Annotated in this window: 44 protein-coding genes and 4 tRNA genes; 22 read left to right on the plus strand and 26 right to left on the minus strand. The window is 31.3% G+C overall.

Annotated elements, in window-relative coordinates:
- Positions 1-288 precede the first annotated feature (288 nt).
- From can to B4E95_RS11600, 3 genes are all read right to left on the minus strand, one after another.
- Complete coding sequence (gene can / locus B4E95_RS11590; protein ID WP_291091654.1) at positions 289-933, minus strand: carbonate dehydratase; 645 nt, start codon at positions 931-933, stop codon at positions 289-291.
- Positions 934-981: 48 nt separating this feature from the next.
- Positions 982-2,526 (minus strand): SulP family inorganic anion transporter, encoded by a 1,545-nt coding sequence (locus B4E95_RS11595; RefSeq protein ID WP_291091656.1) that lies wholly within the window; start codon positions 2,524-2,526, stop codon positions 982-984.
- A 103-nt stretch (positions 2,527-2,629) separates the two neighbouring features.
- Positions 2,630-2,989, minus strand: a complete 360-nt coding sequence (locus B4E95_RS11600; protein WP_291063372.1) for a hypothetical protein — start codon at positions 2,987-2,989, stop codon at positions 2,630-2,632.
- 189 nt (positions 2,990-3,178) lie between these two features.
- On the opposite strand from B4E95_RS11600, the gene B4E95_RS11605 reads away from it, so the two are divergent.
- From B4E95_RS11605 to B4E95_RS11630, 6 genes are all read left to right on the plus strand, one after another.
- Positions 3,179-4,018, plus strand: a complete 840-nt coding sequence (locus B4E95_RS11605; RefSeq protein WP_260509658.1) for a hypothetical protein — start codon at positions 3,179-3,181, stop codon at positions 4,016-4,018.
- Between the two features lie 184 nt (positions 4,019-4,202).
- Positions 4,203-6,089, plus strand: coding sequence for a S9 family peptidase (locus B4E95_RS11610; RefSeq protein ID WP_181816291.1), 1,887 nt, complete (start codon positions 4,203-4,205; stop codon positions 6,087-6,089).
- 177 nt (positions 6,090-6,266) lie between these two features.
- Positions 6,267-6,968 carry a hypothetical protein gene (locus B4E95_RS11615; protein WP_291091658.1) on the plus strand — a complete coding sequence of 234 codons (702 nt, stop codon included), beginning with the start codon at positions 6,267-6,269 and terminating at the stop codon, positions 6,966-6,968.
- Positions 6,969-7,015: 47 nt separating this feature from the next.
- On the plus strand, positions 7,016-9,196 hold the full coding sequence (locus tag B4E95_RS11620; protein ID WP_291091660.1) for an ATP-binding protein: 2,181 nt from the start codon (positions 7,016-7,018) through the stop codon (positions 9,194-9,196).
- A 3-nt stretch (positions 9,197-9,199) separates the two neighbouring features.
- Entirely contained in the window at positions 9,200-9,754 is a 555-nt protein-coding gene (locus B4E95_RS11625) for a biliverdin-producing heme oxygenase (RefSeq protein ID WP_291091662.1), read from the plus strand.
- Positions 9,755-9,861: 107 nt separating this feature from the next.
- Positions 9,862-11,130 carry an ectonucleotide pyrophosphatase/phosphodiesterase gene (locus tag B4E95_RS11630; protein ID WP_291091664.1) on the plus strand — a complete coding sequence of 423 codons (1,269 nt, stop codon included), beginning with the start codon at positions 9,862-9,864 and terminating at the stop codon, positions 11,128-11,130.
- Positions 11,131-11,228: 98 nt separating this feature from the next.
- Here the strand turns inward: B4E95_RS11630 and B4E95_RS11635 are convergent, their stop codons facing one another.
- The 12 genes from B4E95_RS11635 to B4E95_RS11690 all read right to left on the minus strand — a co-directional run bounded on the left by B4E95_RS11635 (position 11,229) and on the right by B4E95_RS11690 (position 24,883).
- Positions 11,229-12,182, minus strand: a complete 954-nt coding sequence (locus B4E95_RS11635; RefSeq protein ID WP_125350139.1) for an EamA family transporter — start codon at positions 12,180-12,182, stop codon at positions 11,229-11,231.
- Positions 12,183-12,253: 71 nt separating this feature from the next.
- Positions 12,254-12,868: a deoxynucleoside kinase gene (locus B4E95_RS11640; protein ID WP_038333632.1), complete on the minus strand. Its 615-nt coding sequence runs from the start codon at positions 12,866-12,868 to the stop codon at positions 12,254-12,256.
- A gap of 190 nt (positions 12,869-13,058) precedes the next feature.
- Positions 13,059-13,850 (minus strand): hypothetical protein, encoded by a 792-nt coding sequence (locus B4E95_RS11645; RefSeq protein WP_291074583.1) that lies wholly within the window; start codon positions 13,848-13,850, stop codon positions 13,059-13,061.
- Positions 13,851-14,618 (minus strand): sulfite exporter TauE/SafE family protein, encoded by a 768-nt coding sequence (locus B4E95_RS11650; protein WP_291074582.1) that lies wholly within the window; start codon positions 14,616-14,618, stop codon positions 13,851-13,853. It abuts the gene before it with no gap.
- Positions 14,619-14,700: 82 nt separating this feature from the next.
- Positions 14,701-16,017: a YCF48-related protein gene (locus tag B4E95_RS11655; protein ID WP_291091666.1), complete on the minus strand. Its 1,317-nt coding sequence runs from the start codon at positions 16,015-16,017 to the stop codon at positions 14,701-14,703.
- 71 nt (positions 16,018-16,088) lie between these two features.
- Positions 16,089-16,160 (minus strand) — tRNA-Arg (locus B4E95_RS11660).
- 28 nt (positions 16,161-16,188) lie between these two features.
- Positions 16,189-17,214 (minus strand): hypothetical protein, encoded by a 1,026-nt coding sequence (locus tag B4E95_RS11665; RefSeq protein WP_291091668.1) that lies wholly within the window; start codon positions 17,212-17,214, stop codon positions 16,189-16,191.
- On the minus strand, positions 17,198-17,785 hold the full coding sequence (pnuC, locus tag B4E95_RS11670) for a nicotinamide riboside transporter PnuC (RefSeq protein WP_291091689.1): 588 nt from the start codon (positions 17,783-17,785) through the stop codon (positions 17,198-17,200). The genes B4E95_RS11665 and pnuC overlap by 17 nt, the downstream gene beginning before the upstream one ends.
- 182 nt (positions 17,786-17,967) lie before the next feature.
- On the minus strand, positions 17,968-18,321 hold the full coding sequence (locus B4E95_RS11675; protein WP_291091669.1) for an MmcQ/YjbR family DNA-binding protein: 354 nt from the start codon (positions 18,319-18,321) through the stop codon (positions 17,968-17,970).
- A gap of 85 nt (positions 18,322-18,406) precedes the next feature.
- Positions 18,407-19,858: a SusD/RagB family nutrient-binding outer membrane lipoprotein gene (locus tag B4E95_RS11680; RefSeq protein WP_286495618.1), complete on the minus strand. Its 1,452-nt coding sequence runs from the start codon at positions 19,856-19,858 to the stop codon at positions 18,407-18,409.
- Positions 19,859-19,881: 23 nt separating this feature from the next.
- Positions 19,882-23,085 (minus strand): SusC/RagA family TonB-linked outer membrane protein, encoded by a 3,204-nt coding sequence (locus B4E95_RS11685; RefSeq protein ID WP_291091670.1) that lies wholly within the window; start codon positions 23,083-23,085, stop codon positions 19,882-19,884.
- A 244-nt stretch (positions 23,086-23,329) separates the two neighbouring features.
- Complete coding sequence (locus B4E95_RS11690; RefSeq protein WP_291091671.1) at positions 23,330-24,883, minus strand: calcineurin-like phosphoesterase C-terminal domain-containing protein; 1,554 nt, start codon at positions 24,881-24,883, stop codon at positions 23,330-23,332.
- Between the two features lie 202 nt (positions 24,884-25,085).
- Here B4E95_RS11690 and B4E95_RS11695 point away from each other — a divergent pair, with 202 nt between their 5' ends.
- Positions 25,086-26,276, plus strand: coding sequence for an MFS transporter (locus B4E95_RS11695; protein ID WP_291091672.1), 1,191 nt, complete (start codon positions 25,086-25,088; stop codon positions 26,274-26,276).
- On the opposite strand, the gene B4E95_RS11700 is transcribed toward B4E95_RS11695, so the two are convergent.
- Positions 26,257-26,838 carry a DUF5715 family protein gene (locus B4E95_RS11700; RefSeq protein ID WP_291063390.1) on the minus strand — a complete coding sequence of 194 codons (582 nt, stop codon included), beginning with the start codon at positions 26,836-26,838 and terminating at the stop codon, positions 26,257-26,259. The genes B4E95_RS11695 and B4E95_RS11700 overlap by 20 nt on opposite strands.
- Positions 26,839-26,881: 43 nt before the next feature.
- A complete protein-coding gene (locus B4E95_RS11705) occupies positions 26,882-27,526 on the minus strand; it encodes a DUF5715 family protein (RefSeq protein ID WP_291063392.1) in 645 nt (214 codons plus the stop codon).
- Positions 27,527-27,787: 261 nt separating this feature from the next.
- On the opposite strand from B4E95_RS11705, the gene B4E95_RS11710 reads away from it, so the two are divergent.
- The 3 genes from B4E95_RS11710 to B4E95_RS11720 are packed head-to-tail and all read left to right on the plus strand — an operon-like array spanning position 27,788 to position 30,434.
- On the plus strand, positions 27,788-28,663 hold the full coding sequence (locus B4E95_RS11710; protein WP_038333641.1) for a carbon-nitrogen hydrolase: 876 nt from the start codon (positions 27,788-27,790) through the stop codon (positions 28,661-28,663).
- Complete coding sequence (gene blaEBR / locus B4E95_RS11715) at positions 28,663-29,370, plus strand: EBR family subclass B1 metallo-beta-lactamase (protein WP_291063394.1); 708 nt, start codon at positions 28,663-28,665, stop codon at positions 29,368-29,370. Before B4E95_RS11710 ends, blaEBR begins: the two co-directional genes overlap by 1 nt.
- A 2-nt stretch (positions 29,371-29,372) precedes the next feature.
- Positions 29,373-30,434 carry an agmatine deiminase family protein gene (locus B4E95_RS11720; protein ID WP_291063396.1) on the plus strand — a complete coding sequence of 354 codons (1,062 nt, stop codon included), beginning with the start codon at positions 29,373-29,375 and terminating at the stop codon, positions 30,432-30,434.
- Between the two features lie 57 nt (positions 30,435-30,491).
- Here the strand turns inward: B4E95_RS11720 and B4E95_RS11725 are convergent, their stop codons facing one another.
- Both B4E95_RS11725 and B4E95_RS11730 read right to left on the minus strand, forming a co-directional pair.
- Positions 30,492-31,850 carry an acyl-CoA dehydrogenase family protein gene (locus tag B4E95_RS11725; protein WP_291091674.1) on the minus strand — a complete coding sequence of 453 codons (1,359 nt, stop codon included), beginning with the start codon at positions 31,848-31,850 and terminating at the stop codon, positions 30,492-30,494.
- Positions 31,851-31,917: 67 nt separating this feature from the next.
- A complete protein-coding gene (locus tag B4E95_RS11730) occupies positions 31,918-32,874 on the minus strand; it encodes an NAD-dependent epimerase/dehydratase family protein (RefSeq protein WP_291063400.1) in 957 nt (318 codons plus the stop codon).
- Between the two features lie 338 nt (positions 32,875-33,212).
- Here B4E95_RS11730 and B4E95_RS11735 point away from each other — a divergent pair, with 338 nt between their 5' ends.
- From B4E95_RS11735 to B4E95_RS11765, 7 genes are all read left to right on the plus strand, one after another.
- Entirely contained in the window at positions 33,213-35,234 is a 2,022-nt protein-coding gene (locus B4E95_RS11735; protein ID WP_291091676.1) for a M13 family metallopeptidase, read from the plus strand.
- A 52-nt stretch (positions 35,235-35,286) separates the two neighbouring features.
- Entirely contained in the window at positions 35,287-35,571 is a 285-nt protein-coding gene (locus B4E95_RS11740) for a rhodanese-like domain-containing protein (RefSeq protein WP_291091678.1), read from the plus strand.
- 313 nt (positions 35,572-35,884) lie between these two features.
- The gene (locus B4E95_RS11745; protein ID WP_291063405.1) at positions 35,885-36,058 is read left to right on the plus strand and encodes an RNA polymerase sigma factor; all 174 of its coding nucleotides are present in this window, start codon (positions 35,885-35,887) and stop codon (positions 36,056-36,058) included.
- Between the two features lies 1 nt (position 36,059).
- On the plus strand, positions 36,060-36,266 hold the full coding sequence (locus B4E95_RS11750; protein ID WP_291063407.1) for a hypothetical protein: 207 nt from the start codon (positions 36,060-36,062) through the stop codon (positions 36,264-36,266).
- Between the two features lie 111 nt (positions 36,267-36,377).
- Complete coding sequence (locus B4E95_RS11755; RefSeq protein WP_291063409.1) at positions 36,378-36,707, plus strand: hypothetical protein; 330 nt, start codon at positions 36,378-36,380, stop codon at positions 36,705-36,707.
- Between the two features lie 307 nt (positions 36,708-37,014).
- Positions 37,015-37,284 (plus strand): 30S ribosomal protein S15, encoded by a 270-nt coding sequence (rpsO, locus tag B4E95_RS11760; RefSeq protein ID WP_038333654.1) that lies wholly within the window; start codon positions 37,015-37,017, stop codon positions 37,282-37,284.
- Between the two features lie 140 nt (positions 37,285-37,424).
- Positions 37,425-39,611 (plus strand): polyribonucleotide nucleotidyltransferase, encoded by a 2,187-nt coding sequence (locus B4E95_RS11765; RefSeq protein ID WP_291063410.1) that lies wholly within the window; start codon positions 37,425-37,427, stop codon positions 39,609-39,611.
- A 51-nt stretch (positions 39,612-39,662) separates the two neighbouring features.
- Here the strand turns inward: B4E95_RS11765 and B4E95_RS11770 are convergent, their stop codons facing one another.
- Entirely contained in the window at positions 39,663-40,199 is a 537-nt protein-coding gene (locus B4E95_RS11770; RefSeq protein WP_291063412.1) for a hypothetical protein, read from the minus strand.
- Positions 40,200-40,343: 144 nt separating this feature from the next.
- On the opposite strand from B4E95_RS11770, the gene B4E95_RS11775 reads away from it, so the two are divergent.
- A complete protein-coding gene (locus B4E95_RS11775) occupies positions 40,344-42,506 on the plus strand; it encodes a S46 family peptidase (protein ID WP_291091680.1) in 2,163 nt (720 codons plus the stop codon).
- A 95-nt stretch (positions 42,507-42,601) separates the two neighbouring features.
- Positions 42,602-43,333 (plus strand): MBL fold metallo-hydrolase, encoded by a 732-nt coding sequence (locus B4E95_RS11780; protein ID WP_291091682.1) that lies wholly within the window; start codon positions 42,602-42,604, stop codon positions 43,331-43,333.
- A gap of 242 nt (positions 43,334-43,575) precedes the next feature.
- On the opposite strand, the gene B4E95_RS11785 is transcribed toward B4E95_RS11780, so the two are convergent.
- The 6 genes from B4E95_RS11785 to B4E95_RS11810 form a co-directional block, all read right to left on the minus strand.
- On the minus strand, positions 43,576-43,803 hold the full coding sequence (locus B4E95_RS11785) for a DUF6814 family protein (protein WP_125350389.1): 228 nt from the start codon (positions 43,801-43,803) through the stop codon (positions 43,576-43,578).
- Positions 43,804-43,817: 14 nt separating this feature from the next.
- Complete coding sequence (locus B4E95_RS11790; RefSeq protein ID WP_221855797.1) at positions 43,818-45,350, minus strand: MFS transporter; 1,533 nt, start codon at positions 45,348-45,350, stop codon at positions 43,818-43,820.
- 35 nt (positions 45,351-45,385) lie between these two features.
- Positions 45,386-46,618 (minus strand): hypothetical protein, encoded by a 1,233-nt coding sequence (locus tag B4E95_RS11795; RefSeq protein WP_291091685.1) that lies wholly within the window; start codon positions 46,616-46,618, stop codon positions 45,386-45,388.
- A gap of 430 nt (positions 46,619-47,048) precedes the next feature.
- Positions 47,049-47,615 carry a pentapeptide repeat-containing protein gene (locus B4E95_RS11800; protein WP_291063420.1) on the minus strand — a complete coding sequence of 189 codons (567 nt, stop codon included), beginning with the start codon at positions 47,613-47,615 and terminating at the stop codon, positions 47,049-47,051.
- 252 nt (positions 47,616-47,867) lie between these two features.
- Positions 47,868-48,242, minus strand: coding sequence for a VOC family protein (locus B4E95_RS11805; RefSeq protein WP_038333665.1), 375 nt, complete (start codon positions 48,240-48,242; stop codon positions 47,868-47,870).
- Between the two features lie 156 nt (positions 48,243-48,398).
- Positions 48,399-49,313: an N-acetylmuramoyl-L-alanine amidase gene (locus tag B4E95_RS11810; protein ID WP_291091687.1), complete on the minus strand. Its 915-nt coding sequence runs from the start codon at positions 49,311-49,313 to the stop codon at positions 48,399-48,401.
- A gap of 145 nt (positions 49,314-49,458) precedes the next feature.
- Between B4E95_RS11810 and B4E95_RS11815 the strand changes: the two genes are divergently transcribed.
- The 3 genes from B4E95_RS11815 to B4E95_RS11825 all read left to right on the plus strand — a co-directional run bounded on the left by B4E95_RS11815 (position 49,459) and on the right by B4E95_RS11825 (position 49,748).
- Positions 49,459-49,542 (plus strand) — tRNA-Ser (locus B4E95_RS11815).
- 30 nt (positions 49,543-49,572) lie between these two features.
- Positions 49,573-49,647: transfer RNA gene (locus B4E95_RS11820), tRNA-Pro, on the plus strand.
- Between the two features lie 27 nt (positions 49,648-49,674).
- Positions 49,675-49,748: transfer RNA gene (locus B4E95_RS11825), tRNA-Arg, on the plus strand.
- Positions 49,749-49,978: the final 230 nt, after the last annotated feature.

The following is a 49,978-nucleotide window of genomic DNA, read 5'->3' on the forward strand; positions in this document are numbered from 1 at the left end:
TACAAATGCACTACCGGTTATATCTTTAAAATTTTACTTAAATAATTGATTTTATAAAAAAAGTAATAATCTAATTTCTATATCATTATTGGCTTATCTATACTAACAGATGTCAATATTTGGCAAGATATTAATCCGAATGTATATTCTTTCACATGGTTATATTGGATTTTGAATTTTTTGATAATTATTTTTTATTCTTTATATGTTTAGAAATTATCAATTATAAATAAAAAGCCAATCCTTTCGAATTGACTTTAACCATTACTAAAAATCTTATCTAAAAAATTATTGAGTAATTTCTAATTGGAAAACTTGATCAAGTTCATCGTTAGAGTTTAATGAAACATCTAAATCATTTACCAATCCTGTCCCAACTCCATATACCCAACCATGAATATACAATTCTTGACCATTTGCCCAAGCATTTTGAACAATAGATGTTTTTGCTAAATTATAAACCTGTTCTCTTGCATTGATTTCTACAAAACGATCAAACCTTTCGTGCTCGTCTTCTATATTATTTAATTCGTCTTTATTAAATCGATAAACATCTTTGATATGTCGTAGCCAGTTATCAATTAATCCGACAGATGCATTACCCATTGCAGTTTTTACACCACCGCAACCATAATGTCCGCATACAATAACATCTTTTACTTTTAATACATTTACTGCATAATCTAACACAGATAACATATTCATATCAGTATGGACAACCATATTGGCAATATTACGATGTACAAAAACTTCACCCGGTTTTGCACCAATAATTTCATTTGCAGGAACACGACTATCTGCACATCCAATCCATAAAAGAGGAGGTTGCTGACCATCGGCCAATTTGCTAAAAAAATCTGGATCTAAATTTAATTTTGATTCAACCCAAGCTCTGTTTTTATCTAAAATATTTTTGTAATAATTGTTTGTCATTTTATTATGTTTTATTTGTTTGTAAAATAGTTAAAAATTGATTACTTATTAATGAGCTCCATCTACTAAAACGTAACCAAAAAACTCTCTGAATGATGATGGATTATCGACAGTCCCTCGTTCGGAAATCAATCGAATATTAATGTTATTATTTTTTGCTTTTACTTTAAATTCATCTAGATATTCAATAATATCATAATCTAAAATTCGTGTTTTACGAACATCTAATTCTAAGTTAGAACCAGGTTTCAAACCATCTAACTCTTTTACAATTGCACCACGGTTTACAAATGTTACCTCTTCAGCAAAATTCATATGGAAAACATTTCCTTCTTTTACCAACATAACGTGCGAGTTGTTGTAAGATTTGATTAACGAAACCACTACACCAACAATAAGACCTATGATGATTCCTTTTAATAAATCTGTTGCCAAAATTGCAATAACTGTTACTGCGAACGGAATTAACTGATCTTTTCCTAATTTTTTCATATCCAAGAATTGTTTTGGATTACCTAATTTATATCCAATAACCAATAGGATAGAGGCTAAAACCGCATTTGGAATTAAATTTAAAAACATTGGAATAGAAATTACACTTACTAATAATAAAATTCCATGTGTAATTGTTGATAATTTTGTTAGTCCACCACTCATCACATTTGCAGAAGAACGAACAATAACTTGTGTTACTGGTAAACCACCAATTAAACCCGATAAAGAGTTACCAATACCTTGCGCAATCAACTCTCTATTTGTAGGTGTTTGACGTTTTAATGGATCTAATTTATCTGATGCTTCTACAGATAATAGAGATTCTAACGATGCTACAATAGCAATTGTAAAGGCTACTTGCCAAACTAAAGGATTTGTTAATCCGCTTGCAAAATCAGGTGTTGTAAATTGACCAATAAAGTCAGAAACGCTTTCAGGAACAGGAACTTTTACTAATAGATTATGATCGATAGAAAATACTTCGTGATTGGTATCACCAATTGTAACTTGGTACAAAATACCGATTAATACAGCTACTAATGATCCTGGTAATAATTTGAAAAAGTTTGATTTTTTTCCTAAAATATTATCCCAAACAATCAAGATAAATAAAGAGATTGCTGTAATAATAATCGCTCCTGGCGTGATAAAATCTAAACTAAAATTACTAAAACTAAATGTTTCTGTATACCCTAACACTAACGGAATTTGTTTCAAGAAAATTGAAATACCAATCGCACACAACATTCCTTTAATCACCGAAGACGGAAAGTAATAACCAATAACCCCAGCTTTTAGAATACCTAGTAATATCTGAAAAATTCCGGCGATAACAACCGCCACTAAAAATAGTTCGTAAGTGCCCAAATCTGTAATAGCAGTTAATACAATAACGACCAAACCAGCCGCAGGACCAGAAACACCAATTTGGGATTTAGAAATAAGACCAACAACAATTCCTCCTACAATTCCCGCAATAATTCCGGCAAATAAAGGCGCACCACTGGCCAACGCAACACCTAAACATAAAGGTAATGCAACGAAAAAGACAACAATACTCGCAGGTATGTCCTTTTTCCAATTTTGAAAAAGATTCATAATAATTTTAAAATGAATTATTTAATAATTTAAAATGATAAAAATAAATTTGCAGCCCATTCAATAGATTTGAATAGAATGATGCAAAAAATCAATTAAAAAATTAAACTAATTCAGGAGGTGGAGTTGTCACACCATTGTCTAAAGACGCATATGGATTAGAATGATGAAAATCCGAATGTGTAGTTTGTTTAACATTAAAAAATGTAAACAATTTTATTTCGTGGAAATAATGTATTTTTTCTGTGATTTCGCTCGAAGAATTTTTCTGATTATTTTCTTCTTCAGTTGAAGTTTGAGAAAACAAAGCTTTTTGATCATTGTCAGAAGAATCTTTTTTGTCTCGTTGCTCCATTTTCATCTGATAATCTACATAAGCCGCTAACCCTTGCATATTCGTACTGAACACCAAAAGAAGCGTGAAAAAAATTCCGATGCTATGTTTTATCAGGTAGTCTTTCATTATGTCACAAAAATATATTTTAATTTTTAATTACAAAATAGAGGAGATCATTTTTAATAAATATTTATCATTTTATTTTATGACGCTTAACAATGTTTATTGATTTTAAATATTGCTAAGATATAAAATTGATATCATAAATCATTTTTACTCAATTTTTTTAAGAATAGATTTGCAAAAAGTTAAATTTTGAGAAAGTATATAAGTGTAATGTTTTTAGTTGCTTTGGTTGCAACTACTTTCGGGCAAGGAAAAAATAATAAAGGTAAATTTTATATTTATTGGGGTTGGAATCACGCGCAGTATACAAAATCAGATATTCAGTTCAAAGGAGATGGGTACGATTTTACGTTAGATAATGTAGCAGCTCATGACCGTCAAACTTCCTTTGGAATCAAGTATTTCAATCCAAGTTCTATGACGATTCCGCAATATAACTTCCGTTTAGGTTACTTTGTTTCGGATAATTGGAATATCTCTTTCGGGATAGATCACATGAAATATGTGATGGATCAAGATCAAGTTGTAAAAATGAATGGTCACATCAACACAGGTTCAGATTACGATGGAACATATAATAATGTCGATCAAAAATTGACAGAAGATTTCTTAACGTTTGAGCATACAGATGGTTTGAACTATGCTAATTTAGAGGTTCGTCGTTTTGATAATATTCAACATTTCCCAATTACAAAAAACGGAAAAGGAATCGATGTTAACGTAACAGCTGGTTTGGGAGCAGGGATTTTATATCCACGTTCTAACGTAAAATTGATGGGTAACGAACGTTATGATGAGTTTCACTTAGCAGGTTTTGCTACAGCTGCAATGGTTGGGATCAACTTTACTTTTTGGGATTATTTCTTTGTACAAGCCGAATTAAAAGGTGGATATGCTAATTTGAGTGATATTCGTACAACTGCAAACAAAGCGGATAAAGCAAAACAGGATATTGTATTCTCTCAACAAAATTTAGTTTTTGGAGCAATTATTCCAGTTTTTACTCATAAAAATAAGTTAAACTTTTAATTAAGTGGTTTAATATAAAATATATAGCCTAAATTTAAGAATCGATTAGACGATTTGAAAAAATTATTAGCGGAGACATCATTTAAGTACAATTTGTACTGGATGATGTCTTTTTTTATTTATAAATTTTACCTTTCTCCATAAAGAATTGTTACTTTTACAATTATTTAGATTTGAAATTAACATGAATAGATTTTCTGTATTAGTCGCAAGTATCTTGATATCGACAACAGCAATGGGACAAAAAGTAATGACGCCAGAACTTCTTTGGCAAGTAAAAAAAGTAGCTCCAGTTGGAGTAACGAAAGATCAAAAAAATCTGATTTACAAAGTAACTTCTACTAACGTAAAAACACAAGAAGACACATCGAAAACGTATATGATTTCGTTGGCAGGAGGAAAAGCTTCGGAAATCGAAGATTATAAAACGCTTTTGGCTGATGAATCGTTGAATAAATCTCAACAATATAAAGCAGAAACTGATAAAGTTAAATTACAAAAGGTTTTTGGTTCTGATTATTATCCAGAAATGGATAAATCAAATGTGCAGATTTATAACGAATTAAATTACAGACATTGGGATACTTGGAATGATGGTAATTACGATCATTTATTTGTATCAGAAAATAAAGAAGGTTCGACTAAAATTGATGTTTTAAAAGACGAACCATATTCAGTTTCAGAATTTGTTTGGACGCCAGATGGAACAAAAGTTTTGTATGTTTCTAAGAAGAAATTCGGAACAGATTACGCATTAAGCACAAATACAGATATTTATCAATATGATTTAGCAACGAAAACGACGAAAAATATCACAGAAGGAAAAATGGGTTATGACAATACACCAAGTTTTTCTTCTCAAGGAGATTTTGCGTTTTTGAGCATGGAGCGCGATGGTTACGAGGCAGATAAAAATGACTTAATCGTTCGTCGTGGTGATATCGAAATGAATATTACAAAACATTGGGATGGAACCGTACAAGGTTATAAATGGAGCAATGATGGTAACAAAATTTATTTCAATGCGCCAGTAGGAGGAACAATTCAATTATTTGAGGTTGATGTAAACTTCAAAATGAGAAAAATGCCTTTTATCAAACAAATTACAAAAGGTGATTTTGACATTGCAGACATCAAAGAAATTGTTGGTAATAAAGCAATTGTTACAAAAACAGATATCAATCACGCTGCAGAAATTTATGTAGTTGATTTAAAATCTGGAGCATTAACGCAATTAACAAACGAAAACAAAGACATCTTCGATAACATTGCGTTGAGTGATGTAAAAGCACGTAAAATTAAAACTACAGACGGAAAAGAAATGCATGCGTGGGTAATTTATCCGCCAAATTTCGATCCGAATAAAAAATACCCAACTTTATTATATTGTCAAGGTGGACCACAATCTGCTTTAACTCAATTTTATTCTCCTCGTTGGAATTTTCAATTAATGGCAGCGCAAGGGTATATTGTAATTGCACCAAACCGTCGTGGAATGCCAGGTCATGGAGTAGAGTGGAATGAGCAAATCTCGAAAGATTGGGGAGGACAAGTAATGCAAGATTATTTGGCTGCGATTGATGATATTTCGAAAGAATCTTATGTAGATAAAGATCGTCGTGGTGCTGTTGGTGCATCTTACGGAGGATATTCTGTTTATTATTTAGCAGGTATTCACGAAGGTCGTTTCAAATCTTTTATTGCACATAATGGTGTTTTCGATTTGAAATCGATGTACGGAACTACAGAAGAAATTTTCTTTACAAACTGGGATGCTGGTGGAGCTTGGTGGGAAACAAATAACAAAGCTGCGCAAAAAACGTATTCTAAATTTGATCCAAGTAGTACAGAATTAGTAAATAAATGGAATACGCCAATGTTAATTTATGTTGGAGGTCACGATTATCGCGTGCCAATGGGACAAGGACAAGAGGCTTATCAAATTTTACAATTGAAAGGAATCAAATCTCGTTTCATTTATTTCCCTGAAGAAAATCATTGGGTGTTAAAACCACAAAATTCTGTGATTTGGCATACAGAATTTTTCAAGTGGTTAAAAGAAACCTTGTAATTAAATTGATTTATAAATCATAACTATAATTTAAAAGTGCAATTTCTATAGAAATTGCACTTTTTTTATTTCTTTGAAAATCAATGACAATATCTAATAAACGAACCAATTATTTTTTAAAATTTTGTAGAGTAGAATAATCGTTGTAAATTCAAAACATAAGTCAAAACCCAATTTATGAGTAAGGATAATAACAAAATATATTTTTCGAATAGCCCATTTACAAACGGACACAAAGTAATAGATTTTGTTTGGAGTGCTCGCCTTGATGAAAATTTTGACCTTTGGATGGATCTTCATTTAGAGTCAGATAATTATGACGAAGAAGAAGAATATAAAGATGATTTGGATGAAATAGATGACATTTCTGAAGAGAATGCCGAAAAGCAACTTTGGATTAATTATGATCACGCAATTATCTCAAGTACATATTGGAACAATAAAGGAATAAAGATCGAAAATGATGCGCAATTAGATTTTAATCAACTCAATAAAAAAACATTCGAAATTGATCCTCTTCCAGTAAATCTTGACGAGTCAGAAAATCTTGCTTTTGGTATTTCGATGTTAGGAAATGACACGGTTGCTCAGCACGAAATTACGTTTTTAGACACAGAAGAATTTGGTGTTTTTGACATCAAATGGAAAGGAAAAATTGCCAATACATATTTGGGAGAAACCGATTTTGATTACGATTTTTATGTCTACATGAAGAACATAAAATTCAACGGAATCAAGGTTCATCCATCGTTAGAAAAAGAAAAAGTTACAGCGTTTTTTGAGAATCGTTTAACTCATTTTAATGATTTCGAATTAGTGGATACCGATGAATTAGAGTTGGAAAATTATATTCTGAAAATTAAAAGACAAGAAGATTAAAAAATAAATTTAACTTAGATTCATAATTACACTCCTAAACCATTTATATGACCAACCAAATCATCAAAAATTGTGAAGACGAAGAAATTCAGTTTCTCAACGAAATTCAACCTTTTGGATATTTGATAGGAATTCATAAAAATTCGCATCAAATTGAATTTTTTTCTCAAAATATTGATGAATTATTTGAAATTTCTACCGAAAAGATATTAAGTCAAGACATTAATCAACTTCATGATTTTGAGCTTGATTTTGACGAGGTTTTGAATTTAGAACAAGGTGATTTTTACCGAACTAATACAAAAGTTAATTCGAAAATTTATCATTTAACAGTCTATCATTTTGAGGAATTGATTTATTTGGAGTTAGAAGAATTAATTATTTTAGAAAACAGATTAGCCTATTATAATTTTTCTGAACAAATCTTGTACTCAAAGTCTATAAGCTCAACTTGGAATTTGTTAATTTCATCTATAAAGAGTTTGATTCATTACGAGAGAGTAATGCTATATAAATTTTTGGAAGATGGCAGCGGCGTTGTTATAGCGGAAGAAATTGATAATGGATTAGATTCTTATATGGGTTTGCGTTATCCAGAATTTGATATTCCTAAACAAGCACGTCAACTGTATTTAGAGAAAAAAAGCCGTTTGGTTGCAGATGTTAACAGTAAAAGAATCATTTTAATTTGTAATGTAAATTATCACAAAATTAACTTGAAGTACTCTTCTGTTAGAGCACTTTCTCCGATACATCTACAGTATTTGCGTAATGCTAATTGTGAAGCAAGTTTTTCTATTTCTATTGTAATTAACGAGAAATTATGGGGAATTGTAGCGTGTCAGAATTCTAAGCCAAAATTTATTCCAAATCAAGTTCGTTTGCAAACCGAATTATTAACGCGTCAAGCAAGATTGACTTATGTAAATTTTAAAGCAACTGAACGATTAAAGTTTCAAAATTATTTTAATGAAACAGCGATTAAACTCAAAGAAAATCTTTTAACAGAAGAAAATCTTCAGCAATCAATTAATAATAATCTAAAAGAGGTACTTAATCTTACAAAGGCAGATGGAATTGCATTGGTTAATTTTGACGATGTTTTTGTAGAAGGCGAAACGCCAGATAAAGAAGAAATTTTGAGAATAAAAGAATGGGCATTTAAAAGAAAATCAGCAGGTTTATTCACGTCGAATACTTTTAATCTAGATTATGGACAAGAGCTTAAGCTTAGTACAAATTCGGCTGGTGTAATGTTTTGTTTTCTAAATCAAACTTATGAACATTTTATAATTTGGTTCAAAAAAGAACAAATTCAAACCTTAAATTGGGCTGGAGAACCAAGTAAAATTAAAAATGTAGATGTTATAAATGGCAATGAAATACATAGTTTTTCTCCTCGAACTTCTTTCAAGATTTGGCAAGAGAACATAAAGAGTAAATCGTTTATTTGGTTAGATAAGGAGAAATATGTAGCGAAAGAAGTGATTAAGTTAATTATAGAAACACTTCATTTACAGTCGTTCAAAATTCATAGTTTATATGAACAGTTAAAAGAAATAAATGACGAATTAGACTCGTTTACCTATACAGTTTCTCATGATTTACGCACACCATTATCGGTGATGAAATTGAATTGTCAGATGCTTCAACGAAGTTTGAAAGATGATGAAATTAAAAATGATCGATTAAGAAGTGTTATTGAAGAAATTGATCGAATGACACAAATGATGCAGGATCTTTTGGCGTTGAGTAAAGCTAAAAAATCAGAAATTGTATTGTCTACAATCGAAACAAAACCAATCATAGAAAAGATTATACACGATGTTTTGTTGTATTATAAGATTAACAATACTGAAGTTGTTGTAAAAGAAATACATAATGTTTTGGGGGATAAAACAATGTTTTATGAGGTTTTTCTGAATATTATTGGTAATGCTATAAAATATTCATCTCAAGCAAAACACCCAAAGGTTGAAATATCATCTGAAATCAATAATAAAGAAGTTATCTTCAAAATAAAAGATAACGGAATTGGCATAAAAGAAGAAGATTATCATAAAATGTTCAAGCTATTTAGCAGAATGTCTAACACTGGAAACATTTCTGGAAACGGAGTTGGACTTTCGATTGCGCATAGAATGATGGACAGAATGAATGGTGATATATCTTTTGAAAGTAGAGTAGGAGAAGGAACAACTTTTATATTAACATTTAAAAAAATCTAACGAATGCTATCTGATTATTTAAAAGAAAAAACAGCGGTTTATCACAAAGAAATTGAAGATAAATTAGAGTCGAATAAATTGTTTAACAGCACATTTACAGATAAAAATTACTATAAAATGTTGCAGGTTAATCATATTTTTCTAAAATCTTATGAAGATTCTATCAAACAATTTTTGAATGACAAAGATTTAAAAAATTTAACGTTGACAAAATTGAACAAATTGTCTTTGATTGAACAAGATATCAATGAGTTGGGTTTAGAAGAATTGAATGTACCAAAACAATTCGATCTTCGAAATAGAGCCGAAGCAATTGGAGCTTTGTATGTGATAGAAGGTTCTATGCTTGGCGGAAATGTAATTGCAAAAACACTGAAAAAATATCCTTTTTTAGAGAATAAAGGTTTCAATTACTTTGGACATTATGGCGAAAACCTTGGTCAAATCTGGAAAACTTTTATTGGTTATATCAATCAAGAATTTACAACTGAAGAAGAACAACAACAAGTTTTTGAAGGTGCTAAAAAAGCCTACGAAGATTTGATAAGTTTTGCTTAACATATTATGAAACTGGTTTATTTATAAATAAGTTTTTTTATGGTTTTTCATGAAGATTTGACATTTTTTTAATTCATTCTAAGTATAAAACTTTTTAAATTTGAGGCATGAAAAAATCAATACTTAGTATATTTTCTGCAATTGTTTTAACGTTCTCAATTACAGCAAATGCACAAGAAATCGAAGAACAAATCGTAATTGAAAATCGTGTGAATGATGCTAAACAACAAGATAAACCTTATGTTATCTTGATTTCGGCAGATGGTTTTCGTTATGATTATGCTCAAAAACATGAAGCTAAAAATCTATTAGCTTTGACTAAAAAAGGAGTGAAAGCCGATGCTATGTATCCCTCTTTTCCATCGGTTACGTTTCCAAATCACTACACAATCGTAACAGGTTTAACACCTATTCATCATGGTTTGGTAGGTAATAATATGTTAGATATAGAAGTTGGTGATCGTTATTCATTGGGAAATAGGAATGCAGTTATCAATCCGAAATGGTACGGAGGAACGCCAATTTGGAATCTTGCAGAGCAGAACAAAATGTTAGCTGCTTGTTACTATTGGCCAGGTTCGGAAGCGCCTATTAATGGTATGTTTCCAACGTATTCGTACAAGTATTCGGAGAAATCACCAATTGATTATCGTATTCAGCAAGTGGTTAATTGGTTAGAATTACCAGCTGAAAAACGTCCACATTTGATTACGTTTTATTTTCCGGAAGTAGACCACGCAGGACATTCTTTTGGACCTGATGCGCCTGAAACAAAGGAAGCTGTACAGTTTGTAGATCAATCAATCAAGAAATTGAATGATGAGGTTGCAAAAACAGGTTTGAAAGTGAATTTTGTTTTTGTTTCTGATCACGGAATGACAAGAATTGATGATGAAAATCCGTTGAAATTGCCAATTAAAATTGATGAATCAAAAGTACAAGTTGCTTCAAATGGTTCTTATGTAAGTCTTTTTGTAAAAGATAAAAATGATATCGAATCAATTTACAAAGAAATAAAAGCAGTTCAGAATAATACGTTCGAAGTGTATAAAACAACAAATGTCCCATCTAAATATCATTTTGATAAAAAGAATGATCGATACAATCGTATTGGAGATATTATTTTGATTGCACATGCTCCAAACTATTTCTCAAACAAAAATGCACCGAAAGGTTCGCATGGTTTTTATGTAAAAGAAACGCCAGAAATGAAAGCGACTTTTATGGCTTGGGGACCAAATATTAAGTCTGGTAAAGAGATTAAAGTTTTTCCAAATACAGAAATCTATCCAATGCTTGCGAAGTTATTAGGTTTACCAATTCAAGAAAAAATTGATGGAACAAATCAATTAGCGAATAAAATTTTGGTGAAATAATTTAGATTTTACTCAAAATACAAAGCCAACTTATTACGAGTTGGCTTTTTTTGTGATTGAATTTTCATTGACTTATAAGAATATTCGTCATTTTGAATTTATTTTTTCTTAAAATTCAGATTTGATATAATAATAGCAAAAATAATAACGGCGATTCCTGTCCATTGTATTGCGAGTACTTGTTCATGTAAAAGCACAAAAGCCATGGTTACTGAAACGGGTAATTCTAACGAAGAAACAATACTTCCCAAACCTAATCCTGTGTGCGGAAAACCTTTGTTTAAAAGAATAGGAGGTAAGACAGTTCCGAAAATTGCCAACGGTAATCCCCAAGTATAAAAAATGCTAAAATTGAATGCATGAATTCCATTTACATCATTTGAAAAGTTGTTGTAAAAGCTCATTAAACCATCAAAGTAATAAGGTCCGATTTGGCTAAAAAATAAAAATAGAGACACAATAATAGAACCTCCAAAAAGCATCCACAAACTTTTTTTATAAGCCGGTAAATAATTAGCCAAACTATTCGATGTAAACATGGTAGCCGTAAAAGAACAAGCCGCTAAAAATCCCCAAAACAATCCTTTAGGATTTAATTCGACTTCTTGGTTGATTAAATTTGTTGCCAAAACAGTTCCAAATAATACCAAAACCATTGCAATTAATTTTTTGGCAGAAGGAAATTGTTTACCCAAAATACTCTCAACCAAAATACTAATCCAAACCGTTTGCATCAACAATACAATTGCGATTGATACATTGATATATTGTACCGCTAGATAGTAAAATAAACTTGTGAAACCTAACGAAGTTCCAGCAAGAATCAACCTTTTTTTATCTTTTTGTTCAATCTTTGGTAAATCTTTTTTACTCATCATAAATAAGTTGATGATTCCCAAAATCAAAATTCCTAATACAAACTGAGAAGTTGTTACCTCGGCAGTCGTATAGCCTTGATCGTATGCAATTTTTACAAATGTTGCTAACATTCCGTAGAAACTAGCACCCATTGCAACGAACAAAACTCCCTTCAAAATACTTTTATTTTCCATAATTTTTTACGCAGAAAAACGGCCTGATTAAATTTAAAATCAAGCCGTGCAAGTTACTTTATTTTTTCTGACTAAAAAAGTCCGTTAATTTCTCCTTCTATTTTATTGAAAATGAATCCTAAATCTTCTTTATTTTCAACAAAATCTAAATTGTCCACGTCGATTACCAATACTTTTCCTTCTTTATAATTCGAAATCCACTTGTCGTATTTCTCGTTTAGACGATTCAAATAATCAATACTAATCGAATTTTCGTAATCGCGACCGCGTTTCTGAATTTGCGAAACCAATGTAGGAATTGAAGCTTTAAGATAAATCAATAAATCTGGTGCTTCTACAAAACTTGTCATCAAATTAAAAACACGCAAATAGTTGTTATAATCTCTTGTAGACAATAATCCCATATCGTTCAAGTTACTCGCAAAAATATGCGCATCTTCGTAAATTGTACGATCCTGAATAATGTCTTTTCCGCTTTCTCTAATCTCTTTTACTTGATTAAAACGGCTTCCTAAGAAATAAATCTGAAGATTGAACGCCCATTTTTCCATGTCGTTGTAAAAATCATCCAAATACGGATTCATTTCTACATCTTCAAACTGAGCTGTCCAGTTGTATTGTTTTGCTAAAAGGTTTGTTAGAGTAGTTTTACCTGCTCCAATATTTCCGGCTATGGCGATATGCATTTTCCAATTATTTTAACGTTTGCAAATATACTAAAGCTTAATTTTCAAAACAAAATCTAAGCAAGTGACTCATAGAAAAATCTTTTTTTAGAAAAAAATTATTCCGATTGATTTATGAATTTTTATTCAATTATAAATTAAAAATAAATAAGGATTAGTAATTAGTTTTAATTGATTAAATAGCTTATTATTAATCGTTTGTACTTAAAATAGTATAAGTGTAAATTTTATTTTCGACCAAAGTATAAAGATTTTTTTCGCTAAGTGCAAAACTTTTTACATTTTCTAAATCAATAAAAGTCGTCAAATTTTGATTGATAATGTTTTTTGATATTAGCTTATTGTCATTTATATATAAAATAACATCTTTATAAAAATAAAAAGGTTGCTGATTAGTGTCAAATTCAAAATTAGATTTGAAATTTCCATAATCATCGTAAACATAAATCGTTTTATGACCTTTTAAATACACCAAATTTTTGTACACATGTATTTTATCGATTGATTGATCATTATGTTTTAAATAGATTTGTTTTGATGTCAGAATTGGTTTTTGCAATTGATAATTATAGTAAACAATTTTATTCCCGATTAAATCATAAAACCAACAAAATTGTGTGTCAACAACTTTTAATGCAGCAGGCATAAAATCGTTTGATTTAATCTTTACAATATCCTGAATAGGATTCAAATCTTCGTCTAAAATAGTGAGTTGATTAAAATTTGAATACACATAAGCTCGAAGTGGATTATTGACATCAACTGAAGTAATAATATTTTTGAGATCAATCCTTTTGTTCTTTTTTGACTGAAATATTTTTTCAATTCTAGTATTTGAAATCAAATAAATCGAATTATTTAGATCAGTATCAATTGATTTGATTGTTTTATTTTCAATCAAAACTGAATCTTTTAACTCAAACTTTTGAGAAAAAACAGTGATAAATGCAGAAACAAAAATAATTGAAAAAATGGTTTTCATTTACTTGAAAATTACTTCATAACCAAATCTACAAATTGAGAGTAGGATTACCAAAATAAATATGTATCGAATAAATTTATTCCCTTTGTTGATGGCTAATTTTGCTCCAATAAAACCTCCTAAAGCGTTGCAAATAGCCATTGGTAAAGCTATTTTCCAGATAATTTGCCCTTTGATTAAAAACAAACAAATCGAACCAAAATTAGTCGCTAAATTGATCAGTTTTGCATTAGTATTAGCTTTCAAAAAATCCATACCAAGAAGTGTTACGAATCCCAAAATAAAGAAAGTTCCAGTTGCAGGACCAATAAAGCCATCGTAAAAACCAACTGCAATACTCACAATACAACCATTGATAATCGCAATGTGGTAAGGAATTTTACGCTCGGTTGCTTGTCCAAAATCTTTCTTGAAAATAGTGTAAATGGCTAAAACAATCAAAATGATTAACAAAACAGGCTTCATAAAATCATTATTGATAACCGTTAACAATTGCGAACCTAAAAAAGCGGATACAAATGCACATATAGCCATAATAGCAAAAAGTTTCCAATCTATTTTTACCTTTTTTAGATATTGTGAAGTTGCTAAAGCTGTTCCACTAATTGCTGGAATTTTTAGCGTTCCGATTATTGTTGAAACAGGTAAATTAGGTAAAAAAGCAAGTGATAATGGCGTTTGTATTAATCCACCACCACCAACAATAGAGTCGATGAAGCCAGCGCAATAAGCTGCCATGCATAAATAGAATAAAATCTCGATTTCCAAAACTGAAAAATTTTGGCAAATGTAGAAATAGAAAAGGACAAAACCTTGGTTTTGCCCTTTCTAAAATTTTATAGGATGTAAATTATTTTACAATAAACTTCACTGTTCCATAAGCACCATCAGCATAAGCTACGCGAGCATAGTATACACCAGCTTTTAATGCAGAGATATTAACATCTTTAGATTGTACTTCTGAAAGTTTTCTTCCTGTTAAATCTCCAACCAATACGCTTTTTATTTCTTTGTTTGAAATAACATTAAGTGTACCACCATTTATAACAGCTTTTAATTCAACTTTTGTTGCTGTTTGTTCTGTCGTAGCTAATGAACATCCTGGAATATCATTTAATTTTAAAACTCCACCTGTTCCTTTTGTATCTGAAGTGAAATGACCTACCCAAACAGATTTACAATCATAAGCTCCGATAAATAATCTTTGTTGACCATCATCAATCTTAGTCCAAGTTTTACCATTATCTTTAGAATAAGCAGATCCTACACCTAATTCTGAAGTTGAGCTAAATCCTGTTGAAAGGAAGATTCCATTAGATCCAGGGATATATGAAATATCTCCATCATAATAACTATTTGATGACATAACATCCCAGTTAGCTCCACTATCTTCAGTGAACCATAATACAGCTGTATTATCTACTAACAATCCATATTTAGATGAAGAAAAGGACATGCTAGCACTTGAGTCTTCACCTGAAAAATCATCAACAGGAGACAAGTAAGATTTCCAAGTAGCACCTCTATCATTTGTATGTAAAATTCTACCAGTATTTGAAGTTAACCATAAATCTTCTCCTAAAAATACTCTACCAGCTACATATCCATATTCAGTACTAACTAAAGTTGAAGGTGCAGTACCTAACGTACTCCAAGTATTTCCTCCATCTGTAGTTTTGTACATTTCGTATTTACCATTAATAGGATCTCCAATAACCAAACCATTATTTGCATCAAAGAAATGGATGATATTTCCGAAAGAACTAGTTCCAAATACTCCTGAAACTTTAGCCCATGATGTTCCGCTATTTGTTGTTTTCCATAAACCATTTGCAGCTCCAGAACCTGACGCAGGAGCTGTTACAATAAATGCTGTTGTGCCATTTACAGCTCCAACATCTGATATTAAAGCATTTGAAGGTAAATTAGATACTAAATTAGCTTTCCAAGTTGATCCTCCATTAGTTGTTACTCCTACATATTTAGGATATGTTTGAGTACCAGCTCCATCAAAATAAGTAATCCATGCTGTATTAGGATCTACAATAGAGTATTCTCTTGCTCCAAAAGATTGTAATGGAATACCACTATTTTGTGTTGTATAAGTTTGACCAAAAGATACAGCTACTGCTGCTATCGATAAAAGAGATAGTAATTTTTTTCTCATAATAACGTGTTAATTAATAATTAGTGATATGCTAAACTATGAAAAAAAAATTGCAAAAAAAAATAAAATAGTGACCACGAAGGGATTCGAACCCTTACTGTCAGAACCGGAATCTGATATTCTATCCATTAAATTACGCAGCCAAAAGTTTTGCAAATATAGATAAATAGACTATTTGAGCTGAATATTTTGTCTAAAATTTCGGTGTTGAGTTGCGGTAAAATAATCTCTGAAAATTTGATTGATTTCTTCATTGATTTTTGAAGCTTTAATTCCAAGTTGTGGATAAATTTCAATGATAAATTGAGTGTTTTTTTCAACAGTTTTTATTCCAAACGAATGAATTTCAGTTTCGATTTCTTGTGAAATAGGAGAATTATTTACTAATAAGTTTTCTATTGTTTTAGCAAACTCAATAGTTTTCGAAGTTGATTTAATAACGAAATGTTCAAAATCTGTTTGTTTTTGGTAATTAATAATCTCTAAACTTTTTTCGATAAAATGTTCAGCCATTCCAAGATAATTTACCAATAAAGTTAAATCAGCAAATATTCGGAAAGGTATTTTTTCGACCAAATCATCACTATAAAATTGATTATAAATAAAACTATAATCTTGATGAACGATTTCATTTTCTACTTCAAAACTATGAGAAGATGTTGCAACCATTCCCATTGATTTCCAAGTTGAAATTAATTTAACTTGAGATTGATTTAAAATAAATGACAAAAACTTTGGTTCACCATTTTCATCCAAAATCTCTTTTCCATCTTCGATTATTTTCGCATTTAATGTAAAATGAGTGAGATAAGGAGCGCCAGTTGCATAATGCCACAAACCGTTTATGATATATTTATCTCCAACTTTTTCAGCAGTTCCACCAAGCATTCCGCTTCCTCCAAAACACGTTTTTTGTGAAGAGAATAAATTAGAAGCAACATCAGGTTTTAGATTTCGAGAAAAATAATTTGCACCACTACAAAGCGTTATAAACCAACCTAAACTTCCGTCAATTTTAGCAACAGATTGTAAAACTTTTAATCCTTCGGAAAAATGTAAACCAAGTCCATTGTATTGTTTAGGAACCCAAATATTCAACCAATTTTGAGTGTAAATATGATCGAGAACTACTTGATTAAACGATTCTTTATTTAATAATTGTTGTCGAAGTTTGGGAATATCAAGCATTTTTTTCATTCAAAATTTTTCTCCAATTAAAATATCCAGAAATCGCTACGCAGAATAAAATCAACGATAAAATAGCGTATAAATACAAATCTTTGTGAATCATTAATGGAATTGAAATAATGTTACTAATATTCAACAAAATCCAATTTTCGAGTTTACGTTTTGCCATTAACCACATACCTGCCCAAGCAAATGCGCTTACGATTGAATCCCAAATTGGTACATCAGAATCGGTAAAATGTGTAAGTGCTAAATAAAAAATGGTAAAACTACTCAAAACAATTCCTGTTACAATTCCCCATTCTTTTTTGTTGGCTGTTGAAATTTCAATTTCGTGTTTTTGTTGTCCAAATTTCCAATACAACCAGCCATAAATGCTCATTACTAAATAATAAATATTAAGTGTGAATTCGGCATATAGCTTAGAATTGAACATGACGAAAAGCGATAATGTAATTCCTGCAATTCCAAATAAATAATTTTTTGGATTGTTGAATCTCGCCAATACGACTTGAAAAATAGAAAAAGTGACACCCAGCCATTCGAGCCAAGTTGTTTGTAAAATAATTTCCTTCATCATAATTTGTTTTGATGAGGAGATAGAAGTTATTGCTAACATCAATTCCTCCGCCAGCATTATCTGGATCAGGTATAGAACAAAATTGTTCTTGGGTATATTCTCAGCTTTTTAGCACCCCATTGAAAGACAAAGATGATAATATCTATATAAATAACCTAAAAATATTAAGAATTAAGTTTAAATTATTCTTTAAGTAACTCAGGACGTTTGGATTTTGGTAAAGTTAAGATGACTAAATTGTAAGAATCTTTTATCCATTCTTTGATTTGAATGTCTTTCACGTCTTGATGAATTTTAACGGTATTCCAATGCTTTTTGTTCATGTGATAACCAGGAATTACAGCTTCGAAAGTTGCACGTAATTCGATTGCGTTATCTGGATCACATTTGATATTTACAGAATCAAAATTGTCAATATCACAAAGGCAAAACATTTTTCCAGCGATATAAAAGACCAAAGTAGATTGATCAAAAGGAAATTTTTCTTCGACCAATGGAAGTCCTAAACAAAACTCTCTTAACTCTTCTATATGCATAAAAATATTTTTAGTGAAGATACAAATAAAACGAAAACGACCTTAATTACAAGGTCGTTTTCTATTAAATGTGGAATGTATGCAATTAATTTACATCCCACCAAACACGCGTATTGATGTTATCTGGTCCCATTTGTTGAAGTGCGTTCTGATAGCCTTCTGGGTTATAATTTCTAACACTTGTTGGATAAAGCATACGACGAGGCATTTTTTTATCATTCAACATGGTAGAAGTTGTCGGTAATTTTGGAAAACCAGTTCTTTTATATTCAAACCATTGTTGGTAATCTGTAAAGAATAAAGCAAAATATTTTTGATCGATGATACGTTCTAACGTATTGTTGTATTTAATTTTTTCTTGTGCCATAAATTCAGCAGTAGGCTCGATATTCGTCCATAATTGTACAGCAGCTTTTACAGCTTTATCATAATGAGTTTTTGCATCACCACCTAAACCTTTTTGAGCCATTTCAGCTTTTATAAACTCAACTTCAGCATAAGTCATTAATGGAATTTTCATCGGAGCGATAACAATTGCATTGTTAGGAGATGACGGATTGAATTTGTAATCAGAACTATTTCCTTCGTAAGCTGCAGGAACTCCTTTGTAACCTAATGAAGAACCATCCAAATTAGAAGCTTTATTGACTAAAATTGGTAAACGAGGATCATTAGTTTCATTCATTTTATCAATAAAAAATGTTGTGAATGTTCGGCTATCTCTATAATCTTGTGCTCTTGGCCAAGGAGATAAACTTGGTGCTAAACCAGAAATTTGTAAAATAGCAGATTCTGATTCACTTTCGAAAATAGGATAAGTTGTCGGATTATCAATTATTTTTTTAAGTTCTGTTAAGGCAGATGCATCACGATTCGAAATTCTTAATAATAATCTCATTTTAAGAGAATTTGTGAATTTTTTCCAACGTGTTATATTGATGTTTTTTTCACTACTTGGGAATAAAATATCGGTACCATATTTTAGACCTAAATTAGTTACATATAATTGATTTGCTTTCTCTAAATCATTTAATAATTGCTTATAAATATCTTGTTGTGTATCAAATTTTGGTTTTGTAATTCCTTCTTCTGCTTTGGCTGCTTGAGAAAAAGGAACATCGCCAAACATATCGGTTAAATTAGAAATAACTAAAGAACGAAGCGTTAATGCAATTGCTTGATAATTGACATCTCCAGCTTTTTGCGAAACTTTTAGCATTTCCTCCAAATTAACAAGATTTGTGTAGGCATTATTCCAAGTCGAATTTCCCGTTCCTGTTGTTACATCATAACGATGAAGTCCCATTGCATTGCTTGGATAAGGAATATGAACTTGCATCAATTGAGCTGTAATATCGTAGTTTTTTAAAACATTATTTTCAGCCAAATCATAAAGAACAGGATTTAAAACAGAACCTGAATTAATTTCTGTGATTAAGTTTGGATCTTCATTTGCTTTCTCAAAATCGTTTGTACAAGAGAAAACAGTTGAAATTATAGTGAAGGCAAAAAATAGTTGAATTGAAATCTTTTTCATTTTAATAAATTGAATGTTGTAAATTATAATGAAGCTTTTAAGGTTACTCCATACGTTGCTGTTGACGGCATTTGTCCCATTTCAACTCCAGGTACATAAGTATTTCCATTTAATGATGCTGTTTCTGGATCGTATAAAGGAAAATCACTAATCGTGAATAAATCGCGTCCGTAAACTGTTAATGACAATGCTTGTAAACCTGTTTTTGATAATAATCTTTTAGGAAAATCAAATGTTAAACTCACATCTCTTAATTTTAAATATGAAGCTTCGAATGAATTAGATTCTACATTTGCACGACGATTATATTCAGCATAATAAGTTGCCACATCAGCTTTTGTTGTATTTGGAGAATAAGTTCCGTCAGCATTCAATACAACACCATTTCCAATGATGTAACCATCTTCTCGACCAGGTAAAGAATCTGCCAATTTTCCTTGCTCCATCATTTTGTGATAAGTTTGTGAATAGACAATTCCACCATATTGTCCGTCTAATGTAAAACTGAAACGCAATGTTTTGAATTTGATTTCATTTGTGAAACCTGCTCTCCATTTAGGTGTTGCGTCTCCAACATATTCTATTAATCCATTTTTAAGTGGAACACCTGTTTTTGCATCATAAATGATTTGTCCCGCATCGTTTCTTACAAATTTTTCACCATATAGAGCTGTAGAAGAACCGCCAACTTTAGCAATTTGATAAACTGTTCCAGATTGACCAAGAATCATTTGATCACCTTCTATTCCTTCTACTAAAGATTTTACTTTGTTTTCATTTTTAGACCAAGTTCCAATCATTTTCCATTCAAAATCTTTACTTTTAATTGGAGAATACGTAGCTGCTATTTCAATTCCTCGGTTTTCAATTTCTCCTCCATTTACCACTCTTCTTGAATAGCCAGTTGTGATATCATTTGGTAATTCGAAGATTTGATTTTTTGTACTTTGTTGATAAACTGTAAAATCTAAGCTTAATCTTTTCTTGAATAATAAAGCCTCGAAACCAGTTTCCCATGATGTTGTAGATTCAGGTTTAATATCAGGATTAAATAATCTTCCAGGTACTACTGCAGATGCTGTAAAATCGCTTTGATCGTAATATCTATTTGTCCAACCTGTTGTACCTCCGTTACCAACTTTTGCAAATGATAAACGGTATTTTAAGTAATTAATAGGTCCTTTTATTTTGAATAAATCTGACAGAATAAAACTTGAAGAGACTGAAGGATAAAAGAATGAGCTATATTTTACTGCAACAGAAGAATTCCAGTCGTTACGACCTGTAAAATCAACGAAAATCATGTCTTTCCAACCAAATGAAGCCATTCCATATAATGAATTTTCTTTTAAATTAGAATCATACGTTCTTGCAAAAGGAGAAGTTAATCCATTCGAAAGTTTATAAACTCCAGGCGAAGCTAAACCATTTACCCAAGCCGTTAAATTTCTGTATTCATAATTTTTTCTATTACCTCCAACATTTGCATTGAAACCAAAATCTCCCCATTTATCAGTATAAGTTAATAAGAAATCGATATTTGTTTCAGTTTTAGATATGTCTTGTCTTTTGTAATATCCATTCGGCGTACGATTCATATCAAATGGACGTTTTTGTTCGCGCAATTGAGTATAGGTATTAATTGCAGGACGTAACATTAAGCTTAATTTATTGCTTAATTTAAAATCTGCTCTAATATTTCCAACAATTTGATTACTACTCATTGGATTAACAGCTTCGTAAGCAATAGCATAAGGATTGTCCATGTATGAACTAAATGGGCGAATCATTTTTACTCCATTGAAATCCTTTTTCCAAATTGGTTTGTACCAATTTAAATCTACGTTTGGATTTTGGAAGATCATAAAATAAGCAATAGATCCGTTATTGTAACCAGTTCCTGGTAAATTATCACTTGTTTTGCGAGTATAGTTTAAGGCAGTCGAAACTTTGATGCGATCACTTACTTGATAGTTTCCATTAATAGCAGCAGTATAATTTTCGTAGCCTGTATTTGGCATAATCCAGCTATTTTTCTGATGTCCAATAGAAGCTCTCATACTTCCTTTGTCATTTCCACCAGAAAGTGTAACTGCATTACTGAAAGTGAAACCAGTTTGCCAAAACCCTTTTCTATTATCTTTATACGCACGCCATAAAGTTCTTTCAGCCCCTTGTTTTTCTAAAGTTGGATCATATTGAAAAAATGATTGTCCGTCAAATTTTGGTCCGAATGCAGAAGAAGTACTTCCTGTATTTGGTCCATCTGCTGAGGTTTGATATGAGTAATAAGGATTGCCGTTTTTATCGAAACTTTTTCCAGTTCCTTGACCATATTCATATTGAAAATCTGGCCAATTGTTAATAACGTCAATAGCTACAGTTGATTTATATTCTAAACCTAATTGTTTACCTTTTTTACCTGATTTTGTTGTTATAATTAAAGCTCCATTTGCAGCTTTGTTTCCATAAAGAGCCGCTGCAGAAGGACCTTTTAAAACGGTTACACTTTCGATATCTGCTTGATTGATGTCAGAAATACCGTTACCAAAATCGATAGGTGAATCATCGCCCATGTAAGCAGTATTGTTTCCAGAAGAAGTCATTTCTGTACTCATTGGAACACCATCGATGACAATTAAAGCGTAATTTTTTGATTGGTCGATTGAATTTGCTCCGCGCAAAATAATTTGCTGAGAATTGATTGGTCCATTTCCTCCAGAAATAATATTAAGACCAGCTACTTTTCCTTTCAATCCCGAAGACCAGTTATTCGCTTCTGCTGTTGCAAGTTCTTCCGAACCTATATTTTGTTGAGCAAATCCTAATTTTTTCTGCTCTCGCTTTATCCCCAAAGCAGTTACAATTACCTCATTCAGTTGGTTAGATTCTTCTTGTAAAGTAATTTTTACTTGAGAAATATCTTTCGGTGTGTATTCAATAAATTTGTGTTGAGATGAATTTACCAATAATGTAGGATGAGCAACATTTACTGAAACAAATTCGAAAAAACCATCTCCGTCTGTAAATGTTTTAAAAGATGTTCCCTTGATGATGATTTCTACATCTGCAATTCCTAATCCGTTTTGATCAACGATTTGACCTTTGATTGGATTTTGATCTTGAGAAATCGATTGATGATAATCTGTTCCGGTGTAAGTTTTAGCATTGGCGTGTAAACTTAAAAATCCACCTAGTAGAAGTAGTGGTAATTTTAATTGTTTCATAGCTGTAAATGTGAAATGTTTATGTGTTAAAAATTTTAACAAAACTAGAACTTCTTTTTATGAAGTTGTTTAACTCATGGTTAAGAGATTTTTAAGTAAACATTACTAAAATAGAGGTCTTGATATTAGTTTTACATTTGAATAAAGGTTTATTGATTTTTATTTAACATGAATAAATTGTAAAATATTTTATTTAAAAAAGCCACTTCAAAAGAAGTGGCTTATCAAGATGTGTATAAAACGGTTATTTAATAACTTCGAAAGAAGATTTTTCTGTAAAAGTGTTTCCGTACAAATCGGTTGCGCGAACTTCAATTGGATAAGTTCCAACTTTTAGTTTATTCGGTAAACGAACTGACCAAATATGTTTCGAAATTTCTGGAGCAGAAGGTCTGTTACCAATATTTGTAATTTCTGCATTATCAATTTTCATGATGGTTTCCATATAATTGTAATCAACTGTTGGATCCCAATTCATCTCTTTCCATTCACCATTATTTACACGATATTCAACTTTATTTGATTCATGTCCCATAAAGAAATTAGCATATAAAAAAGCACGATTGCGTTTACCTTCTTTTACTTTTTTTGTGTGGTACAGGTCGATTTGTTTTTCTTTTGGTGAATTTGCAACTTTATAATCAAATTTATATTGATTACCATCTACATGTAAAAAAGCATAACCTTTTGGTGTACCATCACGCATCGTAGAGGCCGGAACTCCTTTTGCATCTTTCGGTCCCGAATACCAATCACCAGAAGTTGTTCCAACATTGTACTCGTGATGAGGTTTTTGTTGTTGCCAACCATCTTGATTTGCATAAAAAATCTGTTCTTGGAAATGTGTATGAGCAGACATTGAAATTGTATTTGGGTAATCTTTTAACAATTCGAATAATTGATTTCTATCTTCTGGACGTGTGTCACGCAACGGAATATGAAATGCTAAAACAATTAAATGATCTTTTGGAACAAATTTTAAATCATTTTTAATGAATTCTAATTGATCAGGACGGAAACCTCCCCAATATCCTTTTCCATCACGAGGATCTGGATATAAAATATCATCTAAAACAATAAAATGTGCTTTACCGATATTATATGAATAATTATTTGGACCGAAATTTTTCTCGAACGTTTCATCCGAATATTGATCTTCTTTTGCATCATAATTCATATCGTGATTTCCCATAACATTGTACCAAGGTAAACCAACTTTCGAAACAGCTTTTATATAAGATGGATGCAAATTCAAATCATCACCAACCAAATCTCCTAAAGAAAGTCCGAATTCCATACCTTTTATTCCTTTAACATCATCAATTACACCTTTAGAGAAATACTCGATTTCTTCTTCTGTATAAGCTTGAGGATCACCAAAAATTAAAGCCGAAAATTTTTCGTTTTCTTTTGTAGGAATTAAAGCAAAATCAATACTCTTTGGAGTATTTCCAGTTGGAGCAGAACCTGCATATTCTAATTTTGGAGAGCCTTTAGGTTTGTTGATGTAGTAGAATTGTGGCTGATTGAATTCGTTTGTAGGAACTTTATAATTTGTTGGTTTAATGACAAACAAAATAGTTTCCTTATCAATCTCGATTTGATATTCTCCTTTATCATTTGTCGAAACAACTTGTTTTCCGTTACTAATTTGCACGTTTGCCAAACGTTTTTCTGATTTATCGAATTTATTGTTTTGATTTTTATCTTCAAAAACAATTCCTTTAGCAAGTTGTTGAGCGTTGACAGAAGTATAAAAACTTCCAAATAATACCAGCGATAATACGATTTTTTTCATTGTGTGAATCTCTTGTTTTGTAGATGTTAAAATTCTATATTTTATGCGGGTTTCGGATTAACATAACAATAAGTAAAGATTAAATTTAAGTAAATAAGAATAAAACATTTTTATATTTAATAATGAGGGAATAATTGTCCTTCATTATTAAATCCCTTAATTTTGCAACCGATTGCATTATGTTATGGAAGAGAAATTAAGTATGAGTTCGCGACAAATTTTCATGCAAATTATAGGTTATGTAAGTTTTTCATTTATAGGTTATTTACTGATAGGTTTACCTTTGGCTATTCTACCTATTTTTATTACAAAAACATTAGGTTTTACTGAGCTTGTAGCGGGTATTGTAATTAGTTTGCAATATGTGACAACTTTTATATTGAGAGGTTATGCCGGAAAAATTGTAGATACAAAAGGTCCTAAACCAGCCGTTTTATTGAGTATGAGTTTGTTTATTTTAGCTGGAGTTTTATTATACTTTTGTTACTTCACAAGAAACAATCATTTTTTGTCATTAGCTATTCTTGTACTTGCGAGATTGGTTACTGGTGCAGCAGAAGGAATGGTAGGTGGAAGTCCGATAAACTGGGTAATTTTAAAAATTGGACAACAACATACAGCGAAAGCAATTTCTTATAATGGTGTTGCTAGTTATGGTGCATTGGCAATTGGAGCACCGTTGGGAGTTATCTTAAATCAATATTTTGGACTTGGTTTTATTGGTTTGTTTAGTATTGTTTGTGCGATTATAGGTTATTTTTTAGCTAGAATTAAAGAAAATATATTAACTGCAGTTTCAAAAGTTCCGCAACCATTTATAAGTGTATTAAAAACAGTTGCTCCTTTTGGAATTTGTTTAGCATTGGCAGGTCTTGGATTTGGAGGAATTTCCAATTTTATAACACTTTACTACGACTTTTATAGTTGGTCGAATGCAGCTTTATGTTTAAGTGTTTTCAGTTTATTGTTTATTGTAGGACGATTATTTTTTAATAGTTCAATTAATACATTAGGAGGATTAAAAGTTGGAATTATTTGCATGATAGTCGAAACGATAGGTTTATTAATTCTTTTTAGTGCTCCGAATTCTTTTATCGCTCTTATTGGTGCAGGTATTACAGGAATTGGTTTTTCATTGGTTTTTCCTGCGATGGGAGTAGAGGCAGTTGCTTTGGTTTCGGATAATAGCAAAGGAGCTGCTTTAGCTGCGTACGGCTTGTTTATTGATATTTCATTGGGAATTACAGGTCCTCTAATTGGTGGTGTAATCAGTTTGTTTGGAATGTCAAACTTATTTGGTTTTTGTAGTTTGTTTGTGTTTATAGGATTATTGTATAGTTATTATTTACAAACAAAAAAAAATCGTTCAGAATTTAATAATTCCGAACGATAATATGAAAACATCTAATTTTAGATTCTTTTACGTAGTAAATTTTACCTGTTCTAACATAATTTTTTAGCACTTGTTCTAACTCTTTTTCTAGTTTAGAATCAGGTCTAATTTTATGATTAAACCTAACATAAGAAATATCAAAAGCAGCACCAAAATTATGTGAACTATCATTAGAAGAAGCATTTTTATTAATTCCTCTCAAACGATTTTGATCATGTAGCGTTCGTGTCATTGATGTAACAACGAAAAAATTTTGACCTGTTGTTTTTACAAAATCTCTTGCAATACTTGTCAAAATCTCTCGACCTTTTGGAATAAGATACGAATGACTATGTGTTAAATCACCAACTCGCCAACCATAACCACGTTGTTTTATTTTAACCAATTTACCTTGATTGATGTATTTGTTCAACTTTTTATCACCATCAATTAGCTCAAGTTTATGAGATTTTGCGGCATTCAAATGCTGAACATATTCTTTAGAAGGCTCTATAACAACTCGCGATTGAGCGTAACCGAGTAAAGAAGAGCAAATAAAAAAAGTTGTTAAAAATTGTTTCATGATTCAATTCTCTTCTGCAAAAATAGAAAAGAACTTTTATATATTACATTGTTGTTGATTTAAATTGATCGGGATTACGAACCGTTACATGAAAACAGTGTTGTCTATATTCTTTGATATAGTAAATTTTACCGTCTTCTTGCAATTGTTTTAAAATCGCTTCTAAATTATCACGATGAGTTTTGCTATACGTATATTTATTATTGAATTTTGTATACGACAAATCAAAAGAAGCACCATAGTTATGAGAACTTTCGCCTTTTGTTGCATTGCTATTTACTCGTCTTAAACTTGCTTGACTTTCTTCAGAACGGGTAAGCGAAGTTACAGTAATTGTAGCATTGTTTTCGTCCAGAAATTTTGAAGCAATTCGTTCCAACACAGTTTTTGCTCTGTTATTTAAGAATGCTTTACTGTGTGTTAATTTCTCAATTGTGTACCCATTTCCTTCTTCAGGAATTGCAACTAATTTTTTTGTAGCAACTAAACCTTCAATATCATCAAAACTCTTCACGATTGGAACGTTGAATGATTCTGCGGCCATTAAATGATCGTCATAAGTTATTTTTTTTGTAGAGATAGAAGTGGATGAAGAGGCAGAATTTTCTGCTAAAATGTAACTTTCTTGACTTTGAGCTGAAATAAATATTCCGCTAAAAAGACAAGAAAGGGCAATTAATTTTTTCATGTTTTAAATTATTCGCGACAAAATTAGAAGTTACAATTTAATAAAGACTTGTTAAAAATTATAATATTTAGGTAAATTTTTTTTAAAATTTTCTTAAATCTGTTCTCAAAATAGCATTGTTAGATAGATTTATAGAAATTTAAATTTCATCACATTTGAAACATAAAATATTCTTAAATATAAATTCTAATAGATTAAATCCTACTAAATTCGCTATTTTTGTAATTATTATTCATTTTTATTTTTAGACCTATTTATAAAATGGCAAAAGTTAAAGTTGGAATGGTACAAATGACTTGTACTAATAACAAACAAGAAAATTTAAACAAAGCAATAGAGCAAGTAAAAGTAGCAGCTGCAAAAGGCGCTCAAATTGTGTGTTTGCAAGAATTGTTTACCTCATTATATTTCTGTGATGTAGAAGATTACGACAACTTCGATTTAGCAGAATCAATTCCTGGACCATCAACAGATGCGTTATCAGTTGTAGCAAAAGAATTAGGAGTTGTAATTATTGCTTCTTTATTTGAGAAACGTGCGCAAGGTTTATACCACAATACAACAGCTATTTTAGATGCTGATGGACAATATTTAGGAAAATATCGTAAAATGCATATCCCAGATGATCCTGCGTTTTATGAAAAATTCTATTTTACTCCAGGGGATTTAGGTTACAAAGTTTTTGATACTAAATTTGGAAAAATTGGTGTATTAATTTGTTGGGATCAATGGTATCCAGAAGCCTCTCGTATTACAGCATTGATGGGTGCGGAAATTTTATTTTATCCTACTGCGATTGGTTGGGATACGACGCAAGACGAAGAAACAAATCAAGATCAATACAATGCTTGGCAAACAATTCAGCGTTCACATGCGGTTGCGAATGGAGTTCCGGTTATTTCTGTAAATCGTGTTGGTTTTGAGCAAGATGGAGCAATGAAGTTCTGGGGAGGCTCTTTTGCGACAAATGCGCAGGGAAAATTGTTGTACTTAGCAACGCATGATAAAGAGGAAACAGAAGTGGTTGAATTGGATTTGAACGAATCTGATTTCTTCCGTAAACATTGGCCTTTCTTAAGAGATCGCCGCATCGATTCTTATCAACCAATTACAAAACGTTTTATAGACGAGGATTAATGAAGAAATTATTTTCACTTATTGCATTGATAGGAAGTTTTGCATTTGGTCAAATAAAACCAATTCAGATTGATCCGATTAATAACAATTTATTTGTTTATCAAACATTCAATTCGTTTAATGGAGTTGAGTATAATGCAAATGGAATGTATTTGGTAACGAATAAAGGAATCGTTTTGTTTGATGTTCCTTGGCAGAAATCGCAATATCAAGAATTAAATGATATGTTGCAAGAAAAGTATAATTTGCCAGTTATCGCTGTGTTTGCAACACATTCGCATGATGATAGAGCAGGAGATTTAAGTTTTTATAATGATTTGAATATTCCTACTTATGCAACTTCTTTAACCAATTCTAAATTAAAAAAAGAAGGAAAAGCAACTTCTAAATTTGAGATTGAATTAGGTAAAACATACAAATTTGGTAATGAAAAGTTTGTTGTTGAATATTTTGGAGAAGGACATACTTCTGATAATGTTGTGGTTTGGTTTCCGAAATATAAAGTGTTGAATGGAGGTTGTTTGATAAAAGGTGCTGACGCTATAAATTTAGGTTACACAGGCGAAGCTAATGTTATTGAATGGCCAAAAACAATACAGAAATTAGTTGTAAAACATCCAACGATTAAACAAGTTATTTCTGGTCATGATAATTGGAAAGCTACTGGACATATCGAAAATACGTTTAAACTTTTAGAAAAGAAATAAAATTGAACACTATAGATACATCAAAATTTCCAAAAGATTTAGGATATAGATTTCCTGCTGAATGGGAAGAACACGAAGCAACTTGGTTGTCTTGGCCGCACAAAGAAGAATCTTGGCCAGATCGTATTCATTTAATTTATCCAGCTTATGCTGAATTTATTGCTGAATTATCGAAAGGTGAAAAAGTTCGCATTAATGTAAAAGATGAAGAAATGAAAATTTTTGCTTTGTCTTTTATCGAAAAAACGGATGCAAATTTGTCACAAGTTGAGTTCTATTTTAACGAAACAAACGATGCTTGGTGTCGAGATCATGGTCCTGCATTTTTGTTGAATAAAAATAATCTTGATAACCCAAAAGTTATTGTAGATTGGGGATTCAATGCGTGGGGAGGAAAATATCCACCTTTCGAAAATGATGATGTTGTGCCAACAAGAATTGGTGCAGAATTTAATCTTCCTGTTTTTCATCCTGGAATTATTATGGAAGGAGGTTCAGTCGAATTCAATGGAAAAGATACGTTGATGACATCAAAATCTTGTTTATTGAATGAAAATCGTAATCCAGATTATTCGCAAGAACAAATCGAAGAATTTTTAAGAAATTATTACGGAGTTTCGCAAATTCTATGGGTAGAAGACGGAATTGTTGGTGATGATACGGATGGACACATTGATGATACAATTCGTTTTGTAAATGAAGATACAGTTTTGACGGTTGTTGAAACAGATGAATCGGATGATAACTACGAATTGTTGCAAGTGAATCTTCGCCAATTGCAAGAAATGAAATTACGAGATGGACGTCCATTAAACATTATTGAATTGCCAATGCCGGATGCGGTTTATTGCGAAGGTGAGCGTTTACCTGCTTCTTATGCGAATTTTTATATTGCGAATAAATCTGTCATTGTACCAACTTATCGTTGTGCAAAAGATGCAATTGCTTTGGATATTATTCAGAAATGTTTCCCCGATCGTAAAGTTGTAGGAATAGATTCTACAGATATTATTTGGGGACTAGGATCTTTCCATTGTTTGAGTCAACAAGAACCTAAGATATAGGTTTTGTCAAAATATAAAGAACAAAAAAGCTGAGTAGGTTGCTCAGCTTTTTTAATTTTAAACAAATGCGCTAAATCCTGTGATAGATCGACCTACAATAAGCGAATTGATTTCTTTTGTGCCTTCGTAGCTGTAAATGGCTTCGGAGTCGGCAACAAAACGAGCGACGTCATGCTCTAATAATATTCCATTTCCACCCATTACTTCTCGTGCTCGTGAAACGACATCTCGTGTTCTCATTGTACAAAAGACTTTAGCTAAAGATGCGTGTTCATCTAGTAAAATTCCCTCGTCTTGCATTTCAGATAAGCGAAAAACTAAAGTTTGCATTGCTGTTAAATTAGATAACATTTCGACCAAATGTCCTTGTATCATTTGAAAAGAAGCAATTGGTTTCCCAAATTGTTTTCGATTTCGAGTGTAATCTAAAGCGCTTTCATATGCTCCGCGCGCGCAGCCAGTTGCCATCCAAGCAACTCCAGCTCTTGTCATTCGCAATACTTTTGCTGTATCTTTAAATGAATTAGCATTTTGTAAACGATTTTCTTCTGTAATTAAACAATCTTTCAGAGTAATCAAGCCATTCTGAACAATTCGTAAAGCCATTTTTCCTTTGATTTTTTCTACAGAAAAACCAGGATTATCTTTTTCTACAATAAAACCTTTTACTTCTCCATCATCCAAATCTCTTGCCCAAATAATCACTAAATCTGCAAAAGTCGCATTACCAATCCATTTCTTTTGGCCATTTAAAATCCAACCTTCTTTTGTTTTTTTACATGTAGTGGTCAAACCTCCTGCCGCACCAGAACCAACTTCGGGTTCAGTTAGTCCAAATGCTCCGATTTTATCAAATTTTTGCATTTGTGGTAACCATTTTGCTTTTTGTTCTTCCGATCCGCACATATAAATTGATCCCATTGATAGACCAGATTGTACGCCAAAAAAAGTAGCGGTTGAAGCATCTACACGAGCCATTTCCATTGCCAAAACGCCTTCCATAATAAAAGGTAAATTTGGACAACCATAACCGTCGTAAGTGACGCCACAAATGTTAAGTTCTTTAAATTTTGGAATTAATTCGAAAGGAAATTGATCACGAAGCCAATAATCATTAACGATTGGTTTAACTTCTTTTTCCATAAAAGCTCTCACTTTTAGCTGTAATTTGCGTTGTTCTGGAGTTAAAGTGTGAAAAACATCGTAGAAATCACCTTCAATTGGAGGAAGTTCTTTGTGTTTTTTATTTGGATTTAACATTTTCATCATTCCTTGAAGTTGTTTATCATCAAGTTTCGAAAAGTTTTCCATTAAAAGAGGTAAATCTACTTTTTGAGAAATTTTATTTAATTGCTCTAAATTAACAGATTTTAGTAGATGGACGATATTTTTTAAATTAGAAAATGCTCCTGACATATTTTGTGGTTTTTTAACCAAAAAATTATCAAAGAGCATTCCTAAAATATTGTATTGTAAGAAAAAATTAAGCTTTACCTAATTTTATTTTCAAATTGTCTAACATTGTAGTTGTCATTTTATCGATATCAAATTTTGGTTCAAATCCCCAATCTGCTTTTGCAACAGAATCATCGATAGAAGAAGGCCAAGTATCAGCAATAGCTTGACGGAAATCTGGCGCATAATCGATTGTGAAATTTGGAATATGTTTTTTGATTTCTGCCGCTAAATCTTCTGGAGCAAAACTTAAACCTCCTAAATTATAAGATTTAAATTCGCCTAATTGTTTTGGATCAGCAGACATTAATTCAACAATTGCATTTATCGCATCATCCATATACAACATTGGTAAATAAGTTCCTTCTTTCAAGAAAGAAGTATATTTTCCATCCTCGATTGCTTTGTAATAAATGTCAACAGCATAATCTGTAGTTCCACCTCCAGCAGGAGTTTTCCAAGAAATAAGACCAGGGAAACGAATAGAACGAACGTCTACATTATGATTTTGTTGGTACCATTTGCACCAGTATTCTCCTGATAATTTAGAAATACCATAAACTGTAGAAGGAGTCTGAATTGTATTTTGTGGTGTATTGTTTTTTGGTGTATCTGGACCAAAAACGCCAATAGAAGAAGGCCAAAAGATTTTATCGATTACTTTATCTTTCGCTAATTCTAGGAAAGTAAGCAAAGTGTCCATGTTTAATTTCCAACCAAACATTGGATTTTTTTCAGCTGTACCAGAAAGTAGAGCAGCTAAATGATAAACAGTTTTAATATTGTGTTTTGCAATGACTTCTTTTATTCGATCAGCATCAATTACGTCAATTACTTCGTAAATTCCATCGTAATCAACATCTTTAGGATCACGTATATCAGAAATAATTACATTATTTTTTCCATGAATGGTTTTTAATTTCTCAGCCAATTCAGAACCAATTTGTCCTAAAGCACCGGTGATCAAAATAGTATCGGTTTCCATTTTAAAAAGTTACTTTTGTTTGGTGTCAAATTTAAAAATTTTCTATTGAATTTGGATATAACAAAATAATATTTAGATATTAATACTTAATTCGACTTATTAATGTTAAAAAAGTATATTTACGAAGTTGTTTATAGAATATTATTCTGTTTTATAAGCTTTCTTTTGAAAAATAAATTTGCAGAATAGGGTGTTTTTAATTTAAAATCTTCAAATTGTTCTATTTTATCATCAAAAAGTGTTGAAAATTGAATGAATAATTAATACTTTATTTAGTAAATTTGTAACAAACATCGTATTAATTTCGACAAATCGAATCAAAAATACTTAGTAGAAATATGAAAAAACAACTATTTGTTGCTGCATTTGCATGTACTTCTGTTTTAGCAATTGCGCAAGAATCATATCAGGCTTTTAATCCAAACTATATGGATAAGTCGGTTCGTCCACAAGATGATTTATATAATTATGTAAATGGTAATTGGATGAAAATTACAGAAATTCCTTCTGATAGAGCTAGATGGGGAAGCTTTGATGAGTTGAGAGAGAATACGGATAAGGTGACTTTACAATTGGTAAAAGATCTTATTAAAACGAAACATGCTAAAGGAACAAGTGAGCAAAAAATTGCGGATTTGTATGATGCGTATATGAATGTTGATGCGCGTAACAAAACGGCTTTAGCACCATTACAAAAATATTTTAAGCAGATTGATGCAATCAAAGATATGAAAGGTTTACAAGATTATTTAATCGATGTAGCTGCTATCGGAGAGAATCCTTTTTATGGTGCTTATGTTTATACTGACCTTAAAAATAGTAAACAAAATGCTGTTTATTTAGGAGATATTGACTTGACTTTAGGTAAAACTTATTACCAAAAAGAAGATGCTAAAAATACTGAAACTTTAGCTAATTTGAACAAGTTTATCGATCAATTGATGCCTTATACAGGTTCTAAAACACGTGATTTGAAAGGTCCAAAAATTGTGGCTTTCGAAAAAATGATTGCGAAATACATCAAAACTGTTGAAGAAGATCGTGATCCAAATAAATCATACAATCCTGTAAAATTATCAGAAGTTAAGAATTTAACGAAAAATGTTGATATTGAGCGTTATGTAAAAGCTTTAGGAATTAATCCAGAAACGGTAATTATCGGTGAATTAGATTATTATAAAAATTTAGATAAAATCTTAAATCAAGAGAATTTACCTTTGATTAAGGATTATTTACGTTTTAAATTAATCAATTCTTATGCAAGTTATTCAACATCTGAATTAGATAGAATTAATTTCGAATTTTACGGAAAAACTTTATCTGGTCAAAAAGAGCAACGTCCATTAGAAAAAAGAGGTTTAGCGTTTGTAAATGGCGCGACAGGAGAATTATTAGGACAAATTTATGTGAAAGATAATTTTCCACCAGAGGCAAAAGCAAAAGCTGAAGAATTAATCAGTTATTTATTCAAATCTTTTGACAAACACATCAAAGAATTAGATTGGATGTCTGACGCAACTAAAACGAAAGCATTAGAAAAATTAAACAAGTTTACTGTAAAAATTGGTTACCCTGATAAATGGAAAGATTATTCTGGATTACAAGTAAAATCTTTGGCAGATGGAGGAAACTTAATTGAAGATGTAATGGCAATTAGCAAATGGCGTCAAGCAGAAAACTTGAAAGATTTTGGAAAACCAGTTGACAAAACTCGTTGGGGAATGTCGCCACAAACTGTAAATGCATATTTTAATCCAACTAATAACGAAATTGTTTTCCCAGCAGCAATTTTACAACCACCTTTCTATGATTATAGAGCGGATGCAGCTGTAAACTTTGGTGGAATTGGAGCAGTTATCGGTCACGAAATTTCTCACGGATTCGATGATTCGGGAGCTAAATTTGACGGTGATGGTAACTTAGTAAACTGGTGGACACCTCAAGACGAAGAGAAATTTGCAAAAGCTACAAAAGCTTTGGCAACGCAATATGATGGTTATGAACCAGTAGCAGGAACACACGTTAATGGTACATTTACATCAGGAGAAAATATTGGAGATTTAGGAGGAGCTTCTGTTGCTTTTGATGCATTACAAATGTATTTGAAAGATAAAGGAACTTACGGAAATATAGATGGATATACTCCGCAACAACGTTTCTTCTTATCTTGGGCAACTATTTGGAGAACAAAAGCGACTGATGAAGCTTTAGTAAATCAAGTGAAAACAGATCCACATTCGCCTGGATATTACCGTTCTTTTGGACCAATCGTTAATATTGATGCGTTCCATGATGCGTTTAAAACAAAACCAGGAGATAAATTGTACAAAGCACCAAAAGACCGTATTAGAATTTGGTAAGATGCTTGGCAAAATTATTGATTGGATAAAAAATAGAAATAGAATTATTAAAATGACAACAGTTGAAGCAATAAACAATGCTAATATAACATTAGTAGATGTTCGTGAGCCTTTTGAATTGGATACAGATGGATTTGTTCCAAATGCGATTAATATTCCATTAGGAGAAGTTCCTACAAGAGTAGAGGAGTTTAAAGAAATGTCAAGACCTATTGTAGTTTTTTGTAGAAGTGGTAACCGTTCTGGTCAAGCTGCACAATATTTACAAGCACAAGGTGTAGACGAAATTTTTAATGGAGGAGGTTTTCAGGATGTCTTAGATGTTTTGGAGAAATAATTCGTAATTAATTATTATTCATAAAAAACCGATAAATTTTTATTTGTCGGTTTTTTTATATATTATTGTATTTTAAATAGATATTCGTTTAAGTTAAGATTATTTTAAAAATTTTTTTAAAAAAAATAAAAAAATGAGTGACCAAATAGCTCTACTTGGTTATATTCTTTTACATATAATTTTTGTGTCAATATGTGCAACGAAAGATAAAAGAAGAAAGAAAAAATTATTCGGTGATGGATGATTTGGTTGATAACTATAATGACGAAATTATTGATGACAAAGAAATTTTTGAATTAAAATCGAAAAACTAATGCGTTCCCTAAAGGAGTTGGATGTAGAAGAGAAATCTATATTACTGATGAAATATCAAGATGAATTTTCAATCAAAGAAATTTCAGAAACTTTAGAGATTGGTGAAAGTGCAACTAAGATGAGATTGAATCGAGCAAAAAATCGTTTATTAAAAATTTATAAGGCATTGTAAAATGGAAAACCCTTTTAAGACTATGCTAGCCAATGAGAAGCTTCCAGAAACAATAAAGCAAAAAGTTATGGATGATGTTGCTTTAATAAAATTATCGTTGGAAGTAGCCGATTTGTTTTCAGTAAAATATCCAAGCACAACTGGAAATTTCTTCGGAATCGGAAAAAAATCAACTAACAAACCGAACAAAAAAGATAAAGAAGGTTAACTATAAATAGATAATATAAACCGGTAGTGCATTTGTATTAGGTTGTACAACTTTTATATACAATCTAATACAAATGCACTACCGGTTAGTAATATCATTTTTTATATCATTTTGATATTTACAATTATTACTTCATTAAATCAAGCTGGAGTTAATACAGATTTAATTACGAATAATTTATTCTTAATCTTAGGATCGGTGTTCTTGACATTGGCAATTGCGTTTGGATTAGGATCAAAAGACGTTATTTACAGATTATTATTGTCTTTTTATACCAATAGAAATTTTGAAATTGGACAAAGAATTATCATCGAAGATGATGTACAAGGTGTGATAATTGCTATTAACAATATATGTATGACAATACAAACTGCGGACGAAAAAGTAGTTTATCCGATTAAAATAATAACAAATAAAAAAATACGAATTATAGAAGATTAATCTTGCCTACCTAAACCTATTTTAATAATTATTAACTAACCTATGATTAATTATTGAAACAAGCCGACTTTTAACCTATTAACCAACAATTGTGAAAGCTAGTCTTTTACAACAAACAAACCTATTTGATTTAGTAGAAAATTAAAACATCACTTTCTATTATCTATCTAAATCAAACTAAACCAAATTTTTAAAAAGTGACCGAATTAACCAATCGGTCACTTTTATTTTTGTACAAAGTTTAATATTTCATTTAATAGTTGTACATTTGCACCTCATTACATAATAATTATTAAATAATATTGGCATGTACTTAACATCAGAAGTAAAAAGCGAATTATTCGCAAAGCATGGTAAATCTGCTACAGATACAGGATCTGCAGAAGGGCAAATCGCATTATTCACTTACAGAATTAACCACTTAACTGGTCACTTGAAAAAAAATCACAAAGATTTTAATACAGAAAGATCATTAGTTATGTTAGTTGGTAAGCGTAAAGCGTTATTAAACTACTTAAAGAAAAAAGATATCACAAGATACCGTGCGATTATCGCTGAATTAGGATTACGTAAGTAATTTTAAACACAATATAAAAGGGCAATTACGTAGAAATTGCCTTTTTTTTTGTTATAAATTAAAATAAGATATTTATCTTTATATAATGCAGTTAAAGCAAACGGCTTTAACTTTAGACGAATTAAATACTAAGAAGACGAATGATTCCACAGGCGATCACAGAAAAAATTACTCTTTCAGACGGAAGAGAAATTACAATCGAAACAGGGAAATTAGCAAAACAAGCTGACGGATCTGTGGTTGTACGCATGGGCGACACCATGTTATTAGCTACAGTTGTAGCAAACAAAGAAGCAAATCCAGGTGTAGATTTTTTACCTTTAACAGTAGATTATAGAGAAAAATTTTACGCTGCAGGACGCATCCCAGGAAATTTCTTCAGAAGAGAAGCAAAACCATCAGACGATGAAGTATTAACAATGCGTCTTGTAGACCGTGTTTTACGTCCAATGTTTCCAGAAGACTTCCATGCTGAGGTTCAGGTTATGATCTCACTTATTTCTTACGATAAAAATGTAATGCCAGAAGCTTTAGCTGGTTTAGCTGCATCAGCAGCCATTGCAATTACAGATATTCCTTTCACATTAATTTCAGAAGCTCGCGTTATTCGTTTAAATGGTGAGTTAATGATTAATCCTTCAAAAGAACAGTTAGATCAAGCTGATATCGACATTATGGTTGGTGCTTCTAAAGATTCTGTTGTAATGGTAGAAGGGGAGATGAGCGAAATTTCTGAACGTGAAATGTTAGACGCAATTGAATTTGCTCATGCTGAGATTAAAAAACAAATTGAAGCACAAGAAAGTTTAGCAGCGAAAGTAGGTAAATCTTTACCAAAACGTGAATATAGCCATGAAACACACGACGAAGAAATTCGCGAAAAAGTATGGGCTTATGGATATGATAAATTTTATGATATCGCTAAACATCCATCTGATAAACACGAAAGAGGTGATAAATTTGCTCAAGTTGAAGCAGATTTCTTAGCTCAATACGAAGGAGATGAAGAAGAGTTAGCTCGTGTAACTCCTTTTGCTCACATTTACTTCCACGATGTACAAAAAGAAGCTGTACGTCAATTAATCTTAAACGAAGGAATTCGTTTAGACGGACGTGATCCAAAAACGATTCGTCCAATTTGGACAGAAGTTGATTATTTACCATCAACTCATGGTTCTGCAATCTTCACACGTGGAGAAACTCAAGCATTAGCTACAGTAACTTTAGGTTCTTCTAAAGATGCTAATATGGTTGATGGAGTTGTAACAAACTTCGACGAAAAATTCTTTTTACACTATAATTTCCCTCCATTCTCAACAGGTGAAGCTCGTCCATTAAGAGGAACTTCTCGTCGTGAAGTTGGTCACGGAAACTTAGCACAACGTGCTTTAGCGCAAATGTTACCAGACGATTGTCCTTATACAGTTCGTATCGTTTCTGAAGTATTAGAATCTAACGGTTCTTCTTCTATGGCAACAGTTTGTGCAGGAACATTAGCAATTATGGATTCAGGTTTACAAATGAAAAAACCAGTTTCAGGTATTGCAATGGGATTAATCACAGATACTAAATCAGGTAAATTTACAGTATTGTCTGATATCTTAGGAGATGAAGATCACTTAGGAGATATGGACTTTAAAGTAACAGGAACTGCAGACGGTATCACAGCTTGTCAAATGGATATTAAAGTACAAGGTTTATCTATGGAAATCATGGAAACAGCTTTGTTACAAGCAAAAGAAGGTCGTGAGCACATTTTAGGTAAATTATTAGAAACTTTACCAGCGCCTCGTCCACAATTGAAACCAAATGCACCAAAAGTTGTTGTAATTGAAATTCCTAAAGAATTCATTGGAGCAGTAATCGGACCTGGAGGAAAAGTAATTCAAGAAATGCAAAAAGAAACTGAAACAGTTATTGCAATTACTGAGTTAGAGACAACAGGACGTGTAGAAATCAATGGTGTGATTCAAGAAAACATCGATCGTGTTGTAGAAAGAATCAAACAAATTGCTTTCGTTCCAGAAGTTGGTGAAACATATCATTCAGTTGTAAAATCTATCAAACCATTTGGAGCGTTTGTAGAGATTGCAAAAGGAGTTGAAGGTTTAGTTCACATTTCTGAATTAGAGCACAGACGTCTTGAAAAAGTTGAAGATTCTGTAAACATCGGTGATAAAATTGATGTTAAATTCTTAGGTTACGATGATAAAAAGAAAATGAAATTATCTCGTAAAGCTTTGTTGCCAAAACCAGAGAGAACAGAAAAACCTGCTAAACCAGCAGAGAAAAAAGAGGATAAACCTCAAGATAATAAAGAAGCTTAATTAAGTTTTGATATAAAGTAAAAAGTCCGAGATTTTCTCGGACTTTTTTTGTTACATAAATTCTAAATCTGTCTTTTTAAGATGTTTGATTTTATCATTTTTGTTTAAAATACTATTTAGTTCATTAATAAAATTGATTAATTCATTATAATCTTTTTTATTTGATAAATAATTATTTTCTTCAAAGGCAGAAGTTAGAACAAAATGTCTATTGATAGTTTTATCACTAATAATAATATTTTTTCTTAGATTGGGTAGTGTAACAATTACTTCATGACCTGTTTGATAAATAGAGTCTAATTTAAAAATATTTTTATCTCTAATTAAGGAAATTATATTTTCTTTTTCTTTTTGGTCAAGAACGTTTTTTATTACAATAGTATCTTCAATATAATATTGCTCGAATTGATTTTTTTCAAAATTATATTTTCTAATTTCATCTATATATTCAAATGATAAATTAGTTTCATCAAAAAAATATTCAGGTTTTGATTTAGTTTGATTATTCAAAATAATAATGAAACCAACCATTCCAATAAAACCAATTAGGAAGTAAAGTAGATTAATGATTTTAATTTTTACTTTCACGATTCAAATTTTGTGTTAATTAAATAAAAATAATCGTTTTTTAACAATAAAACCTCAATAAAACTTTATTAAATACTTAAAGATTAGGAGAACTTCAAAGAATCAATTATTTTAGCATTTCGTAAAATTGAAGACAAACAAATAATGAAAAAATTTTTATTATCCACGCTTTTAGTGGTTATGCTTTTTCCTTTTAAAGTGAAAGCTGACGAAGGAATGTGGTTTTTGATGTTCATCGAACGTCTGAATCACCGTGATATGCAAAAACAAGGTTTACAATTAACTTCAGAAGAAATTTATAGTATCAACAATAACTCTTTAAAAGATGCTATTGTACAATTTGGTGGTGGATGTACTGCTGAAATGGTTTCTGGTCAAGGTTTAGTTTTGACAAATCACCACTGTGGTTATGGTGCTATTGCTGAATTATCTGCTCCAGAACATGATTACTTAAAAGATGGTTTTTGGGCAAAAGACAAAGCTGCTGAGTTAAAACCAAAAAGCTTAAAAGTACGTTTCTTCGTTCGCATGGATGATGTTTCTAAACGTATTTTAGGGGTTGTAAATGATAAAATGTCTGAGTTAGATCGTGAAAAAGCGATTAACCAAGAGATTGCAAAAATTGAAAAAGAGAACAGTGAAAACGGAAAATATGTTGTTTCTGTTCGTTCATTCTTTCAAGGAAATGAATATTACTATTTTGTTTACCAAGACTATGAAGATGTACGTTTAGTAGGAACACCTCCAAGTTCTATTGGAAAATATGGTGGAGATACAGATAACTGGGAATGGCCACGTCACACAGGAGATTTCTCTATGTTCCGCGTATATGGTGACAAAGATGGAAATCCTGCAGCTTATTCTACAAGCAATGTTCCGTTGCAACCAAAACATCATTTACCAGTTTCTTTAAAAGGATATCAACCAAATGATTTCGCTATGATTTTAGGTTACCCAGGTCGTACAAATCGTTGGATGCCAGCGCAAGGTGTTGCTCAAAATGTAGAGTACGCTTATCCTGCTTGGGTTGAAGCTTCTAAAGTTACAATGGATCAAATGAAAAAATATATGGAGCAAAATCAAAAAGTAAATATTGATTATGCTTCTAAATATGCTGGAGTTGCGAACTATTGGAAAAATCGTGATGGAATGATCGAAGCTTTAAAACTTCACGGAACTGTTGCGAAGAAAACAAAAGAAGAAGAAAAATTCAATAAATGGGCTCAAAAAGGAGCAAACAAAGCCGAATTTGGTGATGTTGTTTCGAATTTGAATAATTATTATGCGAAAACAAATTTAGATGCTCGTCATAACAATTACATCAACATTTTATTGCGTTACTCAACTTTAGCAAGTGCGCCATATTCTATTGGAAAAGCATTAGAAAACTATGCAGCAGCGAATGATGCAAAACGTGATGAAATGCGTCCGAAAATTCTGAATGCAATCAATGCTTATTACGAAAAAATGTATTTACCTTTAGAAAAAGATTTATTGGCTGCTCAATTAAATCTGTATGCTTCTAAAGCGAGCGAAGCTGGTTTAGCGCCTTATGTTGCTGATTTAGCGAAACAAAATAACAAGAACTTTACAGCTTATGTAAATGATGCTGTTGAAAGAAGTTTTTTCGCTGATCAAAAACAAGTTGAGAATTTCTTAATTTCTCCAGATGTAGAAGTCTTGAAAAAAGATCCTTTATATGTTTTGTCAAATGCTTTAGTAGAAAGAGCTTCTAAGCAAACTGATGAACAAGCAAAATTGAAAGATGTTTATTCTAAAAACTTCCGTTTATTGGTAAAAGGTTTACGTGAGTCTAAAATTGGAAATATCTTATATCCAGACGCAAATTCTACGTTACGTTTAACTTACGGTTCTATTCAAAATTTACCAAAAAGTACAAATCCAAAACGTCAACCAGATGTTGCTTCTAACTATTTCACAACATTAGAAGGTACAGTTGCAAAACACATTGCAGGTGACGAAGAATTCGAAAATCCACAACGTTTATTAGATTTAGCGAAAGCAAAAGATTATGGACAATATGGAGATAAAGATGGATATTTACACGTAAATTTCTTATCAAACAATGATATTACAGGAGGTAACTCTGGTTCTCCGGTAATGAATGGTAAAGGTGAATTAATCGGTATTGCATTCGACGGAAACATTGAAGCAATGGCTGGTGACGTTATCTTCGATCCTAAATTACAACGTACGATATCTGTAGATATTCGTTACGTTTTATGGGTTGTTGATAAATTTGCTGGAGCAAAACACATCGTTGATGAAATGACAATTGTAAAATAAAATTTGAATCATATAATCTCTAAGGCTTCCTATTTTGGAAGCCTTTTTTTGTGGGAAAAATCTAAACAAATTACCTTTGTAAAAAATAAAAGTAAATGAAAGTTATTCCTCTTTTAGAAGGTGTTTTTCATGTTGATGCAAAAAAAGAGTTTCATTATTTAGGTGATAATATTGAAATAAAGAATCCCGCTGATGGATATAATTTGATTGTTCGTCCATTTTTGGTAAAAGTTGGAGAAGAAAATATTTTGATTGATTGTGGTTTCGGAACTGAAATAGATTGCGAACCAATTATTTTAAGAAAGTTACGCGAACATAATATTAATCCAAATCAAATTACGAAAGTATTAATTTCGCATTTACATAAAGATCATATCAACAGTATAGGAAGTTGGGTAGGAGAGCAGTTTGTATGTAATTTTCCTGATGCAAAAATCAATATTCAACAACGCGAATATGATTATGCGGTTGCTCAAACAGATAATTCTTATAATTATGAACGTTTAGAAAAGTTAAAATCATTCAAAAATATTGTATGGATGAATGATGATAGTGGAAATATAACGGATAATATCAAATTCGAAGTTACAGGAGGACACGTTCCTTTTCAACAAGTTTTTTGGATCAAAGAAAATGATGAAATTGTATTTTATGGAGCTGACAATCTACCTCAATTAAATTATTTTAAATATCATGCCGCTTTCAAGAATGATGCAGATGGTGTAAAAGCGATGGAAGATCGTTTGCGTTGGGAAGTTGATGCGAAAACAGAACATTGGAAAATACTTTTCTATCACGGAAAAAGAACAGATATAAAACAATTTTAGAAATTATATTATAAATGAAAAGCTTTGTATTTGCAAGGCTTTTTGTATTTGAATTATATTTCAGTTTAACTTCGAGTACCTTTGTTGATTTTAAAATTAATTGACATAAACTATGCTAAAACTCTTAAAAAGATATTAACGTTTTATGATTTGTTTTTTATGGATTTAATAAAAAGGTTTATTGAAAATACATTTATATAAAAAAATCCTCAACATGTGTTGAGGATTTCGTGTATAGTTTTTTACATTTTTTCTTCACTGTATTCACCAAGTAATGCATAATAGCCAAAGAGAGCCATTCCAATAACAATAATTGGTGTAAGGACAAATAGAATAATAATTCCGAATACTAAATCATCTTGCGAACCTGATGATAATTTTGGAATTCCAAATTCCATGATACAAAAGTAGGCTAAAACAAGTGATAATGCGATCCAAACGATTCCTAATATTTTTTTAATTGTTTCCATTTTTAATTAGTTTTTTAGTTAACATTTCTGTCTTTATTACTGATATAAATTGCTCCGATGATAAAACAAACAGCCGCAATTCCGATAGGATACCAAAGACCCTCTAAGTAAAACTGTGGATCTCCGTTGTTTTTGGCATTTGTTACCAAATAAGTAGAAACAGCAGGTAAAAGACCTCCAAAAATTCCGTTTCCTACGTGGTAAGGCAAAGACATTGATGTATATCTAATTTTAACAGGGAACATTTCTACTAAGAACGCAGCAATTGGACCATAAACCATTGTGATAAAAATAATTTGAATCCAGATAAGACCAACTAATTTCCATTTATCACCACTATTAATATGTGTCGATTTTTTAACAATTTCACTTACTTTTCCAGCCACAATTTTTGCTTGACCATTTTCTAAATGACGCGTTGTAACTTGTTTGTAAGTTGTACCATCTGTAAATGATTTTTGAATTGTATAAATAGAATCAGATTTTTCGTCAATATTTTTGATTTCAGTTTTTTCAATTGTTTGTGCTGCAATCACTTCCTTGTTTTCAAGATTTGTTGTTTGATACATTGATTCGTAAATTGGTCGATACGAGAATACTGCGACAATCATTCCGATTAACATCACCCATTTTCGACCAACTTTATCACTCAACCATCCAAAGAACACAAAGAAAGGTGTACCAAATAATAAAGCAATTCCTAACAAAGAATCTACTTGATCAGATTCTACATTCATCACCGTTTTCATGTAGCTCATCGAGTAAAACTGACCTGTATACCACACGACTCCTTGTCCCATTACAGCTCCAAAAAGTGCTAATAAAACGAATTTCATGTTGTAACGATTCCCGAAAGATTCTTTCAAAGGATTTTTAGAAGTTGTTCCTTCATCTTTTGCTTTTTTGAAAGCTGGCGATTCATCCATGTTTTTACGAATCAAATATGAGACGTAAACCATCAAAATTGATAAAATAAATGGAACTCGCCATCCCCATAGGTCAAATTGTTCTTCTGATAATAATGTTTTCGTTAATAAAATAACCAATAACGAAACAAATAAACCAACTGTAGCAGTCGTTTGTATCCAAGAAGTCCAATATCCTCTTTCTCCGTTTGGTGCGTGTTCTGCTACATATGTTGCAGCACCTCCATATTCGCCTCCAAGTGCTAAACCTTGTAATAAACGTAAGATTAATACTAATAAAGGTGCGATAAACCCGATTGATTCGTAAGATGGAATACATCCGATCAAAAAAGTTGCTCCCCCCATTAATACTAAAGTAGCCATAAACGTATATTTACGACCGATAATATCTCCTAATCGACCAAAGAATAATGCGCCAAATGGACGTACAACAAATCCAGCAGCAAATGTTGCTAAGGTTGATAAAAAGGCTGCTGTAGGATTATCAGCGGGAAAAAATTTAGTAGAAATTACAACAGCTAAACTTCCAAAAATAAAGAAGTCATACCATTCAATTAGCGTTCCCATAGAGGAAGCACCAATTACTTTCCAGATTGTTTTTTTGTTAGCAGTTTCGCTCATAAATAAGTGTTTTTGTGTTAATTCTTGTGTTTTTTTTATAATAATATCATTGCTTGTATTGTTATCATGTCGTCCATGTGTTTTGGTTGATCGAAAGATTTTTGATATTCTACAGAAATTTTAGCATTCTGACCATCAATGTACCAGTTTCCACCTAATTTTAATTCGTTTGCAGGTTTCACTAAACCTTTGAAATCTCTGTAAGAATATCCTACATACGGCTGAATTCTATTACGGAATTTCCCTTCTCCTTCTTTGATGTTTTTAGGCAATAAATACCCGACATGTCCAGAAAACTGATTTCCATCTCCTACAACATTTCCTTGTACATAATTTTCGCCCATGTCCGAATTTTGATATTTCGCATAAGCTGTTATCGAAGAAGATTTTCCGATTGGCGCATCATAAAAAGCATCAACAGCAAGATGAGTTACATTTTCTCCAATCAAATTATCATTTTCTTTTTTGACAATTGCATTACTTTGATTGAAAAATCCTGCTCCAATGTTAAATACTTTTTTAGTTCCTAAATAGGTTCCAACGCGATAAGGTAAAGCATTCGATTCTTGATCTAAGAATTGATAATCAAAATATCCTGAAACCGCATATTTTCCTTCTCCAAGTATCGCTTTTCCTAAATACTTTTCTTGTCCGTTTTCTAAAACTGTCGAAGAGTTTCCATCTAAAGTATTCGTAATAGCATCACTTAATGCTAAACGATAATTCAGTTTTCCAATTCGCCCTTTTGCAAACATTCCCAAATGATTTGAAAATTGATCAGACAAACCAAGTGTAGACCAGTCAGCTCTATTATTATCTAAGGTCAACATATTGATAGAACCTTGACCATTTCCACGAGAAATTCCACCAAAATTGTGAACTCCAGCACCAATTGCTAAATTGTTTGTTACCTTATATTGTAAAAACATTTCATGCAAGAAAAATGATACATCTGTACTTTTTCCCATCGGAGAAAGATTATTGTCATAGATTCCATTTGCACCAAAATGTGTTAAAATCATAAATCGATCATTGATTTGCGAATAAGCAAGAACACGCGCTCGTTTGATAGAAAATCCATCATTGGCGTGTTTTCCTTCGTAATCCTGAAACCAAGTTTGTCCCCAAAGAATAAATCGGACATATTTACTTCCTTCTGGATTTAATTTAACGACCAAACCGCCATCATATTCAGAAGCATATTGAGCCTTCAATTCCGTGGCTCCAAAAATGGATAGTAGAGCAAGTGCAACAAAAATTTTTTTCATTTTTTAATAAATGGTGTTAGTTGTACATTATTTGTGATTTTGTATTGACTTAATTAATAGACTTAAGTTTATCTAAAATAACGTATCGAATAATAATAATGCTTTTTTTGATAAAGAATTTCTTTTTTATTTTATTAGTGTAAATAATACGCTAATATTTTTTTTAATTTCTTAAGAAAATGTCAAGAAAAGTTTTAAGTTGATAATCTGAGATGAATTTATTTCAGAGAATTTATCAAAAAAAGATGCAATAATAGTCTTATTATTTATTAAATCAAGAAATAATTATTGATTAATTGATAAAGAATGGAAGTAATTTATTCTAAAATGTTATGATTTAGTAAAATATAATCTGAAATTATTTATTCTGATTAGAATAGTATAAGTAGAAAGCATAAAAAAGGTTTCGATTTTGTTCGAAACCTTTTTTTTAATTTATTGTAATTCCAAGATAATCTAATAATCCAACACAATTTTCTTTGGAAAACTGCGCACCTTTCAATTGATTATCATTCGGATTTATCGTGAAGTTATAAGCCGTTTTGAAGTTGGCTTGCTTTAAATTGGTCTGATAGAAAATAGCGTGAGCCAAATTGCAGTTCATAAAATAGGCTTGACTAAGATCTGCAAAAGAAAATTCTACATTTTGTAAAGAACAATTGCTAAACTTTGTCTTTTTTAACGGTAATTCATAAAAAGATGAGTCGTTTAACGTACAATTTTCAAATGAAATACTTAATCCAAATTTGTTTGAATTTTCGAGATTAAAACCTATCATTTTACAATTCATAAACTCAACTTGCTGAAAACTTGTGTTTTCTAAAGTTACATTACTCAAATTACATTCGATAAATTGACATTGAATAAATTTGATATCGCTTAAATCTAATCCATTCAAATCACAATTTATAAACTCGCAATTCTCGTATTCACCAGATATATTTTGATTTTCTGAGAAATTAATTTGTTCAAATTTTTCTTCGAAATGATAATCCATAAGTTATTTTTTTACGATTAAGTTTCTTAAGGCTAACCAGAAAATCATCACAATCATGTCAATATAAATAGTAACTTTTAGTTGATCGATTTGCGAACAAAGATTTTTTCCTGTTACAGTAGAAATACAAGTGTCAACTCCGTCGGTTTCATTTTATACTAACCATAGTGTTAATAATCATGTAAAAAACAATTGGAATAATAAGAATAATTATCGCTAAAATAATGTTGTAATATCGTTTTGAGATCATAATTAATCTTCGAATGTAACTTCTATTTCTTGTCCAAATTGTAAGATATAACCATTGTTGTCGTAGATTGCAAACTCGCGCATATCCCATTCAAAGGTCTCAATTTCATATACAACTTCGCAATCATCTTTTACTTGATTCCACAACTCGTCTACGTTGTCTACAACAAAATAAAAAGAACCTGTGAAATTAGCTCGTTCAAAATCTGCTCCTTCATTTGGATAAGCCAACATAATTTCTACATCGTCTTTTTGCAAGCAAGCCCAAATCCAATCTTCATTTTGATCAGCAATCTTAAATCCTAATTTTTTATAGAATTTTGTTGTTTTTTGTAAATCTTTCGTCCAAATAATTGGGCGCAAACTTTTAAAAGCCATGTTATATTATTTTGGATAAAATTACTTCAATTTTTCTTAACTCTCAATTCCATTTTTAATGAAAATTAAGCTATTTATTCATATTATTTTACTGAAAGTTTATTCCATAAAAAACTCCTAACACGTAGGAGTTTCATACTATAAATCAAAATTGATTTATGGATTATATTTTTTGTTTAATGCTTTCAAGATTGCCCAAGTTTCAGCATCTACAACTCCATCGTATTTTTCTGGACGGAAATGCATCTGAAATGCCACAATTGCATTTTTTGTTTGCGCGTCTATCATTCCATTTGTAGGAACGTTGTACCCATATTTCTTAAGATCAGTTTGCACTTGTGTGATAAAAACGGAACTTGTTGTATCCCAAGGATATTGTTGCATAAATACATACTTGTCTGTATCATCGTACCAGGCACCAACACCGTAATCTGTATATAATTTTTTCCAAGGGAAAAGTGGACCCGGATCTGGTTTTCTTCCTGGCGCAACATCAGAATGCCCAATTACATTAAAAGGAGAAATATTATAACGTTTTACAATATCTTGTGTCAATTCACCTACTTTTTTGATTTGATATTCTGGATAAGGCGTGTAATTTGGATAAGCATCCGTTCCTTTGTTTCCAAGATTAACGATTTCGATACCAATAGAAGAAAAGTTTATATTATCCAATCCTTTCCAACTACTAACACCTGCATGCCATGCACGTTTTGTTTCGTCAACTAAAAGATTAATTGTTTTGTCATCATAATCATTTACCAAATAATGCGCACTTACATCTTTCTGAGTCAATACTTTTAACGATAACTCTGTGTTGATTGCTGTGTAGTGTAACACCAAAAATCGTACACGTTCATCTTGCGAGATAGATGGATAATAATCTGTTGTTACCTTGTACTTGTCGAGTTTTGCAGCTCGAGTCATTTCCGGTTGATCTGTTTTTGAATTGATAATGACTGTGTCACGAATTACTTTTGTAATTGTTTTTGGTGGAACTGTTTTAGTTGCACAACTAGCCAAAATAAAAAAACAAGAAATTGCCGAAAATACTAATCCTTTAAAATTCATTCTTTTAGTTCTAAATAGTCTTTTGAATAGCCAAAATTAAGCCAAATAATTTAATTTTTTTTCTAAAAAGACTTGTTTTGCAATAAAAGTCAATATATATTTGCAACCGCTTTATGAGACTAATCAGTCTTATTTTTAAAAGTTAGGAGAGGTGCCAGAGCGGTAATGGAGCAGATTGCTAATCTGTCATCGGGAAACCGATGCCAGGGTTCGAGTCCCTGTCTCTCCGCTTTTTTAAAGCTAGAAATAAAACACCACTCGGGGTGTAGCGTAGCCCGGTCATCGCGCCTGCTTTGGGAGCAGGAGGTCGCAGGTTCGAATCCTGCCACCCCGACGAATTTTAGTAATAGAATTTTGGATTGGTCCAGTAGCTCAGCTGGATAGAGCAACTGCCTTCTAAGCAGTAGGTCTCAGGTTCGAATCCTGACTGGATCACAATCTAAAGAAAACCCATACTGATTATCAGTGTGGGTTTTTTGTTTTATATTTATTTACTTTTTTATATAATTGCAAAATGGATATTAATTCCAAAAAGAATCTAGGGGATAAAATTCAAAGATTCAATTTTATTTTTAATGAAACTATTGAGTTACATAAATTAATAGTAAGAGGAAAACAATTTTTATTATCAAAAACAAATTATAATAACCCGTTGTGCATTTTGA

It is taken from the genome of Empedobacter sp. UBA7494, from assembly GCF_002478465.1.
Classification (GTDB): Bacteria; Bacteroidota; Bacteroidia; order Flavobacteriales; family Weeksellaceae; genus Empedobacter; species Empedobacter falsenii_B.

Excerpts from the sequence above, each read along its gene's own strand:
- can (WP_291091654.1), bottom strand. The coding sequence starts at position 933 with ATGACAAACAATTATTACAAAAATATTTTAGATAAAAACAGAGCTTGG.
- B4E95_RS11595 (WP_291091656.1), bottom strand. The coding sequence starts at position 2,526 with ATGAATCTTTTTCAAAATTGGAAAAAGGACATACCTGCGAGTATTGTT.
- B4E95_RS11600 (WP_291063372.1), bottom strand. The coding sequence starts at position 2,989 with ATGAAAGACTACCTGATAAAACATAGCATCGGAATTTTTTTCACGCTT.
- B4E95_RS11610 (WP_181816291.1), top strand. The coding sequence starts at position 4,203 with ATGAATAGATTTTCTGTATTAGTCGCAAGTATCTTGATATCGACAACA.
- B4E95_RS11615 (WP_291091658.1), top strand. The coding sequence starts at position 6,267 with ATGAGTAAGGATAATAACAAAATATATTTTTCGAATAGCCCATTTACA.
- B4E95_RS11620 (WP_291091660.1), top strand. The coding sequence starts at position 7,016 with ATGACCAACCAAATCATCAAAAATTGTGAAGACGAAGAAATTCAGTTT.
- B4E95_RS11625 (WP_291091662.1), top strand. The coding sequence starts at position 9,200 with ATGCTATCTGATTATTTAAAAGAAAAAACAGCGGTTTATCACAAAGAA.
- B4E95_RS11630 (WP_291091664.1), top strand. The coding sequence starts at position 9,862 with ATGAAAAAATCAATACTTAGTATATTTTCTGCAATTGTTTTAACGTTC.
- B4E95_RS11635 (WP_125350139.1), bottom strand. The coding sequence starts at position 12,182 with ATGGAAAATAAAAGTATTTTGAAGGGAGTTTTGTTCGTTGCAATGGGT.
- B4E95_RS11640 (WP_038333632.1), bottom strand. The coding sequence starts at position 12,868 with ATGCATATCGCCATAGCCGGAAATATTGGAGCAGGTAAAACTACTCTA.
- B4E95_RS11645 (WP_291074583.1), bottom strand. The coding sequence starts at position 13,850 with ATGAAAACCATTTTTTCAATTATTTTTGTTTCTGCATTTATCACTGTT.
- B4E95_RS11655 (WP_291091666.1), bottom strand. The coding sequence starts at position 16,017 with ATGAGAAAAAAATTACTATCTCTTTTATCGATAGCAGCAGTAGCTGTA.
- B4E95_RS11665 (WP_291091668.1), bottom strand. The coding sequence starts at position 17,214 with ATGAAAAAAATGCTTGATATTCCCAAACTTCGACAACAATTATTAAAT.
- pnuC (WP_291091689.1), bottom strand. The coding sequence starts at position 17,785 with ATGATGAAGGAAATTATTTTACAAACAACTTGGCTCGAATGGCTGGGT.
- B4E95_RS11675 (WP_291091669.1), bottom strand. The coding sequence starts at position 18,321 with ATGCATATAGAAGAGTTAAGAGAGTTTTGTTTAGGACTTCCATTGGTC.
- B4E95_RS11680 (WP_286495618.1), bottom strand. The coding sequence starts at position 19,858 with ATGAAAAAGATTTCAATTCAACTATTTTTTGCCTTCACTATAATTTCA.
- B4E95_RS11685 (WP_291091670.1), bottom strand. The coding sequence starts at position 23,085 with ATGAAACAATTAAAATTACCACTACTTCTACTAGGTGGATTTTTAAGT.
- B4E95_RS11690 (WP_291091671.1), bottom strand. The coding sequence starts at position 24,883 with ATGAAAAAAATCGTATTATCGCTGGTATTATTTGGAAGTTTTTATACT.
- B4E95_RS11695 (WP_291091672.1), top strand. The coding sequence starts at position 25,086 with ATGAGTTCGCGACAAATTTTCATGCAAATTATAGGTTATGTAAGTTTT.
- B4E95_RS11700 (WP_291063390.1), bottom strand. The coding sequence starts at position 26,838 with ATGAAACAATTTTTAACAACTTTTTTTATTTGCTCTTCTTTACTCGGT.
- B4E95_RS11705 (WP_291063392.1), bottom strand. The coding sequence starts at position 27,526 with ATGAAAAAATTAATTGCCCTTTCTTGTCTTTTTAGCGGAATATTTATT.
- B4E95_RS11710 (WP_038333641.1), top strand. The coding sequence starts at position 27,788 with ATGGCAAAAGTTAAAGTTGGAATGGTACAAATGACTTGTACTAATAAC.
- blaEBR (WP_291063394.1), top strand. The coding sequence starts at position 28,663 with ATGAAGAAATTATTTTCACTTATTGCATTGATAGGAAGTTTTGCATTT.
- B4E95_RS11725 (WP_291091674.1), bottom strand. The coding sequence starts at position 31,850 with ATGTCAGGAGCATTTTCTAATTTAAAAAATATCGTCCATCTACTAAAA.
- B4E95_RS11730 (WP_291063400.1), bottom strand. The coding sequence starts at position 32,874 with ATGGAAACCGATACTATTTTGATCACCGGTGCTTTAGGACAAATTGGT.
- B4E95_RS11735 (WP_291091676.1), top strand. The coding sequence starts at position 33,213 with ATGAAAAAACAACTATTTGTTGCTGCATTTGCATGTACTTCTGTTTTA.
- B4E95_RS11740 (WP_291091678.1), top strand. The coding sequence starts at position 35,287 with ATGACAACAGTTGAAGCAATAAACAATGCTAATATAACATTAGTAGAT.
- B4E95_RS11745 (WP_291063405.1), top strand. The coding sequence starts at position 35,885 with ATGCGTTCCCTAAAGGAGTTGGATGTAGAAGAGAAATCTATATTACTG.
- B4E95_RS11750 (WP_291063407.1), top strand. The coding sequence starts at position 36,060 with ATGGAAAACCCTTTTAAGACTATGCTAGCCAATGAGAAGCTTCCAGAA.
- rpsO (WP_038333654.1), top strand. The coding sequence starts at position 37,015 with ATGTACTTAACATCAGAAGTAAAAAGCGAATTATTCGCAAAGCATGGT.
- B4E95_RS11765 (WP_291063410.1), top strand. The coding sequence starts at position 37,425 with ATGATTCCACAGGCGATCACAGAAAAAATTACTCTTTCAGACGGAAGA.
- B4E95_RS11775 (WP_291091680.1), top strand. The coding sequence starts at position 40,344 with ATGAAAAAATTTTTATTATCCACGCTTTTAGTGGTTATGCTTTTTCCT.
- B4E95_RS11780 (WP_291091682.1), top strand. The coding sequence starts at position 42,602 with ATGAAAGTTATTCCTCTTTTAGAAGGTGTTTTTCATGTTGATGCAAAA.
- B4E95_RS11785 (WP_125350389.1), bottom strand. The coding sequence starts at position 43,803 with ATGGAAACAATTAAAAAAATATTAGGAATCGTTTGGATCGCATTATCA.
- B4E95_RS11790 (WP_221855797.1), bottom strand. The coding sequence starts at position 45,350 with ATGAGCGAAACTGCTAACAAAAAAACAATCTGGAAAGTAATTGGTGCT.
- B4E95_RS11795 (WP_291091685.1), bottom strand. The coding sequence starts at position 46,618 with ATGAAAAAAATTTTTGTTGCACTTGCTCTACTATCCATTTTTGGAGCC.
- B4E95_RS11800 (WP_291063420.1), bottom strand. The coding sequence starts at position 47,615 with ATGGATTATCATTTCGAAGAAAAATTTGAACAAATTAATTTCTCAGAA.
- B4E95_RS11805 (WP_038333665.1), bottom strand. The coding sequence starts at position 48,242 with ATGGCTTTTAAAAGTTTGCGCCCAATTATTTGGACGAAAGATTTACAA.
- B4E95_RS11810 (WP_291091687.1), bottom strand. The coding sequence starts at position 49,313 with ATGAATTTTAAAGGATTAGTATTTTCGGCAATTTCTTGTTTTTTTATT.